The 57,671-nt window shown below is 71.8% G+C and carries 50 protein-coding genes (1 of these 50 running past the window's edge); 20 read left to right on the top strand and 30 right to left on the bottom strand.

All coding sequences use genetic code 11. From position 1 onward, the window contains the following. The 5 genes from CUT44_RS16105 to typA form a co-directional block, all read right to left on the bottom strand. On the bottom strand, positions 1-1,053 hold the full coding sequence (locus CUT44_RS16105) for an ABC transporter ATP-binding protein (protein ID WP_100202564.1): 1,053 nt from the start codon (positions 1,051-1,053) through the stop codon (positions 1-3). Between the two features lie 11 nt (positions 1,054-1,064). Beyond that, complete coding sequence (locus CUT44_RS16110) at positions 1,065-2,045, bottom strand: ABC transporter permease (RefSeq protein WP_100202565.1); 981 nt, start codon at positions 2,043-2,045, stop codon at positions 1,065-1,067. Then, complete coding sequence (locus tag CUT44_RS16115; protein WP_100202566.1) at positions 2,038-2,967, bottom strand: ABC transporter permease; 930 nt, start codon at positions 2,965-2,967, stop codon at positions 2,038-2,040. The genes CUT44_RS16110 and CUT44_RS16115 overlap by 8 nt, the downstream gene beginning before the upstream one ends. Positions 2,968-3,106: 139 nt before the next feature. Continuing rightward, positions 3,107-4,717 carry a peptide ABC transporter substrate-binding protein gene (locus CUT44_RS16120; RefSeq protein WP_100202567.1) on the bottom strand — a complete coding sequence of 537 codons (1,611 nt, stop codon included), beginning with the start codon at positions 4,715-4,717 and terminating at the stop codon, positions 3,107-3,109. A 492-nt stretch (positions 4,718-5,209) separates the two neighbouring features. Next, positions 5,210-7,072 carry a translational GTPase TypA gene (typA, locus tag CUT44_RS16125; RefSeq protein WP_100202568.1) on the bottom strand — a complete coding sequence of 621 codons (1,863 nt, stop codon included), beginning with the start codon at positions 7,070-7,072 and terminating at the stop codon, positions 5,210-5,212. Positions 7,073-7,380: 308 nt separating this feature from the next. Between typA and CUT44_RS16130 the strand changes: the two genes are divergently transcribed. The 4 genes from CUT44_RS16130 to CUT44_RS16145 all read left to right on the top strand — a co-directional run bounded on the left by CUT44_RS16130 (position 7,381) and on the right by CUT44_RS16145 (position 11,487). Beyond that, on the top strand, positions 7,381-7,680 hold the full coding sequence (locus tag CUT44_RS16130; protein WP_100202569.1) for a hypothetical protein: 300 nt from the start codon (positions 7,381-7,383) through the stop codon (positions 7,678-7,680). 65 nt (positions 7,681-7,745) lie between these two features. Further along, entirely contained in the window at positions 7,746-8,567 is an 822-nt protein-coding gene (locus tag CUT44_RS16135; RefSeq protein WP_100202570.1) for a hypothetical protein, read from the top strand. Positions 8,568-8,638: 71 nt separating this feature from the next. After that, positions 8,639-10,621, top strand: a complete 1,983-nt coding sequence (locus CUT44_RS16140) for a fumarate reductase/succinate dehydrogenase flavoprotein subunit (protein ID WP_100202738.1) — start codon at positions 8,639-8,641, stop codon at positions 10,619-10,621. Then, entirely contained in the window at positions 10,618-11,487 is an 870-nt protein-coding gene (locus CUT44_RS16145; RefSeq protein ID WP_100202571.1) for a succinate dehydrogenase/fumarate reductase iron-sulfur subunit, read from the top strand. The genes CUT44_RS16140 and CUT44_RS16145 overlap by 4 nt, the downstream gene beginning before the upstream one ends. A 61-nt stretch (positions 11,488-11,548) precedes the next feature. On the opposite strand, the gene CUT44_RS16150 is transcribed toward CUT44_RS16145, so the two are convergent. The 4 genes from CUT44_RS16150 to CUT44_RS16165 form a co-directional block, all read right to left on the bottom strand. Continuing rightward, on the bottom strand, positions 11,549-13,369 hold the full coding sequence (locus CUT44_RS16150) for an ATP-binding SpoIIE family protein phosphatase (RefSeq protein WP_100202739.1): 1,821 nt from the start codon (positions 13,367-13,369) through the stop codon (positions 11,549-11,551). Positions 13,370-13,745: 376 nt separating this feature from the next. Beyond that, positions 13,746-16,271: a SpoIIE family protein phosphatase gene (locus CUT44_RS16155; protein WP_100202572.1), complete on the bottom strand. Its 2,526-nt coding sequence runs from the start codon at positions 16,269-16,271 to the stop codon at positions 13,746-13,748. An 82-nt stretch (positions 16,272-16,353) separates the two neighbouring features. Beyond that, on the bottom strand, positions 16,354-16,581 hold the full coding sequence (locus CUT44_RS34060) for a hypothetical protein (RefSeq protein ID WP_100202573.1): 228 nt from the start codon (positions 16,579-16,581) through the stop codon (positions 16,354-16,356). Positions 16,582-16,756: 175 nt separating this feature from the next. Next, on the bottom strand, positions 16,757-17,512 hold the full coding sequence (locus CUT44_RS16165) for a GntR family transcriptional regulator (protein ID WP_100202574.1): 756 nt from the start codon (positions 17,510-17,512) through the stop codon (positions 16,757-16,759). 458 nt (positions 17,513-17,970) lie between these two features. On the opposite strand from CUT44_RS16165, the gene CUT44_RS16170 reads away from it, so the two are divergent. From CUT44_RS16170 to CUT44_RS16190, 5 genes are all read left to right on the top strand, one after another. Continuing rightward, positions 17,971-19,281: a sensor histidine kinase gene (locus tag CUT44_RS16170; protein ID WP_100202740.1), complete on the top strand. Its 1,311-nt coding sequence runs from the start codon at positions 17,971-17,973 to the stop codon at positions 19,279-19,281. Then, positions 19,241-19,915 (top strand): response regulator, encoded by a 675-nt coding sequence (locus CUT44_RS16175; protein ID WP_100202575.1) that lies wholly within the window; start codon positions 19,241-19,243, stop codon positions 19,913-19,915. The genes CUT44_RS16170 and CUT44_RS16175 overlap by 41 nt, the downstream gene beginning before the upstream one ends. Before the next feature lie 267 nt (positions 19,916-20,182). Then, positions 20,183-20,623, top strand: coding sequence for a flagellar basal body-associated FliL family protein (locus CUT44_RS16180; protein ID WP_100202576.1), 441 nt, complete (start codon positions 20,183-20,185; stop codon positions 20,621-20,623). Between the two features lie 48 nt (positions 20,624-20,671). After that, positions 20,672-21,433 (top strand): ABC transporter ATP-binding protein, encoded by a 762-nt coding sequence (locus tag CUT44_RS16185; protein WP_100202577.1) that lies wholly within the window; start codon positions 20,672-20,674, stop codon positions 21,431-21,433. Beyond that, on the top strand, positions 21,430-23,997 hold the full coding sequence (locus tag CUT44_RS16190) for an FtsX-like permease family protein (protein WP_100202578.1): 2,568 nt from the start codon (positions 21,430-21,432) through the stop codon (positions 23,995-23,997). Before CUT44_RS16185 ends, CUT44_RS16190 begins: the two co-directional genes overlap by 4 nt. 210 nt (positions 23,998-24,207) lie before the next feature. Here the strand turns inward: CUT44_RS16190 and CUT44_RS16195 are convergent, their stop codons facing one another. Then, positions 24,208-25,788: a S8 family peptidase gene (locus tag CUT44_RS16195; protein WP_100202579.1), complete on the bottom strand. Its 1,581-nt coding sequence runs from the start codon at positions 25,786-25,788 to the stop codon at positions 24,208-24,210. A gap of 515 nt (positions 25,789-26,303) precedes the next feature. Between CUT44_RS16195 and CUT44_RS32545 the strand changes: the two genes are divergently transcribed. Next, entirely contained in the window at positions 26,304-27,407 is a 1,104-nt protein-coding gene (locus CUT44_RS32545) for an alpha/beta hydrolase (RefSeq protein WP_102248712.1), read from the top strand. A gap of 252 nt (positions 27,408-27,659) precedes the next feature. On the opposite strand, the gene CUT44_RS16205 is transcribed toward CUT44_RS32545, so the two are convergent. Beyond that, positions 27,660-28,229, bottom strand: a complete 570-nt coding sequence (locus CUT44_RS16205; protein ID WP_100202580.1) for a TetR/AcrR family transcriptional regulator — start codon at positions 28,227-28,229, stop codon at positions 27,660-27,662. Between the two features lie 292 nt (positions 28,230-28,521). On the opposite strand from CUT44_RS16205, the gene CUT44_RS16210 reads away from it, so the two are divergent. Together CUT44_RS16210 and CUT44_RS16215 are read left to right on the top strand one after the other, a co-directional pair. Further along, a complete protein-coding gene (locus CUT44_RS16210) occupies positions 28,522-29,427 on the top strand; it encodes an NAD(P)-dependent alcohol dehydrogenase (RefSeq protein ID WP_199185724.1) in 906 nt (301 codons plus the stop codon). Beyond that, positions 29,424-30,680, top strand: a complete 1,257-nt coding sequence (locus CUT44_RS16215) for an NADH:flavin oxidoreductase/NADH oxidase family protein (protein WP_100202582.1) — start codon at positions 29,424-29,426, stop codon at positions 30,678-30,680. The genes CUT44_RS16210 and CUT44_RS16215 overlap by 4 nt, the downstream gene beginning before the upstream one ends. 141 nt (positions 30,681-30,821) lie before the next feature. Here the strand turns inward: CUT44_RS16215 and CUT44_RS16220 are convergent, their stop codons facing one another. After that, on the bottom strand, positions 30,822-33,002 hold the full coding sequence (locus CUT44_RS16220; RefSeq protein WP_199185725.1) for a DEAD/DEAH box helicase: 2,181 nt from the start codon (positions 33,000-33,002) through the stop codon (positions 30,822-30,824). Between the two features lie 474 nt (positions 33,003-33,476). Between CUT44_RS16220 and CUT44_RS16225 the strand changes: the two genes are divergently transcribed. Then, entirely contained in the window at positions 33,477-35,405 is a 1,929-nt protein-coding gene (locus tag CUT44_RS16225; RefSeq protein ID WP_100202584.1) for a UbiA prenyltransferase family protein, read from the top strand. Positions 35,406-35,471: 66 nt separating this feature from the next. Here the strand turns inward: CUT44_RS16225 and CUT44_RS16230 are convergent, their stop codons facing one another. From CUT44_RS16230 to ychF, 5 genes are all read right to left on the bottom strand, one after another. After that, the gene (locus tag CUT44_RS16230; RefSeq protein WP_456300519.1) at positions 35,472-36,272 is read right to left on the bottom strand and encodes an IS5 family transposase; all 801 of its coding nucleotides are present in this window, start codon (positions 36,270-36,272) and stop codon (positions 35,472-35,474) included. 81 nt (positions 36,273-36,353) lie between these two features. Next, positions 36,354-36,488 (bottom strand): hypothetical protein, encoded by a 135-nt coding sequence (locus CUT44_RS34540; protein WP_269846184.1) that lies wholly within the window; start codon positions 36,486-36,488, stop codon positions 36,354-36,356. A gap of 12 nt (positions 36,489-36,500) precedes the next feature. Beyond that, positions 36,501-36,914: a PIN domain nuclease gene (locus tag CUT44_RS16235; protein ID WP_100202585.1), complete on the bottom strand. Its 414-nt coding sequence runs from the start codon at positions 36,912-36,914 to the stop codon at positions 36,501-36,503. Then, on the bottom strand, positions 36,911-37,156 hold the full coding sequence (locus CUT44_RS16240) for a type II toxin-antitoxin system VapB family antitoxin (RefSeq protein ID WP_100202741.1): 246 nt from the start codon (positions 37,154-37,156) through the stop codon (positions 36,911-36,913). The genes CUT44_RS16235 and CUT44_RS16240 overlap by 4 nt, the downstream gene beginning before the upstream one ends. 429 nt (positions 37,157-37,585) lie before the next feature. Further along, positions 37,586-38,674 (bottom strand): redox-regulated ATPase YchF, encoded by a 1,089-nt coding sequence (gene ychF, locus CUT44_RS16245; protein ID WP_100202586.1) that lies wholly within the window; start codon positions 38,672-38,674, stop codon positions 37,586-37,588. Positions 38,675-38,813: 139 nt separating this feature from the next. Here ychF and CUT44_RS16250 point away from each other — a divergent pair, with 139 nt between their 5' ends. Continuing rightward, entirely contained in the window at positions 38,814-39,374 is a 561-nt protein-coding gene (locus tag CUT44_RS16250; RefSeq protein ID WP_100202587.1) for a DUF6542 domain-containing protein, read from the top strand. Between the two features lie 43 nt (positions 39,375-39,417). On the opposite strand, the gene CUT44_RS16255 is transcribed toward CUT44_RS16250, so the two are convergent. Further along, positions 39,418-40,398, bottom strand: coding sequence for a 4-hydroxy-3-methylbut-2-enyl diphosphate reductase (locus tag CUT44_RS16255; RefSeq protein WP_100202588.1), 981 nt, complete (start codon positions 40,396-40,398; stop codon positions 39,418-39,420). A 126-nt stretch (positions 40,399-40,524) separates the two neighbouring features. Between CUT44_RS16255 and xseA the strand changes: the two genes are divergently transcribed. The 3 genes from xseA to CUT44_RS16270 all read left to right on the top strand — a co-directional run bounded on the left by xseA (position 40,525) and on the right by CUT44_RS16270 (position 42,856). Continuing rightward, entirely contained in the window at positions 40,525-41,760 is a 1,236-nt protein-coding gene (xseA, locus tag CUT44_RS16260; protein WP_100202589.1) for an exodeoxyribonuclease VII large subunit, read from the top strand. A 79-nt stretch (positions 41,761-41,839) separates the two neighbouring features. Beyond that, the gene (locus CUT44_RS16265) at positions 41,840-42,145 is read left to right on the top strand and encodes an exodeoxyribonuclease VII small subunit (protein ID WP_100202590.1); all 306 of its coding nucleotides are present in this window, start codon (positions 41,840-41,842) and stop codon (positions 42,143-42,145) included. 117 nt (positions 42,146-42,262) lie between these two features. After that, positions 42,263-42,856, top strand: a complete 594-nt coding sequence (locus CUT44_RS16270; protein WP_100202591.1) for a malonic semialdehyde reductase — start codon at positions 42,263-42,265, stop codon at positions 42,854-42,856. A gap of 67 nt (positions 42,857-42,923) precedes the next feature. On the opposite strand, the gene CUT44_RS16275 is transcribed toward CUT44_RS16270, so the two are convergent. Beyond that, entirely contained in the window at positions 42,924-43,475 is a 552-nt protein-coding gene (locus CUT44_RS16275) for a DUF4245 domain-containing protein (RefSeq protein WP_100202742.1), read from the bottom strand. A 156-nt stretch (positions 43,476-43,631) separates the two neighbouring features. Here CUT44_RS16275 and glpX point away from each other — a divergent pair, with 156 nt between their 5' ends. Beyond that, complete coding sequence (gene glpX, locus CUT44_RS16280; protein ID WP_100202592.1) at positions 43,632-44,666, top strand: class II fructose-bisphosphatase; 1,035 nt, start codon at positions 43,632-43,634, stop codon at positions 44,664-44,666. 46 nt (positions 44,667-44,712) lie between these two features. On the opposite strand, the gene CUT44_RS16285 is transcribed toward glpX, so the two are convergent. After that, entirely contained in the window at positions 44,713-45,072 is a 360-nt protein-coding gene (locus tag CUT44_RS16285; protein ID WP_100202593.1) for a WhiB family transcriptional regulator, read from the bottom strand. Positions 45,073-45,385: 313 nt separating this feature from the next. On the opposite strand from CUT44_RS16285, the gene CUT44_RS34545 reads away from it, so the two are divergent. Then, positions 45,386-45,520: a hypothetical protein gene (locus CUT44_RS34545; protein ID WP_269846185.1), complete on the top strand. Its 135-nt coding sequence runs from the start codon at positions 45,386-45,388 to the stop codon at positions 45,518-45,520. 124 nt (positions 45,521-45,644) lie between these two features. On the opposite strand, the gene CUT44_RS16290 is transcribed toward CUT44_RS34545, so the two are convergent. The 5 genes from CUT44_RS16290 to CUT44_RS16310 all read right to left on the bottom strand — a co-directional run bounded on the left by CUT44_RS16290 (position 45,645) and on the right by CUT44_RS16310 (position 52,629). After that, entirely contained in the window at positions 45,645-47,789 is a 2,145-nt protein-coding gene (locus tag CUT44_RS16290) for a SpoIIE family protein phosphatase (RefSeq protein ID WP_100202594.1), read from the bottom strand. A gap of 35 nt (positions 47,790-47,824) precedes the next feature. After that, on the bottom strand, positions 47,825-48,502 hold the full coding sequence (locus CUT44_RS16295; protein ID WP_100202595.1) for a class I SAM-dependent DNA methyltransferase: 678 nt from the start codon (positions 48,500-48,502) through the stop codon (positions 47,825-47,827). Between the two features lie 167 nt (positions 48,503-48,669). Continuing rightward, positions 48,670-49,365, bottom strand: coding sequence for a cytidylyl-2-hydroxypropylphosphonate hydrolase (gene fomD / locus CUT44_RS16300; RefSeq protein ID WP_100202596.1), 696 nt, complete (start codon positions 49,363-49,365; stop codon positions 48,670-48,672). A 96-nt stretch (positions 49,366-49,461) separates the two neighbouring features. Beyond that, positions 49,462-50,871 carry a class II fumarate hydratase gene (locus CUT44_RS16305; protein ID WP_100202597.1) on the bottom strand — a complete coding sequence of 470 codons (1,410 nt, stop codon included), beginning with the start codon at positions 50,869-50,871 and terminating at the stop codon, positions 49,462-49,464. 27 nt (positions 50,872-50,898) lie between these two features. After that, positions 50,899-52,629, bottom strand: a complete 1,731-nt coding sequence (locus CUT44_RS16310; protein WP_100202598.1) for a fumarate hydratase — start codon at positions 52,627-52,629, stop codon at positions 50,899-50,901. A gap of 172 nt (positions 52,630-52,801) precedes the next feature. Here CUT44_RS16310 and CUT44_RS16315 point away from each other — a divergent pair, with 172 nt between their 5' ends. Next, on the top strand, positions 52,802-53,533 hold the full coding sequence (locus CUT44_RS16315; protein ID WP_233221435.1) for a DUF1707 SHOCT-like domain-containing protein: 732 nt from the start codon (positions 52,802-52,804) through the stop codon (positions 53,531-53,533). A 105-nt stretch (positions 53,534-53,638) separates the two neighbouring features. On the opposite strand, the gene CUT44_RS16320 is transcribed toward CUT44_RS16315, so the two are convergent. The 5 genes from CUT44_RS16320 to CUT44_RS16340 form a co-directional block, all read right to left on the bottom strand. Then, positions 53,639-56,059: an ABC transporter permease gene (locus CUT44_RS16320; RefSeq protein WP_233221436.1), complete on the bottom strand. Its 2,421-nt coding sequence runs from the start codon at positions 56,057-56,059 to the stop codon at positions 53,639-53,641. Further along, positions 56,056-56,742 carry an ABC transporter ATP-binding protein gene (locus tag CUT44_RS16325; protein WP_100202599.1) on the bottom strand — a complete coding sequence of 229 codons (687 nt, stop codon included), beginning with the start codon at positions 56,740-56,742 and terminating at the stop codon, positions 56,056-56,058. Before CUT44_RS16325 ends, CUT44_RS16320 begins: the two co-directional genes overlap by 4 nt. Next, entirely contained in the window at positions 56,739-57,263 is a 525-nt protein-coding gene (locus tag CUT44_RS16330; RefSeq protein ID WP_100202600.1) for a PadR family transcriptional regulator, read from the bottom strand. Before CUT44_RS16330 ends, CUT44_RS16325 begins: the two co-directional genes overlap by 4 nt. 109 nt (positions 57,264-57,372) lie before the next feature. Beyond that, complete coding sequence (locus CUT44_RS16335; RefSeq protein WP_408646749.1) at positions 57,373-57,639, bottom strand: hypothetical protein; 267 nt, start codon at positions 57,637-57,639, stop codon at positions 57,373-57,375. Further along, positions 57,636-57,671: the end of an SPFH domain-containing protein gene (locus CUT44_RS16340; RefSeq protein ID WP_100202602.1), read on the bottom strand. It continues 909 nt past the right edge of the window; 36 of the gene's 945 nt are visible here — the last part of the coding sequence; its start codon lies beyond the right edge, outside the window — the gene reads right to left on this strand; its stop codon occupies positions 57,636-57,638. Before CUT44_RS16340 ends, CUT44_RS16335 begins: the two co-directional genes overlap by 4 nt.

A 57,671-nucleotide genomic window follows, 5' to 3' on the forward strand; every position in this document is an offset into this window, starting at 1 on the left:
TCAGCCATGGATGGTCTCCTCCCAGAAGTGGCAGGCACTGCGGCGCCCGGTCAACTCGGTGCCGTCCGACTCGGTCACCCGGTACAGCGGCGGCACATCCACCCGGCACACCTCCCGCGCCCGCGGACACCGCGGATTGAACGCACACCCGGACGGAATACTCGTCAGACTCGGCGGCAGCCCCTGAATCGCATACAGCTCCCGCCCCTTGTGATCCAGCCGCGGAATCGAATCCAAAAGACCCCGCGTATACGGATGCGCCGGACGCTCGTACAACTCGTGCACCGGAGCCGTCTCCACGATCCGCCCCGCGTACATCACCGCGATCTTGTCCGCCACATCCGCCACCACCCCCAGATCATGCGTGATCAGGATCAGCCCCATGTGATACTCCCGCTGCAACTCCCCCAGCAGCTCCATCACCTGGGCCTGCACCGTCACATCCAGCGCCGTCGTCGGCTCGTCCGCGATGATCAGATCCGGCTCCAGCGCCAACGCCATCGCAATCATGATCCGCTGCCGCATACCACCGGAGAACTGATGCGGATAATCGTTCACCCGCGCCCGCGCCGCCGGAATCCGCACCCGGTCCATCAACTCCACCGCCCTCGCCTTCGCCTCCTTCCGCGAAAGCCCGCGATGGACCCGGAACATCTCCCCCAACTGGAAACCCACGCTGTACACCGGATTCAACGCCGACAACGCGTCCTGGAAGATCATCGCGATCTTCCGTCCCCGCACCCGGCGCCGCTCCTCCTCCGGCAGCTTCAGCAGGTCCCGCCCCTGGAAGAAGATCTCCCCCTTCGGAATCCGGCCCGGCGGCATGTCGAGGATGCCCATGACCGCCTGCGCGGTCACCGACTTCCCCGACCCCGACTCCCCCAGCACCGCCAGCGTCTCGCCCGCGGACACCGAGTAGTTCACCCCGTTGACCGCCCTGGCGACACCGTCCCGGGTGTGGAACTCCACATGCAGGTCGCGGACCTCCAGCAGCGGCCCGCCGCTGCCGGTCTCCGGCTCCGGTACGTACTCGGTCTTGTCGATGGTGGTCACGTACGTCTCCCTCAGCGCAGCTTCGGATCGAGGGCGTTGCGCACGGCGTCGCCGAGCATGATGAACGCCAGCACCGTGATGGAGACCATCACGGCTGGGGACAGCAGGACGAACGGCGCGTTCCGCAACTGGTCCTTGCCCCGGGAGACGTCGCCGCCCCAGGAGACCGTCGGCTCGGACAGGCCGATACCCAGATAGGACAGGGTCGCCTCGGCCGCGATGTAGCCGCCGAGCGCGATGGTGGCGACCACGATCACCGGCGCGACGGCGTTCGGCAGCACATGGCGCAGCAGGATGCGGCGGGTGCCGGCGCCCAGCGCCCGGGCGGCCTGCACGTAGTCCGTCCCCTTGACCGAGATCACCGAGCCGCGCGCGACACGGGCGATCTGGGTCCAGCCGAGGAACGCCAGTGCCAGAGTGACGATCCAGACGGTGCGCACGTCGAAGACGCTGAGGACGACCATGGCGCCGAGCAGGAACGGGATGCCGGCGAAGGTGTCGATGATCCGCGACAGCAGGCTGTCCAGGATGCCGCCGAAGTAGCCGGCCAGCATGCCGACCAGGCCGCCGAAGACGGTGACCAGCAGGGTCACGGCGACACCGACGATCACCGAGGCACGGGCGCCGTACACGACGCGGGCGTAGATGCTGCGGCCCTGCACGTCGTAGCCCAGCCACTCGGGTGCGAAGAAGTGGGTGAGCTCCGGCTCCTGGAGGTAGTGGTTCGTCAGATCGCCGTAGCGCGGCGAGGCGCTGGTGAACAGCCCCGGCCAGGCGACCATCACCAGCAGGAGCGCGATGATGACGGCGGAGAACACGAAGAGCGGGTTGCGGCGCAGGTCGTACCAGGCGTCGGACCACAGGCTGCGCGGCTTGCCGACCGTGCCGCCCAGGCTGCCGACTCCCTTGTCGGGCTCCACCGCCAGCGAGGCGGGCGCGGCGGGGACCCGGGGTCCGGTCACCGGTTCGTTCTTCTTGGTCAGGTCAGGCATAGCGGATCCTCGGGTCCAGTACCGCGTAGAGCAGGTCGACGATCAGGCTGGCGCAGAGGTAGATGATGACGATCAGGCTCGCGATGCCGACCACGGTCGAGCCCTCGCGCTGGATCAGCGCCTCGTAGACGGCGTCACCGATGCCCTGGACGTTGAAGATGCCCTCGGTGACGATCGCGCCGCTCAGCAGCGCGCCGAGGTCGGTGCCGAGGAAGGTCACCACCGGGATCAGCGAGTTGCGCAGCAGATGGACCCCGACCACCCGGCGCCGCGGGAGGCCCTTGGCGATGGCGGTGCGGATGTAGTCGGAGCGCAGGTTCTCCGCGATGGAGGTGCGGGTGAGCCGTACCACGTAGGCCAGCGACAGCGCGGCCAGCACGATCGCCGGCATCAGCAGTTCGCTGAAGTCCTCCGAGTTGCGCACCGTCGGCGTGGCGACGTCCAGCTTGAACGCGAAGACGAACTGCGCGCCGTAGCCGAGCACGAACGAGGGCACCGAGATCAGCAGCAGCGTGAAGACCAGCATGCCCCGGTCGAGCAGCGTGTCGGCCTTCAGCCCCGCGATCACGCCGAGGGAGATGCCGACGAGCACGACGAAGGTGAAGGCGAACAGCGCCAGCCTGATCGTCACCGGAAGGGCGTCGGAGATGATGTCGCCGACCGGTCTGCCGCTGGCGATCTGGGTGCCGAAGTCGCCCTGGAAGAGGCCGGTCAGATAGTTCCAGTACTGCTGCCAGAGCGGCAGGTCCAGACCGAGGTCCTGCTTGATCTGGGCGATCTGGGCCTCGTCGATGGCCTGCTCGCCGTACAGCGCGCGCACGGGGTCGCCCGGCAGGCTGTACATCATCAGGAAGATCAGCAGTGTCGAGCCGATGAACACCGGGATCATCTGGAGCAGTCGCCGTACGACATAGCGCCCCATGTTTCCTCCATTGGTTGCGGACAGGCCCCAGGGGCCGTCCCGCTGTGGCGGAAACGGCCCCCGGATGCCTCCTCCGCCGCCCGCCCTCGCACGGAGGCGGGCGGCGGAACTGGCCGGATGCGGACGGACCGCGGGCGGACTACTTGACGGTGACCTCGTTGACCACCAGGTCGCCGTGCCAGTCGACCTTCACGTTCTCGACGCGGTCGCTGTAGCCGGCGTTCAGCTTGTAGTTGAACATCGGGATGGCGGGCATCAGCTCGGCCATCTTCTGCTCGGCCTCCTGGTAGAGCTTGATCGACTCCTCCAGGGACGCGGCGCTGTCACCCTTCTCGAAGAGGGCGTCGATCTCCTTGTTGGAGAAGCGGCCGCTGTTGGCCTCGGCCTTGGTGTGGTAGAGCTCCCGCATGAAGTTGACGTTCAGCGGGTAGTCCGCCACCCAGCCACCGCGGTACATGCCCTTGACCTTGTTGGCGTCGCGCAGGTCCAGGTCGGTCTGGAAGTCCGGCTTCGAGTCCGGGATGCACTCCACACCGGTGTTCTGGCGGATGTTCTCGCAGACCGCGGTGACCCACTCGGCGTGGCCGCCGTCGGCGTTGAACTGGATCCAGATCTTGTTGCCCGGGATCCCGCCGCCCTCCTCGACGAGCTCCTTGGCCCGCTTCGGGTCGAACGTCAGGCTCGGGGTGTCGAGGTCCTGGTTGCCCTTGACCTGCGGCGGCGTGAAGCTGGTGGCCGGCTCACGGGTGCCGTTGAGGACGGTCTTGGCGATCGTCTCGCGGTCGATCGCCATCGACAGGCCCTGGACGACCTTGGGGTCGACGCCCTTGAAGGGCTTGCTGTAGTAGGCCGGGACGATGCTCTGCACCGCCGCGTACGGCTGCTCGATCGCGCGGTCGCCCAGGTCCTGCTTGTACTTCGGCAGGTCCTTGGGGCCGATCGTGCGGACCATGTCCAGGTTGCCGGAGATCAGCTCCTGGTAGGCGGCCTCGACGGTCGAGTAGTTGACGAACTTGATGCCGTCGTTGTGGGCCTTGTCCTCGCCCTTGTAGTCCTTGTAGGCGGAGACCTGGAACAGCTTGTTGTGGTCCCACTTCTCGAACTTGTAGGGACCGTTGCCGACCGGCTTCTGGCCGAAGGCCTTCGGGTCCTCGAAGGCGACGCTCGGCAGCGGGGCCCAGGTGGTGTAGCCCATCTTGTACTCGAAGTACGGGACCGGCTTGCTCAGCTCGATGGTGAAGGTGAGGTCGTCGACGACCTTCAGCCCGGACATCGTCTCGGCGGTCGGCTCGCCCTTCTCGGGGTGCACGTCCTCGTAGCCGGCGATGTCGGAGAACCAGAAGCTGTTCTTCTGGTTGTTCTTGATGTTGGCGGCCCAGTTCCAGGTGTCCACGTAGGACTTGGCGGTGACCTTCTCACCGTCGTGGAAGGTCCAGCCGTCCTTCAGCTTGACCGTCCAGGTCTTGGAGTCCTCGGTCTCGATCGACTCGGCGTTGAGATAGACGATCTCGCCCTTGTCGTCGAACTCCAGGAGCTGGGTGAAGAGCGCCTTGACCAGGTAGGAGCCGTTGCTCTCGTTGGTGTCCGAGGGGATCGGGGCGTTCTGCGGCTCACCGACCTCGATCGAGACGTAGCCGTCGCCCTTGCCGGAGTCCGACGTGTCGCCGCTGTCGCTGCCACTGCAGGCGGTCGCGGCGAGAGCCACGACTATCGCGCTTGCGACCCATTTGGCGCTCTTGGCACCGCGCATGGGTATGCCTCCTCAGGAGTCCACTGTCTGTACGGACGGTCCGCCGCCGTTCCGGCCGGCTGGGCCGGCCTCGGCGGGGACCGTTGTCACGAGTCAGCGCGGTCGGTGCGCACGCTCCTCGATCCGAGCTCGATGACACTCAACTATTGGGCAATCAGCGCGCGTAAACCACTGCGCAGGGATCTCGTTTTGGTCACATCCCGTACACCTTGATGTCCGAAATTCGGACAAAGTAATCCGTTACAGACGCCCGCGAACCGGACGGTTGGCACGACTTTCAGGACAGGCACTCCGCATTGCGGACACAATGTGAGTAAAATCGCTTGACGGATTCGCGCTCACCGATATACGGAGCGCAGTCGTGGTAGACGCAACCGTACCGGAAACCAACCGGTCGGTAACCCCCGAACGCGAACAGGCGCCGCACCTCCGCGTACGGAGGTGCGGCGCCTGCCGGGACCGGTCACCCGGCCGGTCCGCCGGGCGGCGGTTTCAGCGCTTGGCGCGGGAGGCGGCGCGGGCGCGCTCCTTCTGGTCCAGGGAGACCTTGCGGATGCGAACGCTCTGCGGCGTCACCTCGACGCACTCGTCCTCGCGGCAGAACTCCAGGGACTGCTCCAGCGACAGCTTCCGCGGCGGCACCAGGTTCTCCGTGGTGTCCGAGGCGGCCGCCCGCATGTTGGTGAGCTTCTTCTCCTTGGTGATGTTGACGTCCATGTCGTCGGCGCGGGAGTTCTCACCGACGATCATGCCCTCGTACACCTCGGTGCCCGGCTCCACGAAGAGCGTGCCGCGCTCCTGGAGGTTGAGCATCGCGTACGCCGTCGCCACCCCGGCCCGGTCGGCGACCAGCGAGCCGCTGTCCCGGGTGCGCAGCTCGCCGCACCACGGCTCGTGCCCCTCGTGGATGCTGTGCGCGATGCCGGTGCCGCGGGTCTGGGTCAGGAACTCGGTGCGGAAGCCGATCAGCCCGCGCGAGGGCACCACGAACTCCATCCGGACCCAGCCCGAGCCGTGGTTCGTCATCGTCTCCATCCGGCCCTTGCGGGACGCCATCAGCTGGGTAATCGCGCCCAGGTGCTCCTCGGGCGCGTCGATGGTCATCCGCTCGACCGGCTCGTGCACCTTCCCGTCGACCTCCCTGGTGACCACCTCGGGCTTGCCCACGGTCAGCTCGAAGCCCTCCCGGCGCATGGTCTCCACCAGGATGGCCAGCGCCAGCTCGCCGCGGCCCTGCACCTCCCAGGCGTCGGGCCGCTCGGTGGGCAGCACCCGCAGCGAGACGTTGCCGACCAGCTCGCGCTCGAGGCGGTCCTTGACCAGCCGGGCGGTCACCTTGTGGCCCTTGCCGCCCTTGCCGACCAGCGGCGAGGTGTTCGTGCCGATCGTCATCGAGATGGCCGGCTCGTCCACCGTGATCAGCGGCAGCGCCACCGGGGTCTCCGGATCGGCCAGGGTCTCGCCGATCATGATGTCGGCGATGCCCGCGACCGCGCAGATGTCGCCGGGGCCCGCCTCCTCGGCGGGCTTGCGGGTGAGCCCCTCGGTCATCAGCAGCTCGGTGATCCGCACGCTGTGCACCGAGCCGTCGCGCTTCATCCAGGCCACCGTCTGCCCCTTGCGCAGGGTGCCCTGCTTCACCCGGCACAGCGCGATGCGGCCGAGGAAGTTGTCGGCGTCGAGGTTGGTGACATGCGCCTGCAGCGGGGTGTCCGCCTCGTACACCGGGGCCGGGACCGTCGCCAGCAGAGTGGAGAAGAACGGCTCCAGGCTGTCGCTGTCGGCCGGTACGGTGCCGTCCGCCGGCTTGGTCAGCGAGGCCACGCCGTCCCGGGCGCAGGCGTAGACGATCGGGAACTCGATCTGGTCCTCGTCCGCGTCCAGGTCCAGGAAGAGGCCGTAGGTCTCGTCGACGACCTCGGCGATCCGGGCGTCGGGGCGGTCGGTCTTGTTGATGCACAGGATGACCGGCAGCCGGGCCTGGAGCGCCTTGCGCAGCACGAAGCGGGTCTGCGGCAGCGGTCCCTCGGAGGCGTCCACCAGCAGTACCACCCCGTCCACCATGGACAGGCCGCGCTCGACCTCGCCGCCGAAGTCGGCGTGGCCGGGGGTGTCGATGATGTTGATGGTGACGGGCTCGCCGCCCTTGGGGTGGTACCGGACGGCGGTGTTCTTGGCGAGAATGGTGATGCCCTTCTCGCGTTCCAGGTCGCCGGAGTCCATCACACGGTCGTCCACCTGCTGGTGGGCCGCGAAGGCGCCCGCCTGCCGGAGCATGGCGTCCACCAGGGTGGTCTTGCCGTGGTCGACGTGGGCGATGATGGCGACGTTACGAATGTCGTGGCGCGTGGGCATACTGGGGGCGCTTCTCCCGGAATCGTGGATGGCGACGCGGCCGGTGCGGCCGCGCGCTCGCCGGGCTGGTCATCGCCACGGCCTTCGTCCCCCCATGGTACGGGCCCGGGACGCCGGACCCGGCGGAACGGCCCCGCCCGGCACCGGCGCCGCCGCCGTGCCCGCCCTCCCGCCGGGGCCGGCGTCCACCCGCGACCGGGATCTTCCCCCTTCTTCCTGAAAACCACCGCCGCACCCTTCACAAGCCAAGTGTGACGCGCGACACTCCCATGGTCATGCCAGCGCCACCCCTGGGAGGTGGGCACGTCATGTCGTTGCAGGACGAACTGACGGCGGCACAGCGCTGCCTCGACGAGTTGGTCCGCACCGTCGCCCGGCTGGAGCGGGACGTCGGCGGCGGGCTGGAGATCCGCCGGGTCAGAAGCGACGCGGACCATCTGCGCGAGAGTCTCTCCCTGCTCCGCGCCTCGGTGCCGCGGCAGCCCGCGGAGCCGCCCCCCGGGGAGGTCGTGATCGTCCCCGACACCCCGTACGACCGCGCCCTGTGGGCCGACGCGGAGGAGGAGGGGCTCGGGGCGCCGCGCGACCGGCCGGCCCGCGACCGCTGACCGACGACCGTACCGCCGGGAAGACCCGCCCGGCCCCGCCCGACCGGAGAGACCCGGAGAGACCGTTGGCCACAGACACCGAACCCCACCGGAGCGGGCACGGCGTGCGCGGCGGCACACGTGCCGCCGTCACGGCCCCGCACCTGAGAACGGACCGCTGGTGGCTCGGACCGGCCGCCACCGCCGCCGGACTCCTCGCCTTCGTCGTGTACTCCACCTGGCGGGCCTTCGCGAACGACGACTACTACGCGGCCCCCTACGTCTCGCCGTTCTACTCCCCGTGCCTGGCGGAGAACTGCGTGCCCATGGAGGCCGGCCCCAACCTCGCCCTGTTCGGCGACTGGTGGACCCTCTCCCCGGCCCTGATCTTCCTGATCCTGCCGCTGGGCTTCCGGCTGACCTGCTACTACTACCGCAAGGCGTACTACCGCGGCTTCTGGGCCTCACCGCCGGCCTGCGCGGTCGCCGAGCCGCACCGGAAGTACACCGGTGAGACCCGTTTCCCGCTGATCCTGCAGAACGTCCACCGCTACTTCTTCTACGCCGCGGTCGTCATCGCCCTGATCCTCACCTACGACACCCTGCTCGCCTTCCGCGACCCGGAGTACGAGTGGGGCCACATGGGGCTCGGCACGCTGCTCTTCGTGGTCAACATCGCGCTGATCTGGGCCTACACCATCTCCTGCCACTCCTGCCGGCACATCGTCGGCGGCCGGCTGCGGCACTTCTCCCGGCACCCGGTGCGCTACCGCCTGTGGGGCTGGGTCAGCCGGCTCAACGCCCGGCACATGCTGCTGGCGTGGGCCTCCCTGATCAGCATCGCGCTGACCGACCTGTACGTCTATCTGCTGGCCACGGGCGCGTTCGACGATCCCCGTCTCTTCTGACGGCCCCGGCCGGCCACCGCCGGCGGCGGAACGCCCGTTCTCCGAACCTGCCGAGAGGGATGCACTACAAGATGACGCACGTGACGCGCCACCAGTGGGACGTGGTGATCGTCGGGGCGGGCGGCGCCGGGCTGCGGGCCGCGATCGAGGCCCGTGAGCAGGGGCTGCGGACCGCCGTGGTCTGCAAGTCCCTCTTCGGCAAGGCCCACACGGTGATGGCCGAGGGCGGCATCGCCGCCAGCATGGGGAACGTCAACGAGGGCGACAACTGGCAGGTCCACTTCCGCGACACCATGCGCGGCGGGAAGTTCCTCAACCAGTGGCGGATGGCCGAGCTGCACGCCCGGGAGGCCCCCGAGCGGGTGTGGGAGCTGGAGACCTGGGGAGCGCTGTTCGACCGCACGGCGGACGGGCGGATCTCCCAGCGGAACTTCGGCGGCCACGAGTACCCCCGGCTGGCCCATGTGGGCGACCGCACCGGTCTGGAGCTGATCCGCACCCTCCAGCAGAAGGTGGTCTCCCTCCAGCAGGAGGACTTCCGCCTCTCCGGCGACCACGAGGCCCGGCTGGCGATCCTCCAGGAGTGCACGGTCACCCGGATCCTCAAGCGGGACGGGAAGGTGGCGGGCGTCTTCGGCTACGAGCGCGAGTCGGGCCGCTTCCTCGTCCTGGAGGCGCCGGCCGTGGTGCTGGCCACCGGCGGCATCGGCAAGTCGTTCCAGGTGACCTCCAACTCCTGGGAGTACACCGGCGACGGCCACGCGCTGGCCCTGCTCGCCGGGGCGCCGCTGGTCGGCATGGAGTTCGTGCAGTTCCATCCCACCGGCATGGTCTGGCCGCCGTCGGTGAAGGGCATCCTCGTCACCGAGTCGGTGCGCGGCGACGGCGGCGTGCTGCGCGACAGCGGGGGCCGCCGGTTCATGTTCGACCACGTCCCGGACGTCTTCCGCGACAAGTACGCCGAGACCGAGGACGAGGCCGACCGCTGGTACGAGGACCCGGACAACAACCGCCGCCCGCCCGAGCTGCTGCCCCGCGACGAGGTGGCCCGCGCCATCAACGCCGAGGTCAAGGCCGGCCGCGGCTCCCCGCACGGCGGGGTGTTCCTGGACGTGTCCACCCGGATGCCCGCCGAGGTGATCCGGCGGCGGCTGCCGTCGATGTACCACCAGTTCAAGGAGCTGGCGGACGTGGACATCACAGCGGAGCCGATGGAAGTCGGCCCGACCTGCCACTACGTGATGGGCGGCGTGGACGTGGACCCCGACACCGCCGCGGCCACCGGGGTGCCGGGGCTGTTCGCGGCGGGCGAGGTGGCCGGCGGGATGCACGGCTCCAACCGGCTCGGCGGCAACTCCCTGTCCGACCTGCTGGTCTTCGGGCGCCGGGCCGGGCTCCACGCGGCGCGGTACGCGGCGGCGCTGGCCGCCGGCGACCGGCCGGCCGCCGCCGCCGAGGACGTCGACGCCGCGGTGGCCGAGGCGGTACGCCCGTTCGGCGCCGCGGACGGCGGGACCTCCGGGACCTCCGGGAACGGCAAGGCCGACACGGACGCCGGCGGACCGGCGGAGAACCCGTACACCGTCCACCAGGAGCTGCAGCGGACCATGAACGACCTCGTCGGCATCATCCGCCGCGAGGACGAGATGGCCGAGGCGCTGCGGCGGCTGACCGGCCTGTGGGAGCGGGCCGGAAGGGTCCGGGTGGAGGGGCACCGGCAGTTCAACCCCGGCTGGCACCTCGCCCTGGACCTGCGCAACATGCTGCTGGTCAGCGAGTGCGTGGCCCGCGCCGCCCTGGAGCGCACCGAGTCCCGCGGCGGCCACACCCGCGACGACCATCCGGGCATGGACCGCGCCTGGCGCCGGGTGAGCCTGCGGTGCTCGCTCACCGCGGAGGCGTCCTACCGGGCGCCCTCCTCCGGCGGCCGGATCGCCCTGTCCCGCCACGGGACACCGCCCATCCGCCCCGACCTCCTCGCGCTCTTCGAGAAGGCGGAGCTGGTGAAGTACCTGACCGACGAGGAGCTGGACGAGGAGCTGACGGCCAAGTGAGCGAACGTCGGGAGCAGCGGGAGCCGGGCCGGGACGAGCGGGACCAGCACCGGGATCAGGACCAGGGCCGGGGCCGGGAGCACACGGACGGGCCGGACGGCGGCTACCGGGCCCGCTTCCGCGTCTGGCGCGGCGACACCGGCGGCGGCGCCCTGGAGGACTTCACCGTCGAGGTCAACGAGGGCGAGGTGGTCCTCGACATCATCCACCGGCTCCAGGCGACCCAGGCGCCGGACCTGGCGGTGCGCTGGAACTGCAAGGCGGGCAAGTGCGGTTCGTGCAGCGCGGAGATCAACGGCCGCCCCCGGCTGCTGTGCATGACCCGGATGTCGGTCTTCGACCGCGCCGAGACGGTCACGGTCACCCCGCTGCGCGCCTTCCCCGTGCTGCGGGACCTGGTGACGGACGTGGGCTACAACTACACCAAGGCGCGCGAGATCCCCGCCTTCGTACCGCCCGAGGGGCTGGCGCCGGGCGAGTACCGGATGGCGCAGGAGGACGTCGGGCGCTCGCAGGAGTTCCGCAAGTGCATCGAGTGCTTCCTGTGCCAGAACACCTGCCATGTGGTCCGCGACCACGAGGAGAACAAGACCGCGTTCGCCGGCCCGCGCTATCTGATGCGCATCGCGGAGCTGGACATGCACCCGCTGGACTCGGCCGGTGAGCAGGGCCTGGACCGGCAGGCCACCGCCCAGGACGAGCACGGGCTGGGCTACTGCAACATCACCAAGTGCTGCACCGAGGTCTGCCCGGAGGGGATCAAGATCACCGACAACGCCCTGATCCCCATGAAGGAGCGGGTGGCGGACCGCAGGTACGACCCGCTGGTCTGGCTCGGCAGCAGGATCCGCCGCCGCCGCGGCTGACCGGCGGCCGGGGCCGCGCGGTACGGTCCGTACCGCGCGGCCCCGGCCGGCACGGGCCCGGTCAGAACAAGCTCAGCAGGGCCTCCGCCATGTCCGGCGGCTTGGGCTCCCCGTCCTCGGGGAGGCAGAGTTCGAACCAGACGATCTTGCCCCGCGGGGTGCGGCGGCTGCCCCAGCCGGTGGAGAGCAGGTCGACCAGTTGCAGACCACGCCCGCCCTCGTCGGTGTCGCGGGCGCGGCGGCGGCGCGGCTGGACCAGGCCGGTGTCCCACACCTCGCAGACCAGGGTGCGGTCCAGCAGCAGCCGCAGCCGGATGTCCCCCTCGCCGTAGCGCAGCGCGTTGGTGACGAGCTCGCTGACGAGCAGTTCCGTGGTGTCGGCCAGGTCGTCCAGCTCCCAGTCGGCGAGCTGGCGGAGGGCCAGTTCACGGGCGCGGGCCACCGAACGGGGCTCGGGGGGCAGCCGCCAGTCGCCCACCGATCCGGCCGGCAGCCCCTGGATGCGGGCCAGCAGCAGGGCTATGTCGTCCTCGCCGTGGTGGGTCTCCAGCGCGCCCAGCACCTCGTCGCAGACGTCCTCCAGCGGCCGGTCGGGACCCGCCAGCGTGGTGCGCAGGGCCTCCAGCCCCTCGTCCAGCGGCTGGTGGCGGGACTCCACCAGGCCGTCGGTGTAGAGGGCGAGCAGGGCGCCGTCCGGCAGCTCGACCTCCGTCTCCTCGAAGGGCTCGCCGCCCACGCCCAGCGGCACGCCCTTGGGGACCTCCAGCAGCAGCGCGGGCTGCTCGCCCTCGCCGTCGCGGGGCTCGACCAGCACCGGCGGCAGATGGCCGGCGTTGGCGAAGGTGCAGCGCCGGGTGACGGGGTCGTACACGGCGTAGACACAGGTGGCCAGGTACACCTCGGAGAGGTCGGCGGAGCGGCCGGAGGACTCGGAGCGGCCGCCGCGCGGGGCGCCCAGCCCCTGGGCGATCTCGTCGAGGGCACCCAGTACCTCGGCGGGCTCCAGGTCCAGCAGCGCCAGGGTGCGCACGGCCGTGCGCAGTTCGCCCATGGCCACGGCCGCGCGCAGCCCGCGGCCCATCACGTCCCCCACCACCAGGGCGGTGCGGTGGCCGGGCAGTTCGATGACGTCGAACCAGTCGCCGCCCACCTCCGTCGCCGCGCTGCCCGGCAGGTAGCGGCAGGCGATGTCGAGCCCGGCCGCCTCCGGGTCGTCCGGCGGCAGCAGACTGCGCTGGAGGATGAGCGCGCGCTCGTGCTCCCTGCGGTACAGCCGGGCGTTGTCGATGCACACGGCGGCCCGGGCGGCCAGTTCCGCGCCGAGGGCGGCGTCCCGCTCGCCGAAGGGCTCGCTGCCCTTGGTGCGGGAGAACTGCACCAGGCCGAGCACCCGGCCGCGCGCGACCATCGGCACGGCGAGGGTGGACTGCACCAGGGTGCCGGTGGCCCGCTGGACGCGGGCGGTGCGCAGTGCCTCGGCGTACGGGGAGCCGGCCGGGTAGCGGTGGACGCTGCCGAGCTCGACGGGGGCCGGGTCGGGGTCCTCGCCGGGGCGGTGCCCGAGGGTGATCGGGCCGTCCGAGACGGCGCTGGCGAAGGCCACCCGGCGCAACGGCCGGGTGGCTTCCGCCTCCTGGGACGTCCTGGGGTCCTCCCCGGAGAACAGCTCGGGGAACAGGTCCACGGAGGCCAGGTCGCAGAACTGGGGGACGGCGACGTCGAGCAGCTCGCGGGCGGTGGTGTCCAGATCGAGGGAGTTGCCTATCCGTGCTCCGGCGGCGTTCAGCAGGGCCAGGGCACGGCGTACATCGTCCGGTTTCCCCGGCTCGGCCGGAATGTCGCTCAACGCCGCCCCTTCCTGTCCGGTCCAGCATCCTCCCAGGTACGGCTTCTTGGGAACACACCGGTCCAGTTCGCTGCACGGTCCCTGCCACGTCCGACAAGCATCCGCGCCGACTCCGTTCCCTCCTCTCCTAACCGGGTGGAGTCGACCCGAACCACACGCCTGACGAGACGGTCCTGTGGACCGGCCCGGCGGCGGCACCGCCGGCTGAGCGGAGACACGTGATGTGGCGTGGCGCAATTTTTCCGGTGTCCTCGACACAGCGTCAAGGCGCGAGCACGTCCTCGGGGGCGTGTACCGGCGTGGGAACGCATCCACTTCCGCGCCCGCCACCGCGGGAAACGGCGGTGCGCCCGGTGACACGGCCGGCTGTGCGACCGGCGGTGCGGCCGACGGCGTGCCCGGCGAAAAGGCGTCAGTGCAGCGGAAGTTCGAACCACACCGTCTTGCCGATGGGACCGTACCGGGTCCCCCAGCGGCGCGCCGCCCGGGCCACCAGCTGGATGCCGCGTCCGCCCTCGTCATCCGCGGTGGCGGTGCGCTCCCGGGGCGGGACGGGCAGCGGGTCGGAGACCTCCACCAGCAGGGAGGAGCCGCGCACCATCCGTACGCCGATGGGTCCGTGGGCATGGCGCAGGGAGTTGGTGACCAGTTCGCTGACGAGCAGTGCCGTGTCGTCGACCAGCGCGTCCAGTTCCCAGCCGCGCAGGGCCCGCCGGACGGCGTCGCGGGCCCTGCGCACCGCGTACGTCTCGGCGGGGAAGGTCCAGGAGGTGGTGCTCCCCTCGGGGAGTCCGCCGAGCTGGGCGAGCAGCAGGGCCACGTCGTCCACCCCGCCGGCGCCGCCGGAGTCCGGGGAACCGCCGTCCCCGCTGTCCCCGCCGCCCAGGTCGGCCAGCACCCGGTCGCAGATCTCCTCCAGGCAGGGGCGGGCCGGAAGGGCGCCGAGCAGGGTCGCCAGCCGGCCCAGGCCGTCGGTGATGTCCTCGCCGCGGTGCTCGATCAGCCCGTCGGTGTAGAGCACGAGGACCGTGCCCTCCTCCACCTGCGTCTCCAGGGACTCGTACGGCACCTCGCCGACGCCGAGCGGGGTGCCGGGCGGCGCCTGGACCGGCACGGCGGTCCAGTGCCCGGCGGACCGGTGGACCAGCAGCGGCGGCACGTGCCCGGCCATGGTGAAGGTGCACCGCCGGGTGGAGGGGTCGTAGACGACGTAGGCGCAGGTGGCCATCAGCGGTTCGTCGGGGCCCTGGACGAGGTCGTCGGCGAGTTCGTCGACCCGGCGCAGCAGTTCGCCGGGCGGCAGGTCGAGCCCGGCCAGGGTGCGCACGGCCGTGCGCAGCCGGCCCATGGTGGCCGCGGCGCGCAGTCCGTGGCCCATCACGTCGCCCACCACGAAGGCGACCCGGCCGCCCGCGAGCGGGATGACGTCGAACCAGTCGCCGCCGGCCGCCGCGTCGGGCTCGGCGCGGCTGCCGCCGGGGACGTACCGGTAGGCGACCCGCACCCCGGCCGGGGAGGGCACGTGCTGGGGCAGCAGGCTGCGCTGGAGCATCAGCGCGCTCTCGCGCTCACGGGCGTAGAGCCGGGCGTTGTCCAGGCTGGTGCCGGCACGTCCGGCCAGCTCCGTGGTGAGCGCGAGGTCGTCCTGGTCGAAGGCGGGACGGTCGGCGCCGCGGCTGAGCACCAGCAGTCCCAGGACGATGCCGCGGGCCCGCAGCGGGACGACCAGCACGGCGTGGACGCCCAGGTCGATGGTGGCCCGGACCGTGGGGTCGCCGGGATAGGTGGCGGAGAGCAGCTCGTCCTCGGACAGCATCAGATGGGGGACGGTGGAGGCGAGCACCTCGCCGAAGACCGAGTCCGGTGCGAAGACGATCTCCCGGCCGACCCGCAGCACGCTGTCGACGACGGGCCCGCGGTTCCGGGCGGCGGTGCCGAGCTGGAGCAGCGGGGTGTCCGGCAGGCGGCCGGGGCGGGGCAGCTCGCCGCCGTGCGCCACGGCGCCGTACAGCATCACGCTCGCGTAGTCGGTCAGGCGCGGGACGAGGGCGCCGGCGAGGGCCTCGGCGATCCGGTGGACGTCGAGCAGGTCGCCGAGGGCGACCCCGACGTCGTCCAGGAGCTTCAGCCGCTGACGGGCCCGCTCCATCTTCTCCAGCGCCTCGCGCCGCTCGGTGACGTCCATGACCGTGGAGCTGATGCCGAGGACCCGCCCGTCGGGTGCGGTGAGCCTGCCGTACGACACCGAGCGCCAGCCGTGCCCGTCGGGCGCCAGGACGACCGAGTCCACGACGGGGCGGCCGGTGCGGAGCACCAGGGACTGCAGCCGGGCGAGCTGGTCGGCCATGTGCGCGGGCAGGACCTCGTGGACGGTCCGGCCGACGATCTCGTCGGCCGGCTTCGCGTTGAGCCGGGCCAGTGCCTCGTTGACGCGGATGTACCGGTGCTCGGTGTCGAAGACGGCGATGCCGAGCGGGGAGGTGGCGAAGAGGGCGTCGAGGGCGGCGAGGTCCTGCTCGACGGTGCGCAGCCGCGAGGTCTCGACGAGGTTGGCCAGAATGAAGGGGCTGCCCTCCGCGGGGGTGATCAGCGAGGCCCGGCCCTCGACCTCCACGGTGTGGCCGTCTGGGTGGCGCACCCGGAGGATGCCGCGCCAGTACTTCTCGTGGCTCAGGACGGAGTAGAAGTCGCCGGGCCCCACGAGGTCGCCGGCGGAGGAGACGGGGATGTCGGTGAGGTAGTCGACGTAGTACCGGCCGATCATGTACTCACTGGACCACCCGAGGATCTCCTCGGTCGTCGGGCTCCACAGCAGGATGTACCCCCGGGTGTCGAACATGACGATGCCGACGCGGAGGGTGTCGAGCAGCGAGGTGGCCACTCGGCCGGCCGCGGTCCGGAACGCCCTGGGGGTGTCGCTCACACCGTCCTCGTCCATGCTGGGGTCGCTTCTCGGTCGTGATAATCCTGCACATACTCCGACAGACAGGACAACCGATCCGTACCCTGTTGCGCATGGGTCAGACGTGGTCACCGCTTCCGATCCGCAGGCGCTCGATGAGATAGCGCCGCTCCCCCGCGCTCCCACGCGCGCCGTCCGCGCCGGAACCGTCCGCCCGGCGCCCGCCCAGCCGCTCGGCCATGCTCTGCGCCTCGGCCCGGGTGGCATAGCAGCCGACGCGGTAGCGGTTGCCGTTCGCGTCCTGCCGGATGACCATCCAGGGGAGCGCGGTCCTGCTCTCGCTCATCGCGCGCTCCCCCGCCGCGCCCCGCTCCGTCCGCTCCGCGCGCCGCACCCTGGTGATCTACCGGTCCGCATATGCCCGAGCCTACGCCCGGACTTCACTCAGCGCATTCGACTTGGCACAATGCGGCATTCTTTCGGCCACCTGTGCGATCAACGGGAGGGGCGCACGGAGCGGATCAGCGCACCGGCAGGTGGTACACCACGCGGTGCCGGTCCGCGGGCACGACCACGTCCGCCGTCTCCACCGGGCGTCCGCCGGCGCGGTACGTCCGCTCGATCACCAGCACGGTGTGCCCCGGCACCCCGCCCAGCTCCAGCATCTCCTCCGCGAGCCCCGGCCGGGCACCGACCTCCTCCACCACGTTGTCCACGACGAGATCGATGGCCGCCATCCGCTCGACCACCCCGCGCCCGCCGAGCGGCCCCTCCTCCGGCAGCATCACCGGGGTGCGCCCGGTGAGCTCCAGCGGCTCCCAGGAGGTGGAGAGCATCGACGGCTCGCCGCCGGTCCGGAACAGATAGCGGGTGCGCATCACCCGCTCCCCCTCCTTGATCCGCAGCCGCTCCGCGACCCGGGGGGACGCCTCCTCCCGCTCGCTGCGGGACTCCCAGGTGCCGGCCGCCCGGTCGTCGGCCTGCTCCTGCCGGAACGGACTGGCGGAGCCGCCGGCCGCCCGGTAGCCGGTGCGGAACACCGGGCACGGCACGGGACGCTCGCGCACGTACGTCCCCGACCCGGAGCGCCCCTCGACCAGCCCTTCGGCCATCAGCACCTTCCGCGCCTCCAGCGCGACGGTGTCCGAGACCCCGTACTCGGCGCGGATGCGCGCCTGCGAGGGTAGTCTCGTGTGCGGTGGAAGCGTGCCGTCGGCGATCTTCCGGCGGAGATCACCGGCCACACGCAGATACGCGGGTTGCTCACCGAACGGCACATGCCCTCCAAGCCACTTGACGGTCTGCAACAGCTTCGCAACAGAGCGTTATAACCCGCAATAATCGGCCACGGTTTCACTCGATGTGATGAAGTGCTGCTCAGGGCAGGTTTCGGCCCCCGCGGCAGGACGGCGCCACAGGGCCGGACACCCGGCCCCCCGGGACGGTGAGAGAACGTTCCGGTGCGGCGCGCCGCCGCGCGCACGGGGAACCGCGTCGGCGTCCCCCGCGGGTGCGGCCGGGCCGTTCCGGCGGCCGCGGAAAGGGCACCCCGCGCGACACGCGCGGGACCACCTGGCACACTACTCGTCTCCGGCACCGGACGCTCTCGTCTCCCCGGAGAGCCGTTTCCGTCGCGAGAGGAAGCCGGGGGGCAGTGGGCAGGAACGGGACGCCGGTCCGGGAGGACTCCGGCGATCGGCCGCCGCATCCCGTGCCGCGCGGCGCGGCACACGGGATGATCCTGCATCCGGAGTCGTCGGTGCGGCGGGTGCTGTCGGTCATCGCCGACGCGGGAGTCGCGTTCGCCGTCATCGTGCCGGCCCTGTCCTACACCGCCGGATTCGATCCGGTGGTGGGAGGGCTGATGGCCCTGTGCCTGCTGGGCCGGAGACGGTGGCCGGAAGCGGTCATGGCGGCGGTACTGGCACTGGCCGCCGTTCAGTTCGCCCTGTACGACCTGCCCGAGACGGAACTGGCGTCGGCGCCGGCCGCCTACGACGTCGCGGTGCTGCTCGCCATGATGTCGGTGATCCATCACTCCCGGACCGGCTGGATGCCCTACGCTGCGGGCGGCGCGGTGCTGCTCCCGACGGCGTGGGGGCTGGTGGGCGTGCCCGCCCTGGGGATCGAGCCCTTCCTGCACGGGACCTTCGACCTGCTGATCTACTGGGGACTGACGGCCGGTGTGTGGTTCACCGCCTTCTCCCTCCGGGTGCGGCGGCTGTACGCCGAGAGCCAGGCGGCACGCGCCGAGCAGGCCGAGCGGGAACGCGAGCACCTCGTCAGGCTGGCCGCGGCCGAGGAACGGGCCGAGATCGCCCGGGAACTGCACGACGTGGTGGCGCACAGCCTGGCCGTGATGACCCTGCAGGCCGACGGGGCGGGCTACGCCCTGCGCACGGATCCCGACACGGCGGCCGCCGTCCTGAAGACGATCGCCGACACGGGACGCGAGGCGCTCGACGACATGCACCGCATCGTGCGGGTGCTGCGCGGCACCGGTGAGTCCGGCGCCGCCCCGGCGGAGACCGGACGGCGCCGCCTCACCCTCGACGACGTGCGGGTCGCCGCCGATCGCGCGCGCGCCGCCGGGCTGCGGGTGAGCGTGACCCTCGACGTCGACCGGGAGCACCTGTCGCCCCCCGAGGAACTGACGGCCTTCCGGATCGTCCAGGAATCACTCACCAACGTGCTCCGGCACGCGCGCAAGGGAGCCCATGTCACCATCACGCTCCGGGAGGAGCGTGACGCGCTGCTCATCACCGTGGCCGACGACGGCGGGGGCCGGCTCGCCGGCGGCACCACCGGCCGGACGTCGGGCGGGAACGGCCTGTCGGGCATGCGGGAGCGCATCGCCGTCTTCGGGGGAAGCCTGGAGGCGGGGCCGCGGGTCGGACCCGGCTGGCAGGTACGCGCACGGATGCCGATGAGACCGAGGAAGGCCGAGAAGGCCGAGAAGGCCGAGAAGGCCGAGAAGGCCGAGAAAGATCGAGGAAGGAGGAGTGATGACCCGGGCCGGCACACCGATCCGAGTGGTCGTCGTTGACGACCAGCCCCTCATCAGGGCCGGCTTCGCCATGGTGCTGGCGGCCCAGGAGGACATCGAGGTCGTCGCCGAGGCGGAGAACGGGGCGGACGCCCTTCGGAAGCTGCGGGACGTCGAGGCCGACGTCGTCATCATGGACATCCGGATGCCCGTGCTGGACGGGATCGAGGCCACCCGGATCCTCATGGGCCAGGAGGGTGCGCCGCGCGTCCTGGCGCTGACCACCTTCGACACCGAGGAGGACGCCTTCGCCGCGCTGAGCGCGGGGGCGAGCGGCTTCCTGCTCAAGAACTCCCCCGGACCCGAACTCGTGGAGGCGATCCGTGTCGTGGCGGCCGGGGACTCGGTGGTGGCGCCGCGGATCACCCGGCTGCTCCTCGACCGCTTCGCGGACCGGCTGACGTCCGGGAAGGGCCGGGACGAGCGCCTGGAGATCCTCACCGGCCGCGAGCGCGACGTCCTCTCCCTGGTCGCCCAGGGGCTGTCCAACGCCGAGATCGCCGCCGAGCTGACCGTGGCGGAGGCCACGGTCAAGACCCACCTGGGCAACCTCATGGCCAAGCTCCACCTGCGGGACCGTGCCCAGGCCGTCGTGTTCGCCTACGAGTCGGGGCTGGTCCGGCCGTCGCACTGACCCGGGACCTCCGGCCCCCTCCCCGGTCTCTCCGGTCTCTCCGGCGGGCCGCCGCGCGGTTCTGCCACCGGGGGCGCAGAGCTCCTCCGACTGAGGGTGCAGATCTCCCGCTTCCCTTTTCGGGTCTCCGTCCGATGTGGCGCGGACCGTTCGCGAGCAGGCTGGGACACCTCACGCGGTGCCCGTCCACCAGGCCGCGCACCGCGTGGGGATCCACCCCGGCGCCCGGCGCGGGAGGCCGGGGAACCGCGAGGAGAGGGAGAAACCGTGAACGCCGTGAACGCCGTGAACACCGCAACCGAGGGACGCAACCGGACCCGTACCGCCGTGATCGCGGCCGTGGCGACGGTGACCGTCGCACTGGCGGCCGGAGCGGGCTACTGGTGGTACGAGAGCAGCAAGCCGAGCCAGGCGTCGGCCGCGGACTGCCGCATGGCGAAGGACATCGTCGAGCAGGCCAAGGAGGCCGCCGGGAAGCCGGCCGGGGAAGCGGAGGAGTGGGGGCGGAAGACCGCCGCCGAGCGCCGCGTGAAGATGGCGGACGGCTACCTCGGCTTCCGGGTGGCCCAGTACGAGGCCTGGGCCGTGGAGCACGCCAAGGACGCGCCCTCCGGGACGGCGCGCGAGATCCGGAGCCTGCGGGACAAGGCGCAGGAGCACTGCTCGGACGCCGGCGTCGACCTCCCCATGACGGCCTTCGGCTCCTGACCGCCGGAACACACGAGGCCGGCGAAGAGCGAGCGAAGAGCACACACCATGCGGGTTCACCCACAGTCCCGGGACACCGGGCCGTCCGACGCGGTCATCACCGCCACCGACCTGGTCAAGACCTACCACCAGGGCACCACCGGGATACGCGCCCTGGACCACGTCAGCGTCAGCATCCGGCGCGGACGGTTCACCGCCGTCGTCGGCCCCTCCGGCTCGGGCAAGTCCACCCTGCTGCACTGCGTCGCCGGGCTCGACACGCTCACCTCCGGACGGATCGTCCTCGACGGGGTGGAGCTGTCCGGGCTGTCGGACGCCGCGCTGACCCGTCTGCGCCGGGAGCGGATCGGCTTCGTCTTCCAGTCGTTCAACCTGCTGCCGCAGCTGACCGCGCTGGAGAACATCACCCTGCCCCTCACCATGGCCCGCAAGGCCCCGGACCGCGAACTGGTCGACCACCTCGTCCACATCCTCGGCATCGCCGACCGGATCACGCACCGGCCCGCCGAACTCTCCGGCGGACAGCAGCAGCGGGTGGCCATCGCGCGCGCCCTGGCGTCCCGGCCCGCGGTGGTCGTCGCGGACGAGCCCACCGGGAGCCTGGACTCCCGGTCGGGCGCGGACGTCCTCGCGTTCCTGCGCCGCTGCACCGACGAACTGGGCCAGTCGGTGGTGCTGGTCACCCACGACCCCCTGGCCGCGGCCTGCGCGGACCGCGTGCTGACCCTCGCGGACGGACGCCTCGTCGCCGACGAGACCGGCCCCGGGCGGATCCCCTTCACCGGGCACCGGACGGGGGCACGGCTGTGACGACCACGACGAGATCCTCCTGGCGCGGCACCGTCCTGGGCACGCAGATCGCCGAACTCCTGCGCAGACCGGGGCGGTTCGCGGCCACCGGGCTGTCACTCCTGCTGGCCGCGTTCGTCGTCTTCGGCACCGTCATGACCCAGCAGATCCTCAGCTCCACCGCGGTGGAGCGCTTCCGGGGCACCCCCGGGGCGGTGTCCGCCGTGCTCACCTCCGACGCCCCGGGAGGCATCGGCGACGCCGAGCTCCGCCGGATCGGCGAACTGCCCGGGGTCGCGGAGGCGGTGGGCCGCCACGACGACGGTGCCCCGCTCGGCGGCAGCTCCGTCGAGCGCTACCTCCGGCTGTACGCCGATCCCGGCACCGGACCCCTGTCGCAGGTCCGCCTGCTGCGCGGCACCTTCCCCGACGGCCCGGACCGGATCGCCGTCAACGAGCAGGCCGCCCGGGACTACGGGCTCGCGCCCGGCTCCCCGCTCGTCCTGCTGCGCGTCGACCCCGACGACCCCGGCCGCACCCTGCCGACCGAGGTCGAGGTGAGCGGAGTCGTCCGCAGCGCCGTGACCGGCCAGAAGCAACCGGCGGGTTACGCGACCGAGCTCCGGATCAGGCGGCTGCTCGCCCTTCCCGGCCATCCCCGGGTGGACATCCGCACCGAGTCGGGGACCGTGCCCGACGGGCTGCGCGAGGACATCGGCCGCATCGTGCCGTCCGCCGAGCTGCGCGACGGTGCGGCCGTACGGGCCGCGGAGGAGAAGGAGGCCGCCGCGTCCGCGGGCGACCTGCTGGAACTGGTCTCCCTGTTCCTGGCCGTGGCCGTCGTCGCCTCGGCCCTCGTGGCGGCCTCCACCTTCCGGATCGTGTTCGCCCAGCGGGTGCGCCAGCTCGCCCTGCTGCGGGCCGTCGGCGCGACGGGGCGGCAGCTGCGGCGGGCCCTCCTGGCCGAAGGAGCCGCCGTCGGCCTGGCCGCCGGCCTCGCCGGAGTGGCGGCCGCCTGGGGATGCTCGCACCTCGTCCCGCCCGTCTCCGGCCGGTTCGGGCAGCCGCTCTCCCCCGCCGCCGGTTTCCCCCTGGCCGCGGCCGTCCTGACCGTGGCGGGCACCGCGCTCCTGGCGGTCCTGGCGGTCCTCGCCCCCTCGCTCTCCGCCGCCCGCGTCTCCCCGATGCAGGCACTGCGCGCCGCGGAGCACACGAGCGGCACCAGGGCCGCTTCCGCCGGCCGGATCCTCGCCGGGCTCCTGGGTGCCGCGGGGGCCGCCGCGCTGGCCTGGCACCAGCGCGGTCTGCTGCCCGAGACGGAGGGCGAGGACATCGACCGCTTCTCCGCCCTGCTCGTCATCACGGTCTCGGGCACCCTCGCCCTCCTCGCCCTGAGCGCGCTGGGCCCCGTACTCGTCCGTCCCGTCCTGGCCGCGCTCTCACCGCCGCTGCGCCGGCTCGGCACGGCGGGGCGCCTCGCCGTCACGAGCGTCGGGGAGGCACCGCGCCGGGCCGCCGCCGGCATGCTCGTGGTCGCGCTCGGCGCCTCCCTCATCAGCGTCACGCTCGTGACGCTCGACTCCCTGCGCGCCTACGACCGGACCAGGCAGGCGGTCGAGGCACCCGCCGACTACATCCTGCGGCGGGACGACGGCGCCCCGCTTCCGGGGCTGGCCGCCGAGGTGAAGGCCCTCCCGGAGCTGACCGGCGTGCGGACCTTCCGCAGCGTCGACGTCGTCTCGGGCACCCGCAGCGCGACGCTCACCGACCTCGACCCGCACCGGCTCGGAATCGCCTCCGGCCTGCCCACCGCGACCGGCACCCTCGGCGCCCCGCGGGCCGGGCACGCCGTCGTGGACGCCCAGTACGCGCGGGACCTCGGTGTGCGGGCGGGCGACCGGATCAGCGTCCGGTACCAGGAGCGCACCACCACCTTCACCGTCGCGGCGACCCTGCGCGGCAGCGGCCCCTACCACGCCTCGGTCTACGTACCCGCCGCGGACCTGACCCGGATGGGAGTGGACACCGCTCCCACCACGATCACCGCCGACGCCGCCGAGGACGGCCCCGGGGGCAGGTCACGGGCCGATGCCGCCCTCACCGGCCTCCTGGCGGACCCGGCGGACCGCCACGGCCGCGTCCTCGTCCACGACCCCGCCGAACAGCAGGGTTCCTCCAGCGACCTGGGGACGGTCGGGACGACGGTGATACTCGTGCTGGGGCTGACCGTGATCGTCGCCGTCGTCGGGGTCTCCATCACCGCCTCCCTCGGCGTGGTGGAACGCACCCGCGAGTTCGGCCTGCTGCGCGCCCTGGGCCTCACCGCGGGCTCGGCACACCGCACCGTCACGGTGGAGTGCGCGATCCACGGGGCGCTCGGAGGCGTACTCGGCCTGGCACTCGCCCTGCCCTACTCGTGGCTGGTGGTGCGCACGATCGCGGCGACCGCGCCGTTCAGCCTCCCCACGGGCCGGCTCGCGCTGGTGGTCTGCGTCCTCACCCTCCTCACGGCCGCCGGGGGCGCGGCGCCCGCGGTCCGCGCGTCCCGTACCCCGCCCGTGACGGCGGTCGCGCAGGGCCGGTGACGCGGCGCCGGGTCCCGCCGTACCGCTTCCGGGTGTCCTCGCGGTGCTCGCCCGGGACGGGCCGGAGGAATCGTCCCGGGCGGGTTTCGGCCCCCGCGGCAAGGCCGCGGGGGCCGAAGCGCACCTGTCCGGGGGTCCCCGCACCGGTTCCGGGCCGTGACGGGAGCGGACCAGAACCGGGACCCGGCCGCCCGCGGCCGGGTCAGGACGTCAGAACACCAGCGCCCAGGAGTTGACCGTGCCTGTGTCGAACGCGGCGTTGTCGGTCACCCGCAGCGTCCAGACGCCGTCGGCCGCCGTCCCGCCCGCGCCGACCCGGTACAGCCCGACCACGTCGTCGGCGCCGCCGCCCGTGCCGTGGTCCTTGAGCAGGTGCACGGTGCCGTCCGGCGCGACCACCTCGATCCGCAGATCGCCGATGTAGGTGTGCCGGATGTCGAGGTCGGCCTTCAGCCCCTCGGGGACGGGCCCGCCGATCCCCGAGACGGTGATCGGGGACTCGACCGTGGCGTTGTCCTGGATCGGCCGGGCGGTGGCGTTCTCGAAGCGGACGCCCGGCGGGGCCTGCGGGCCGCCCGCCCCGACACCCAGCAGTTTGTTGGGCGACCCGCTGCCCGCCCCGAGAACCGCACCGGTCACGACGGCCTCGTCCAGGCCCGCGGCGACCTGGCCCGGGGCGGCTCCGGGGTGCTCCGCCAGGTACAGCGCCGCCGCTCCCGCGACATGCGGTGCGGCCATCGACGTGCCGGAGATGGTGCTGGTGGCGCTGTCCGAGGTGTGCCAGGCCGAGGTGATCTCCGAGCCGGGCGCGAAGAGGTCCAGGACGGCGCCGAAGTTGGAGAAGTAGGAGCGGCCGTCGTCGGCGTCGGTGGAGCCGACGGTCAGCGCCTCGGTGACCCGGGCGGGTGAGTAGCCCGCCGCGTCGGCGCCGGAGTTGCCCGCCGCGACGACGTAGGTGACGCCGGCGGCTATGGAGTTGCGCACCGCGGTGTCGATCGCGGGGTTGGCTCCGCCGCCCAGGCTCATGTTCGCCACCGCGGGCCCGGTGGCGTCACGCGTCACCCAGTCCACCCCCGCGACCACACCGGCCACGGTCCCGGAGCCGCCGTCGTTCAGCACCCGCACGGCGACGATCTCGGCCTTCTTGGCGACCCCGTGGGCGGCGCCGGCGATCGTGCCGGCCACATGAGTGCCGTGGCCGTTGCCGTCGGAGGCGGTGGTGTCGCCGTCCACGGCGTCATAGCCGTACCGGGCGCGGCCGCCGAAGTCGCCGTGGGTGATCCGCACACCGGTGTCGATGACATAGGCGGTCACCCCCTCACCGGCTGAGTCGGGGTAGGTGTAGCCGTCGTCCAGCGGCAGGGCCCGCTGGTCGATCCGGTCCAGGCCCCAGGAGGGCGGACCGGGCTGGGTGGTGGCGACGGAGACCTTCTGGTCCTGCGCCACGGCCTCCACGGCGGGGTCGGCCGCCAGCCGCTTCGCCTCCGCCTCCGTGAGCCGGACGGCGTAGCCGTTGAGGGCCTCGTGGTAGGTGCGCCTGATCTCGGCACCGTACCTCTCCGCCAGCTTCCTCCCCTTCGCCGAGCCGGCGTCGGCCAACTCCTCGTCGAGGGTCACGATGTAACTGTTCTTGATCGCTCCGGGTGCCCCGGCGTTCTGGATCACGCCTTCGGCGGGCGGTGCGGGGGCCGCCGCGGCGGTCACCGCGGAGCCGAGGCCGACGGCCAGGGCCGCGGCGGTGGCCGCGGCCGTTCGGGCAAGCCTGCGTCTGGTGGGACGCGTCGCCGCCATGAGGGTCCTCCTCCTGTGGGGGGTCGTGCCGATACGGAATGCGCATGGGCATGACAAACCAACGGCACCAGGTCCGTGCGGTGCGCGGCGGTTCGCCTCCCCAAAGATTTGCCGTTCCACAGGAATGCCACAAGGGGGTGCCCTTGGAAGACACGCACCTGTCACACACCGTCAACATGTCCACTTGAAAAGGTGGTTGGAGACTCCCCTCCGGAGGAACGCCGCACGGCGCTCCGGGCGGGCCTCCCCGCGGAGGGCGGCACCGCCCCGGCGGCTTTGCCGGCTCTTTGACAACCCGTCGCGCCTCCGCCCCGTCTCCCCGGACGACCCGTGAAGCAGTCCACCCCCCTTCCGGGGCCCTGGTGCAGGGGAGCAGTCGATGAGCCTGGTCGTTCCCGGTCACCCGGGGCCCCGGGGCCGGGGCGCACCGCCGTTCCGGCGGAGCGTGACCGCACCGCCCCGGCGTGGCGCCCACGAGGGTCACCCACCACCGCCCACCCGATCGAGGGTTCGTCATGTTCCGTACATTCCGTGGAAGACGTGTCCGCCCCGGCGCTGCCGCGCTGGCACTCGCCGCCGCTCTCGCCGCCCTGACGGCCGGTCCCGGCCTGCGGGCGCAGGCCACCGACGCCGCAGCCGCCGACCCGGTCGGTGTCGTCGAGTACGACCTGGGCGACGAAGTGTTCACCGACCCGGCGGACTGGCACGGGGTCTCCGAGCTCCGGGCCGTCGTCCACTACCCGCGCAACATCGACGGCAAGCTGCCGGTGGTCGTGCTGATGCACGGCCAGCAGCTCCCCTGCCACTCCCCCCGCGAGGAGGACTGGGACTGGCCGTGCCCGCCCGGCGTCGACCCCTACCCCAACCACCGGGGCTACGACTACCTCGCCGACGCACTGGCGCGGGACGGCTACGTGGTGGTGGCGCCCAACGCGAACGGCCTCAACTACCACATGGGTGTCGCCCCGCAGCGCGCACGCCTGATCAACCGCCACCTGGAACTGCTCGGACAGTTCTCCGAGACCGGTGGCGGGCCGCTCGCCGGCCGCTTCACCGACGCGCACACCGGCGAGCCGACGACTCCCGGCCTGAGGAACCGCCTCGACCTGGACCGGGTCGGCACGATGGGCCACTCGGTGGCCGGTGAGGCCGTCATGTACCAGGCCGCCGACGGCAACCGGGAGGAACTGCCGGACGGCGTACGGATCCGCGGGGCGGTCTCCCTCGCCTCCCCCGGGCCGAGCGGCTTCTTCGACACGCTGGTGACGGAAGCGCCGTTCGCGGTGGTCTCGACCGGATGCTGGTCGCTGGGCAACGAGTCGTACTTCGAGGACGCCCGCGGCCACTCGGGTGCCAACGGCTTCCTGCTCCGCCTGACCAAGGGCAACCACAACTACTTCAACACCGAGTGGACCGCCGGGCCGGAGCCGAGCGGCGGCGACGACACCACCTGCCCCAAGACGGCGGGACGGCCGACCCCGGAGCAGCAGCAGGGTCTCCTGGTCACCTACCTGCGCGCCTTCTACGCGTACAGCCTGAAGGGCGACCGGTCCGTGCTCCCGGTCCTGACCGACGCCGGGCAGTTCCCGGGCGTCGACACGGAGACGGACAGCTACTGACCGCGTCGCGGGCCCGGCCCGGTGGCCGCAGCCGCCACCGGGCCCCGGACCGCCCTCCGGACGGAGCTCCGGGTACTTGGACACCCCGGTCCAGCACACGTCCGGCACATCGGGACACCGGTCGCCACACCACACCGCAGCACCGGCGCACCGGTCTCGTCCCCGACGGGAGCCGTCCACCGGGCCGGCCGTTCCCGGCGCACCCGCTGCCGGCGTCGGCCCCGGCGAGGATGCCGAGCTTGACCAGGCGTTTCAGCTTGGCGCGGTGCGGTCGAGAGCGCGATCGATGATGTCGGCGATGAACGCGGAGGTCACCGTTTCGCCCTCGTAGGTCGCTCGGACGAGGATCGCGCCGACCAGCATGGCGAGGCAGGGCTCGACGTCGTCGGGCCGGAGATGCGCGGCGAGGACGCCGCGGACTCCGGTCGTGGCGGTCTCGTACAGGCGGTCTCGGAGGTCCCGCGCGCCTTCGTCGTGGCCGGCGCGTTCGATGACGCCTGCCATCAACCGGTCGTACCGGCCTTCCGACAGTGTCAGCGCGAGCGCGCTCAGCGAGTCGTGGAGGTCTTCGTAGAGGTTTCCGCCGGTCGGCGGGTGGGCGGCGTCCTCACAGATATAGGTGATCGCATCCCGCATGAGATCGACGGAGGTGGGCCAGTGCGCGTAGATCGTCGCCTTCGAATACCCGGCCCTCCGGGCGACCTCGGCGTGCGTCGTCGCCTCCCAGCCTTCTTCCAGCAGTGACGCGGCGCTCGCTCTGATGACGTCGCGCCGCGTGCGCGCCACGCGCGGATCCCCGGGCCCACCGGACGACTTTGCCACTCCTCAAGGATAGCCCGGCTCGGCCCAACAGGCCACTACTGGACATGCAGTACAGTACTAAATTATCAGTACAGCAATTATCGGAGTGGCCTCAGGCGCGGGCTCATCCCTGCGCGCGCCGCCCGACTTCCTCCCGCACCGTCCCGCAGGCCGGTTCCCTTGAAGGGGCTCCTTGATGACTTCCGCAGTGCCACACACTCAGCAAGCAATCGTGCAGAGCCGCTACGGAGCGGTTCGTGACGTGCTCGCGCTGTCAGAGGTGGTTCCCGTCCGCGCTCCAGGACCCCAGGAGGTGCAGGTTCATGTCCGGGCGGCAGCGGTCAACCCCATCGACTGGCAGATGATCGAGGGGAACCGGCGCCTCATCACCCGCCGCCGCTTCCCGTTCACGCCGCTGTTCGACCTTGCCGGTGTCGTCACCGCGGTCGGGGATCAGGTCACCTCGTTCCGAGTGGGTGACCGGGTGCACGCCGACAACGAGATCGACGGAGGTGGCGCCTCGGAGTACGTCAATGTGCACTCGCGGTTGCTCGCCCACGCACCGGCAGGGCTGGACTTCGCCGAATCCGCCGCGGTCCCGCTTGCGGCGCAGACAGCGATGACCTGCCTGGACCGCGGCCAGGTCGCGGCCGGAACCCGTGTCGCGGTGATCGGGGCGTCCGGAGGCGTCGGCCACTTCGCCGTCCAGATGGCACGTGCGGCCGGGGCCTTCGTACTCGGTGTCGCCGGCGCGCGCAACCAGGGGTTCGTGCGGTCCCTGGGAGCGGACGAGGTCATCGACAGGAACGCGACCGATCTGTCGGCCGGCTTCGGCGCGGACTCGTTCGACGTGGTGGTCGACTGCGTCGGCGGACGCGAGCAGTGGACACGGGCGCGGCGGGTCCTGCGTCCGGGAGGACGGTTCGTGACGATCGCACGCGACGAGGACGGCGTGGTCACACCCGCCTCCGCGGCCCGGCTCCTGACGACGATCACCGCTCGCAGGGTCCGGGGCGCGGGTCCGCGGGGAACAAAGTACGTTCCCGTCTTCCTCAAGGCCTCCGGGGCCCTTCTGCGGCGTGTGAACGAGCTGGTCGAGGGCGGCCGGGTCCGCGTCCACGTCTCCCGTTCCTTCCCGCTGACGCTGGAGGGCGTGACCGCGGCGTTCGAGGAGAGTCGCGCGGGACGGGCCACCGGAAAGCTGGTGCTCCAGCGATGACGTCCCGGTTCCAGGACCACGGGCGGGCCACCGCTCCGGAGTTCGCCTCCCCCCTGCGGCTGCCCTGCGGCATCACTCTTCCCAACCGCATCGTGAAGGCGGCGATGGAGGAGCAGCTCGCGGGCAGGGGCGGCCATCCCGACGCCCGGCTCGTGACGCTCTACCGCACCTGGGACAGGGGCGGTGTGGGCATGATGCTGACGGGACACGTCATGGTCGACCGGTCGGCCGTCGCGCAGCCGGCCGATGTCGTCCTGGACGCCGCCGGCGACCTCGCGCCCTTCCGGGAGTGGGCGGCGGCCGCGGAGAAGAGCTCGTTCTGGATGCAGATCAACCACCCGGGGAGAGTCGTCCAGCGGGACACCGGCTCGCGAGCACTGGCGCCCTCGGCGGTGCCCGTGGACATCGGCCCGCTCTCGAAGCTCTTTCCGGCACCCGAGCCGATGACGGCAGGCGACATCCGGGACACCGTGGAACGCTTCGCGGTCACGGCGGAGCTCGCCGAGCAGGCGGGGTTCGCCGGTGTCGAGATCCACTCCGCGCATGGATACCTGCTCGCCCAGTTCCTCTCCCCGCTGGTCAACAAGCGGACCGACCAGTGGGGAGGCTCCCTCCGCAACCGTGCCAGGCTGCTCCTCGACGTCGTCGCGGCCGTCCGCGCGCGCGTGTCACCTGGTTTCGGCGTCGCCGTCAAGCTCAACTCGGCGGATTTCCAACGTGGCGGCTTCGACCTCGAAGACGCACACCACGTCATCGAGTGGCTCGGCGGCAGTGTCGACTTCGTCGAGCTGTCCGGCGGGAGCATCGAGTCACTTGCCACGGCCGGTCACCCGGCGGACGAGCGCACCCTGGAGCGCGAGGCCTACTTCCTCAAGCTCGCCGGAGAGCTCGTCGCGGACGCTTCGATTCCTCTCATGCTCACCGGCGGGATCCGACGGGCACGGGTCGCAGAAGACGTGATAGCGCGCGGGTTCTCTCTCGTCGGTGTCGCGACCGCGCTCGCGCAACGGCCCGACGCCCCCCTCCGCTGGCTCGCGGGCGAGGACGGCGAGGTCCCGGCCCCTCGCTCCTCTCTCCGATCCAGGTCCCTTCGCGCGGCAGCGGTACAGGCAAGCATTACCTCGCGACTGCACGATCTCAGCCGCGGCCGTTCAAGACCAACGCTCGCCCCGGCCGCCGCCCTCTTCGTCGACCGGTACCGGCGATCCCGCGCGCTCCGCCGCCGGCGTCGAGAGCGGTCGACGACCTCCTAGGACGTTCGGCCCCTGACCGGGCGTCGGCGCATGCGCCGACGCCCGGTCAGAACCTTCGGCACTCGCAGGACGGAGCACCGGCGCACCGGTCTCGTCCCCGACGGGAGACATCCACCGGGCCGGCCGTTCCCTCGGCCCGGTTCACTCGGACTCCGCCCGCCCCTCGCCCGCCATACCCAGGCGTGCCTGTTCCTCCTCCACGATCCGCCGGGCCAGCTCGGTGTCCGACACGTCGACCGCGTCCGGGGTGGCCTCCGCCACGGCACTGCGGCGGGCGTAGGCATCGAACAGGCGGGTCTTGTTCTCCAGCATCCTCACCATGCGCTCGTCCACTCCCCCCGTGGCCAGGAGGCGGTGCACCCGGACCGGCCTGACCTGACCCATGCGGTGGGCCCGAGCCACCGCCTGGTGCTCGACGGTCGGCTTGATCTGGGGTTCGCAGATGATGACGACGGAGGCGGCCTGCATGTTGAGACCTATGCCCGCTGCCTGGATCTGCGCCAGCAGCACCGCGGGCCCCGGGGCGGCCGCGAAGTCGTCGACGACCTGCTGCCGCCGTCCGGCCGGTACGTTTCCGGTGAGCGGGCCGAGCACCGGGGCACCGCCGACGGAACCGGCGACGAGCGCTTCCCGCACCGTACTCAGTACGTCCTTGAAGTAGGAGAAGACCACCGTCTTCTGCCCGTTCTCGCCGGCCTCCCGGACGATCTCCCGCAGTCGGCCCAGTTTGGCCGACTTCCCGGGGTGCGTGTACGCGGCCCTGCGCATCGCCATGAAGTTGCCGTCGCGCACGGCTTCGCGGTAGGCCGCCTCGTCAGCGGCGCTCAGTTCCTCCCACTCGTCCGTGTGCTGGAGGCTGGGCAGCTCCGTCAGCACGTCCTCCTGGTTGCGCCGCAGGTAGACCGGTGCGACGGCCCTGCGGAAGGCCGTGGACCCGGCCGGCGCGTCCCGGTCACCGAGGGATTCCGCCAGGCCGGGGTCCAGCATCCGCACCAGATTGCGGAACTCGGCGACCCGGTTCTCCATCGGGGTGCCGGTCATGAAGAGCGTGCGCTCGCAGCGCTCCGCCCACTGAGCCACGGCCTGGGAGCGCAGAGCCTCCGGATTCTTCACGGAGTGCGCTTCGTCCACCACGAGCATGCCGACCTCTCCGCCGCCCGGGGCGGGGAATCCGCGCAGCGCGTCGAAGGTGGTCACACCCACCCCGCCCCGCCCCTTCCAGTCGGCGAACGCGTACTGCCGGTCCGGGCCGTGCAGGACCATGACACGCAAGGTGCTGCGGGCCTCGATCTCGCGCGTCCAGTTCACCAGGACGCTCGCCGGGCAGACGACCATGAAGTGGCTCTGCCCCTCGGCAGCCAGATGAGTCAAGGCTGCTATTGCCTGAATGGTCTTGCCGAGGCCCATCTCATCGCCGAGCATCACCTTGCGCTGCGCCAAGGCGAACCGGGCACCGAACGCCTGGTAGCCGCGCAGGGAGACCCGGCGGTGGGAGTCGTCGAGTTGCTGGCCCCGAACCCGCTCCGCGATCTCCTCGGGCAGGAACCCCTCGGCAGCAGCCGCGTCGGGCGCACGGCCGGAGATCTCGGCAAGCAGGCTGTAGTACTCGGCAGAGCGCAGTTCGAAGTCGACCCAGGCCGCGATGTCGGACGAAGGCCCTCGCAGCAGATCCACCGATGTCTGGGCGAACAGCCCGGGGACACCCGCCTGGTCCGCCTCGTCCACCACCGACCGGATCTCCGCGACCGCCGCCAGCGCACGGGATTTCTTCTCCCGGCCGGCCAGCAGCATCCTCAGCCGCCCGGCGGCGGGCCCGGCGGCGGCCAACAGCGGACCCAGTCGTCTCGACAGGCCGGCCGCCGTGTCGACCGCGCGCCGGGCGTCCGGGCCGGCCTCCACCAGCACGTGCAGAGCCGTGACGAGCGCGGTGGTCCGCGGCTCCGGCCGGTCCACGTCGATGTGGACGGCCACCGTTTCGTGTGCGGCCTCGGACAACCGGCGAGCGGCGGCGAGGACCTGGTCAACGGTGCGTCGGCCGACCCCGGGGATCTGGAGCAACCGGTAGGGGCCCGCTTCCAGTACCCGGCCGACCGTGCGCAGTCCGCTCCTCTCGACGCTGCCCAGGCGCAGCCGTCCTTCGGTGACGTCCTGCAACCGGGCGACGGGGATGGCATCAAGCTCCCGTGCCACCGCCGAGTCCTGGATCGGTTTCAGGGCCGCCCGTACCGCCTCGACGGCCTTGCCGTGGTCGCCGACCACCGACAGCGCCGCCTCGTGCAGCCGCGCCCCTCTCGCCACCACGTTCCGTTCACCGCGCCCCACCCCGTCCACCCTTCTCCACGCCCCCGCATCCTCCCACCGCCACACCGGATTCCGGCACGTGTTCAGGCATCCGCACGGATGCCGCCCGGCTCCCACGGCACTTGCCCGGACTGCTTCCGGCAGGACGACCACGTCCGATTCCGCCGACCGGTCCCGGCAGGCGGAGCCACAGGGCCCACCTGGTCGAAGCCCGGCGAAACCACCGGAGGTTCGGCATCTGGGGGGAGGCCGGCACCGACGTACGCAGGGACGTCGGCCGAGGGTGAGCCGCTCGCCCTCAACGCCGTCTCCAGCGCTACGAGTGCAACCTCGATGGAAAGGTCACAATTCCACGAACGGTCCATGCCGGGCAAGGAAATGCGGCAGACTCACTCTCACGGTCTTCGCGCTGGTGATGCGCGTTCCCCGGGCAGAACCCATGGACCAGCAGAGAGCCATGTCCAGTAATAGTGGTCGCCGAAGCTAAGGGTATTCATGGACAGCACATCAGCGCCGCAGGAGGACAGCAGGCGGTTCGATGTCCTCCTGCTCGACTACTCCATGGCACGCGAGGACGAACGAACTCACCAGAATATGCAGGCAGCGATCTCCGGTGTCGCGATTGCGCTCCTAGCGGTAATCGCAACGCTGGTGAGCGAAGCATGCCAGTTACGCCAAGACGACGGCTGCTCCCCCAAAGTACCTCACATCTTCCTCGCAGGCGCCCCGGCCGTCCCTCTCGGAGTTCTTGCCGTTCTCCAGTTGACCGGCGCATCCGCCGCAGTGCGAAGTTACTACATGCGAGCACTGGAGAAAGAGCTGAGAGAGTACGCGCAGGCTCCTCTGAAGCAGCTCACAGCCATCGCCAACATCGGACCAGCCTCACACACAGGAATTCTGCTGGAAATCACCTCGCTGCGCAGAGGGCGCATCGGCCACAGGTTCTTGACAATCATAACGATGCTGATCGCGTTCTTCACATTCGGCGGTCTGACGCTTTACATAGCACTCAAGCTTCCCCACGCCTACCGCATGGGCATGTTGACCGGCTATGGAATCTCGTTCACTGTTCTGTTTCTAAGTGTCGTCTCTGTCACTCTGGGTGCGAGACGGACCTTCATTCGCGCCGCGAAAGGTTTTGCCTCTCGACAAGGGGACTCCATGTTCGAGGGCGCCGCTATGAACACGGAAGGGCGCAGCCTTGTTTCATACCTGATACTCCCGCGACCCGAGGACTGGATCAAGTGGCTCTTCGTTCCGCTGGTCTTCATTCTTGCGTCCTGGGCAAATGGAAAAGAGTACGACTGGACTTCCATGGCCGTACACCTGCTCATCACCGAGTACCTGGTGTACTCGGCCAGGTATCAGTGGAACGACATCCGGGGCCTCAAGGACGATCTGAACCACCCTCAATCCGGTTCCCGTTTTCGCCTGCCTCAGGTGGAGTCACCGGCACATGCCCGGTTCATTATAGGCGCGAGTCTGTTCGTGGCCATTCTTCGACTCTCCGCTTCTCTTGCACTCGGGTTCATCCTGGATCAGACAGTCGCCACCCTGTCTCTGATTCTACTGGTTTTGGGCATCGCGCTGCTGTACGAGCGACTTCGTGACACCGAGAAACACAGCAACATCGCAGCACGACTCTTGTGGAGCGTCGTCGGGGCAGGTTACGCAATCCGTTTCTTGGTCGGTCTCCACGCCGCCGGGGAACCTGTACTCAGCACGCTGGCACTCTCGGGGGTCGCCTATGCATACACCTTTGGAATCATGTTCGTCCTGATGACCTGGGTGCTGGAAGCCACAAGTTTCTGCGGCCGGCAGACGTCAAACGAGTGGCACATCGCCGACAGCGCCCTCCGCAGGAAGCGCCACATCATGCTGCTGCTCCCCTACCTTCGCATCCCCCGAGTGGACCTCACCTCGCCTCCTCATCAGCGTTCCTCGCCGGCCTTCCCTCCATGCGAGGGAGAACCTGTCCTCGCCAGACCGGAAAATGTACGGACACTGTTCGCACCATGGCGTGTCGCTTTCCTCTCCACTGCACTCTGCTCAGCGCCTCTCGGAACACTTCTGGCGCAGCATCAAATCGATGTACGCCAGATGGCGCCGAGCATGTTACTGGCAGGCCTGGCGGCAGTCATTGTTGCGCGGAGCTCCGCCCTTACAGCTTTTTCCGGGATTGCGCTTTCTTCTTTCCTTATCGCCTCCCTGCCGTACCTGTCGGGCTCCGGGGACCCGATTACCGACGCAGTCCTCATTTCTTTCCCATGGCTACTGTGCGGATTCACCTACGTATCTTTTTCCCAGCAGTCCTACATCCAGCTGAAGAACTTCGCCAAGAACTTGTCGGAGAGAGCAAGGAAGATACTTCTGCGAATTATCCGATGGGTTGTCGGGGAAGAGACCTGGCGAGAAATAAACTGAATTAATCGCGGGATCCTGAAAGGTCTCGAACCTGCGCCGCTTCCTCATCGGCGGAGGAGCGTACGGCTATCGCAAGGTAGCGCGGCAGGGTGAGCAGAACCCGGCACGACTGCGCATGCCACCCGGCCATCCCGGTCCGGAAAGTGCTGCGTAACCAGATGACTGATCTTCGCTGTTGAGGTCTTCGACAAGGTGTCGGGCTGCCTCGGTCTCGATCGGGCCGTGTGGCTCGATGTCCTCGCCGGCCAGCCGGGCGGGCATGAGCCGGATCATGGCCGCCTTGATCATCGCTTCGGCGCGCGCGGTCCTGCGCTCGTAGTCCCGGGCCGACCTTCTGCACCGTCCCAGCCAGGAAAATGTCCACTCCACCACCCACCTGCGGGGCAGTACCCGGAAGCCTTTCACGTCCGCGTCGCGCGGCACGACCATCAGTTCCAGGCGCTCGTTCTTGGCGGCCCAGCCCACCAGCCGGGCGTCGACCGCATTGACGTAGCCGCCGTCCACCCACACCGGCCCCAGCAGTGGAAAGCGTCGGCGGACGCCGCCGAGTACCAGTTCGGCTCCGGCCCGGTCCTGTATCGAGGCCGAGTGCACCACCGCTTTGGGGACCAGGTCGCAGGTGTCCACCAGCAGATGACGCTTGCGCCCGCGCACCCGCTTGCCCGCGTCGAACCCGATCGCCTCACCGCCCTCGCTGGTCCGGGCGGACTGCGAGTCCAGTACGGCCGCCGAGGGCTGCGGATCCCGCCCGTCGGCGGCCCGCGCCCTCTCCCGCAGCGCGTCGTGGACGCGGTCCCAGGTGCCGTCCGCCGTCCAGGCGCGGGTGACGAAGAGCAGGATCACCCAGCACCGATCCGGCACGGGCACGGAGACGGGGTCGCGATCTGGATGACACGACTCCATCTGAGCTGCTGTTTTGCCAACGAATAACTTACGCCACGGCGTGGACTAAACGTTGAAGCGGAACATCGACGGCACCACGACGACCTGCGAAAACCCCGAGATCTTGATCACGGTCCAGCCAGGATCCAGCAGCCGGAACAACGTCGCGGCGGCTCCGGGCAGCTCGGTCCACCGCGCCACACGAGGGCACGGTCAAGACCGGCCGCGATCCGTGAGCATCACGGTGCGCTGACCCGTATGCCGGGCGAGCGCCTCGAAGTCCCGGCCGCAGTGCAGCAACACAAGACCGGACAACTCGGCGACGGCGGCAACGAGCAGGTCCACCGGTCCGGCGCTGCGGTGCTCACCGTGCCCGACAAGAATCTGCTGAACCTCACGCGCGCGCTGGTAAACGTCATCCGGGATCGGCGCCCAGGCATAGAACCCGTTCAGATGCCGCTGCATCTGCTGGTGGTGGCCGGACGACCGTGCAGACCGAAGCACCTCCAACTCGGTGATCTCACACATGCCGACCAACCCGGAGTCCAGCGCCTCCCCCCACCCCCACGCGTCCGCACCATGCTGCAGGAAACGCGCCACCGCAGACGTGTCGGCCAAGTAGTTCACGCAGCCCGATCCCCGTCAGCCGCCGCGGAGCCGGGACGGTACCGCGACTTGTCCAACAGGACATCCAGATCCAGAGCCTCAGCCGCCATCCCCTCGGCCGTCAAGCGCGCCTCGTGACGCTTGACCCGGTCACTGACCTCACGGAGGGCGCGGTTGACCGTGTCCTTCTTCGTCTTCGTCCCAAAAGCCCGCTGTGCCGCGGCGAGCGCCTGCTCATCAAGCTCGATCAGCGTCTTCCCCATATACTCCACCCCTTTCCATATATCCAGAATCTACCATGGATATACAGCATGCGTCCTCGCCTTCCGAACGACGCGCGACCCACCACTGCGGTGCAGTGGGCTCAAGCGTCCGCCCCGTGCCGGAGTGCCTCCGGCACGGTGAGCCGGTGCCGCTCCTGGGGTCGTCGCATGGCCGGCGGGCTGTCACGTGAGGAAACTCAGCTCCCGATGCGAAGGCTTCACCAGGCCGGGACGAACCAGCCAAGATCCAGCCATCGGAAACCCCGCCCAGCTTCAACTACCATCCAGCACTGCCCCGGCCTGCAAAAACGCTGCATCCCATCTCCCGACCCCAGATCCCGAACGTTCCGCCGCAACGAACGAATCCGAGCAGCGAACAGCCCCCTGACCTGCGCATATGCAGATCAGGGGGGCGATCCCGCGAGACGGCTAAACGTTGAAGCGGAACTCCACCACGTCGCCGTCCTGCATGACGTAGTCCTTGCCCTCCATGCGCGCCCTGCCCCGGGCGCGGGCCTCGGCGACCGAGCCCGCCTCGATGAGGTCCGCGAAGGAGATGACCTCGGCCTTGATGAAGCCCTTCTGGAAGTCGGTGTGGATCACCCCGGCCGCCTCCGGGGCCGTGGCGCCCTTCCGGATCGTCCAGGCGCGGGCCTCCTTGGGGCCGGCCGTCAGATACGTCTGCAGGCCCAGGGTGTCGAAGCCGACGCGGGCCAGGGTGGCCAGGCCCGGCTCGTCCTGGCCGACCGACTGGAGCAGTTCGAGGGCGTCGGCCTCGTCCAGCTCGGCGAGGTCCGACTCCAGCTTGGCGTTGAGGAAGATCGCCTCGGCCGGGGCGACCAGCTTGCGCTGCTCCTCCTTGTAGTCCTCGTCCACCAGCTCGTCCTCGTCGACGTTGAAGACGTAGAGGAACGGCTTGGTGGTGAGCAGGTGCAGGTCGTGCAGGAGGGCGGCCCGCTCCGAGCCCTGGACGAAGCCCGCCGAGAACAGGGTCCGGCCCTCCTCCAGGATCGCCTGGGCCTCCTCGACCGCCGTCACCTTGGGCTGGACGTCCTTCTTGATCCGGGACTCCTTCTGGAGCCGCGGCAGGACCTTCTCGATCGTCTGGAGGTCGGCGAGGATCAGCTCGGTGTTGATGGTCTCGATGTCGCCCGCCGGTGAGACCCGGCCGTCCACATGGACGACGTTCTCGTCCTCGAAGGCGCGGATGACCTGGCAGATCGCGTCCGACTCGCGGATGTTCGCCAGGAACTTGTTGCCCAGCCCCTCGCCCTCGCTGGCACCGCGCACGATGCCCGCGATGTCGACGAAGTCCACGGTCGCCGGAACGACACGCTCCGAGCCGAAGATCTCCGCGAGCCTCGCCAGCCGGGTGTCGGGGACGCCGACGACGCCGATGTTCGGCTCGATGGTGGCGAACGGGTAGTTGGCCGCCAGCACGTCGTTCTTGGTCAGGGCGTTGAACAGGGTCGACTTGCCGACATTGGGCAGGCCGACGATTCCGATCGTGAGCGACACGTGGCGACTTCCCGTAAGCGAGAGGATCTTGGTGGACCGGCCCGGGAGTGGGCCGATCCACCAGTCTACGGGCACCCGAAGGGCTGGCAGGGCGTGTCCGTGCCCCGCTCCGGGGCGGTCGGCGTCCTACGTTGGTGCGGTGGAGCAACACAGCGCGCACGCGCCCCGCGACCGTCGGCGGCACCGGGCGGACCGGTCCGCCTCCTCCGGAGCGCCCCGGCCTCCCCGGCCCCCCCGGCCGTCCGGAGCACGGCTCACCGGGCTCGGCTGCGGGCTGCTGGCCGTCGGGGCGATGACGGCGGCCGGCGGGCTGGACGCGCTGCTGCTGGGCGGCGATCCCGCCGTCTACGGGATCTGCTTCGTGCTGGTCAGCGCCGTGTGCGCGCTGTGGGTACGCCCCGCGGAGCTGCTCGCCGCGCCGGTCGCGGCACCGATCGCGTTCACCGCCGGGGCGCTGTTCCTCGGCGACGAGGCGGACGGAGCGGCCGGCCTGCTGGTGGAGCTGGTGACCGTGCTGGCCGTCAACGCCGGATGGGTGTACGGCGGCACACTGACCGCGGTGGCGGTCGTCCTCGTCCGCCACCGCGGTGCCGCCCGCAGACGGGCCGCACCCGCGGACCGGGACGGCCGGGCGGACCGGGAGGGCCCGGACCGGAAGGACGCCGACCGGGCCGCCGCCCGGTCCGGTCCGGCCGGTTAGCCCCGCCCGGACGGGGCCGTGCCGTCCGGGCGGCCCGTACGGTTCAGCCGGCGGCCTTCCGCGCCGCCTCGGCACGCAGGTCCCGGCGCAGCTCCTTGGGCAGCGAGAAGGTGATGGTCTCCTCGGCCGCCTTGACGATCTCCACGTCCGCGTAGCCCCGCCCGGCCAGCCACTCCAGGACCTCCTCGACCAGTACGTCGGGGACGGAGGCGCCGGAGGTGACGCCGACCGTGGTGACGCCCTCCAGCCAGGCCTCGTCGATCTCGCCGGCGCCGTCCACCAGGTGGGCGTCCCGGGCTCCGGCGCCGAGGGCGACCTCGACGAGCCGCTTGGAGTTCGAGGAGTTCTGCGAGCCGACGACGATCACCAGGTCGGAGTCGGCGCCCAGCTGCTTGACCGCGATCTGCCGGTTCTGCGTGGCGTAGCAGATGTCGTCGCTGGGCGGGGAGACCAGCTTCGGGAACTTCTCCTTGAGCCGGTCGACGGTCTCCATGGTCTCGTCAACGGACAGGGTGGTCTGGGAGAGCCAGACGACCCTGGACTCGTCGCGGACGGTGACGCCCGCCACGTCCTGCGGGCCGTCGACGACGGTGATGTGGTCGGGGGCCTCGCCGGAGGTGCCGATGACCTCCTCGTGCCCCTCATGGCCGATCAGGAGGATGTCGTAGTCCTCCTGGGCGAAGCGGACCGCCTCCTTGTGGACCTTGGTGACCAGCGGGCAGGTCGCGTCGATGGTCGCCAGTCTCCGCCGCTCGGCCTCCTCGTGCACGATCGGCGCCACGCCGTGCGCGGAGAACATCACGATGGAGCCCTCGGGGACCTCCTCCGTCTCGTCGACGAAGATCGCTCCCTTCTTCTCCAGGGTCTGCACGACGTACTTGTTGTGGACGATCTCGTGACGGACGTAGATCGGCGCGCCGTACTGCTCCAGTGCCTTCTCGACGGCGATCACCGCGCGGTCGACGCCCGCGCAGTAGCCGCGGGGCGAGGCGAGCAGGACCCGGCGTGCGGTCGTAGCAGTCATGGGGCCATCGTACGGGCCGGACCGCGGGGCACCGGGGCAGGTGCCGCTCCGGCGGGGCTGTCGGGCTGTCGGGCTGTCGGGCTGTCGGGCTGTCGGGCTGTCGGAGCGGACGGCTAGCCTCCTCGCATGGCTCTCAACACGTCGCCCGAGGCGCCGGTCCCCGTCGGCGAGGTGTCGCGGCTGATCGGCGGATGGATCGACCGGCTCGGCGCCGTATGGGTCGAGGGGCAGATCACCCAGCTGTCCCGGCGGCCCGGCGCGGGCGTGGTGTTCCTGACCCTGCGCGATCCCTCGTACGACATCTCGATCACCGTGACCTGCTTCCGCGGTGTCTTCGACCAGGTGGCGGACGCGGTGGGCGAGGGCGCCCGGGTGGTGGTGCACGGCAAGCCGGAGTGGTACGCGCCGCGCGGCCAGCTCTCGCTGCGGGCCGCGGAGATCCGGCCGGTCGGGGTCGGCGAGCTGCTGGCGCGGCTGGAGCGGCTGAAGAAGTCGCTGGCCGCCGAGGGGCTGTTCGCGGCCGAGCGGAAGAAGCCGCTGCCCTTCCTGCCGGCGCTGATCGGACTGGTCACCGGCCGTGCCTCGGCCGCCGAGCGGGACGTGCTGGAGACGGCCCGGCAGCGCTGGCCCGCCGTCCGCTTCGCGGTGCGCAATGTGGCGGTGCAGGGGGTGCACGCGGTGCCGCAGGTGATCGAGGCGGTACGGGAGCTGGACGCCGATCCGGCGGTGGACGTGATCATCGTGGCCCGGGGCGGCGGCAGTGTCGAGGACCTGCTGCCGTTCTCCGACGAGCAGCTGGTGCGGGCGGTGGCCGGCTGCGTCACCCCGGTGGTCTCGGCCATCGGGCACGAGCCGGACACCCCGCTGCTGGACCTGGTGGCCGATCTGCGCGCCCGGACGCCCACGCACGCCGCCAAGGACGTCGTCCCGGACGTGCGCGAGGAGCTGGAGCGGGTGCGGCAGCTCGGCGAGCGCGCGCGGCGGGCGGTGGAGGTGCTGCTGGAGCGGCAGGAGCGGGGGCTGGCCGACACGGTGAGCCGTCCGGTGCTGGCCCGGCCGTACACCATGGTCACCGAGCGCGAGGAGCAGGTCGGGGCGCTGCTGGAGCGGGGCCGCCGCACCTTCGGGCATCTGCTGGCGCGGGCCGAGGCGGAGCTGGAGCACACCACCGCCCGGGTCGTCGCGCTCTCGCCCGCGGCGACGCTCAAGCGGGGCTACGCGGTGCTGCGGCGGGCCGACGGGAGCGTGGTGCGGGCGGCGGAGGAGGTGGCGGACGGCGAGGAGCTGCGTGCCCGGCTCGCCGAGGGCGAGTTGCGGGTGGTCGCGCGGCAGACGGATGAGCGGGCGGCGGAGGACGGGTGAGCGGACCGCGGCGTGCGGGCCGTACAGGGCGTGCGGGGATGTCCCGGGGTTGTCCGACACCGGCTCTAGGCTGGGGCGCATGACGGACACGAGTACCCCGCCGGCCGGGGAGCCGGGCTACGAGCAGGCGCGTGACGAACTGATCGCGGTGGTCCGCCGCCTGGAGGCGGGCGGCTCGACGCTGGAGGAGTCGCTCGCGCTGTGGGAGCGCGGCGAGGAGCTGGCCGCGGTCTGCCGCCGCCGGCTGGAGGGTGCCCGGGCCCGGCTGGACGCGGCGCTGGCCGCGGAGGACGACGGACCGCCCGGCGGAGCGGCCGGGGAGGCGGACGGGGCCGGGGAGACGGACGGGGCCGGGGAGACGGAGGACGAGGCGCCGGGGATGTGACCGCCGCCGTGTGACCGCCGCCGTGTGACCGGGTCGGCGGTTGAATGGTTGAGCGCTCACCTTTAGGGTGGTTGGTGCACGTTTCAGCAGTTTTTCCGACCCCACCCGGAGGCCCCCGTGAGCCTGGCCCTCGACGCCGCCGCCCAGGACCTGCTCTTCCGTGAGGCGCACACCGCCCACGCCTTCACCGACGAACCGGTGACCGACGAGCAGCTCCGGGCGGTCCACGACCTGGTGAAGTACGGGCCGACCGCCTTCAACCAGTCGCCCCTGCGCCTCACCCTGGTCCGCTCCCCCGAAGCCCGGGAGCGGCTGGTGGCGCTGCTGAGCGAGGGCAACCGGGCCAAGACCGCGGCCGCGCCGCTGACCGCGATCGTCTCGGTGGACCTCGACTTCCACGAGCGGCTGCCGGAGCTGCTCCCGCACGCTCCGGGCCTGAAGGACCGGTTCTTCTCCGAGCTCCCGGTCCGTGAGAGGACCGGCTCCTTCAACGCCGCGATCCAGCTCGGCTACCTCATCGTCGGCATCCGCGCCGCCGGGCTGGCCGCCGGCCCGATGACCGGCTTCGACGCCGAGGGCATCGACAAGGAGTTCTTCGGCGACGGCCGCCACAAGGTGCTGGCCGTGGTCAACATCGGCCGGCCCGGCCCCGGCTCCTACCGCCCCCGGTCGCCGCGGCCGGCCTACGAGGACGTCGTCACCACCGTCTGACACCCGGCCCGGCTCCCGCCGTCCCGGCCGCCGCCGATCAGCCCTCTCAGCGCCCTCTCAAGCCCGCTCAGCCTTCCGAGGTCTCGAGCGCGGCGGCCAGCCGGGTGAGGCTGCCGAGCGGCGCGGTGCCCGTGACCACCGTGGTCACCCCGGGCTCCCGCCGCACCAGCGCGTCGTACTTCGGTCCCTCGTAGTGCTCCCACTCCTCGCCGCCGGCCGTCCGGTTCCGCCCGGTCGGCTCCGCCCCGTGGGTGACCTTCGTGATGAACTTCTCCGGCCTGCCGTCGCTCTGCTTGACGGCCGCGTACTCGTTGTCCGGATCCATGAAGCCCAGATGCCACACGGCCCCCTGGTCGCTCTGCGCCTCGTAGTCCACCGAGGTGGCCCGCCAGTCCGCGGGCAGCCCCACCGGCGCGGCCACCGGGTACGGCGCCGCGCGCCGGGCCGTGACCAGCTCCACGTCGTAGCTGATCGGGCGGACCGGGTCCAGGGAGTCGTCGTGCGGGATGAACAGGTACGCGATGCCGGCGCCCAGGAGGACCACCAGCATCGACAGCACCATGTCCCGTGCCGTCTGTCTGCCGCGCTTGCTGCTTGCCACCCTCCCATGGTCCCCCATCCCGGCACCGGTCCGGAGCGGCACCCCCCGAAGGCGGCATGAGCGCTCATCCGTGGGGCACCCTGCTCACTTGACAAGTCCCTCGATAAGGTCGGAGCACCCTCAAACGGCCGTCGCGTTCGGACGCCGTACAGACGTGCAGAAAGGTGCGTCACGATGACCGATCACCACCATCTCCCCTCCCAGCTCGAAGTCAGCCCCGAGGCTCCCGACCGCAACCTCGCCCTCGAACTCGTCCGGGTGACCGAGGCGGGCGCCATGGCCTCGGGCCGCTGGGTCGGCCGCGGTGACAAGAACGGCGCGGACGGCGCCGCCGTGAAGGCCATGCGCACCCTGGTCTCCACCGTCTCGATGAACGGCGTGGTCGTCATCGGGGAGGGGGAGAAGGACGAGGCCCCGATGCTCTACAACGGCGAGCGGGTGGGCGACGGGACCGGCCCGGAGTGCGACGTGGCCGTGGACCCGGTGGACGGCACGACGCTGACGGCCAAGGGCATGGGCAACGCGGTGTCGGTACTGGCGGTGGCCGAGCGCGGCTCGATGTTCGACCCCAGCGCCGTGTTCTACATGGACAAGCTGGTCACCGGCCCGGAGGCGGCGGAGTTCGTCGACATCACGGCCCCGCCCGCGGTCAACATCCGCCGGGTGGCCAAGGCCAAGGGCCGCTCCCCGGAGGACGTCACGGTGGTGATCCTCGACCGGCCCCGGCACGACGGCGTCGTGAAGGAGGTCCGGGAGGCGGGCGCCCGGATCAAGTTCATCGCGGACGGCGACGTCGCGGGTGCGATCATGGCCGCCCGGGAGGGCACCGGTGTCGATCTGCTGCTGGGGATCGGCGGCACGCCGGAGGGAGTCATCTCGGCCTGCGCGATCAAGTGCCTGGGCGGTGTCGTCCAGGGCAGGCTGTGGCCGAAGGACGACGAGGAGCGGCACCGGGCACTGGACGCGGGCCACGACCTGGACCGGGTGCTGACCACCGACGACCTGGTCAGCGGCGACAACGTCTTCTTCGTCGCCACCGGGGTCACCGACGGCGAGCTGCTGCGCGGGGTGCGCTACCGCGGGGAGACCGCCGCCACCCAGTCGCTGGTGATGCGGTCGAAGTCCGGCACGATCCGGCTGATCGACTCCACCCACCGGCTGTCGAAGCTCCGCGCCTACAGCGCCATCGACTTCGACCGGGCGAGCTGACGGGGCGGGCCGGCCCTTCGCCGGTGCGACGGGCCGGCCCGCCCCGTCAGGCGATACGGGACACCGGCGCGGGCTGCACCGCGTCGGTGTCGCGGCGGCGGCGCCGGGCGAGCATCACCCTGCGCTCGGCCGCCGTCAGGCCGCCCCACACCCCGTACGGCTCGGGCTGGAGCAGCGCGTGCTCACGGCAGTCGACGAGCACGGGACAGCGCGCGCAGACACGTTTGGCCGCCTGCTCCCGGGAAAGACGGGCGGCTGTGGGCTCCTTGGAGGGCGCGAAGAACAGCCCGGCCTCGTCCCTGCGGCAGACCGCCTCGGAGTGCCACGGCCCGGCTTGTTCCCGTGCGGACGTGCGCTGGACAGGGACGGCGGCGGCCTGCAGGGACTGATGCGGCATTGGCAGCACGGGTCTACTCCTGACGACGGGCTACGGCTGTTCGATCTGTCGATTGAGTCACCTTGATCCGCCTGGCTGCGCACGGCGGTTCGCGCTGCGGCCGTACGAGAGACGATGCATCCGGCCTACCCACTGTGCGCGCGCTTATGCATACGGTGGCGTATCACCGGAGGCCCTTGCTCCGCCTCCATCCGGGACCCGCTGGCCGCCCTCCGGACGGCGGTCCGCGGGCCGTGGCATCGGAGGCGGGATTCCCTTCCGCGAACGTCCGGCGGGCGGCCCGCCGGACGGCCGCCGCCCGCCGGGTGACCGGAACCGCCGGGTGCCGGCCGAGCCGGCCCCCGGGGCGCGGGCCGCCCTCTCCCCCGGGGCGCACACCGCCGCCGGGGCGGCCGCGGCGGTCATGACGGCGGACCGGAACCCGGAGTACGGCCTGCTCGCCCGGGACCGCGCATGAACGTCCGGGCGCCCCGGCCTGACGCGGAACGGCTTCGAGCCGTGCTCCCCCGGCCGTCCGCGGCGTCCGCGGCGGCCGGGGCTGTGCCGGCGGGGGCCGGCGGGGGCCGGCGTATCCCCGGTCCTCAGGGCAGCAGGAGCTCGAACCACACCACCTTGCCGGTGCTCAGCCGGGTGGCGCCCCAGCGCCGGGCGAGCCGGTTGACCAGGTACAGCCCCCGGCCGCCCTCGTCCGTGGCCCGCGCCTGCCGCAGCCTGGGCAGCTGCGGCACGTCGTCCCCGACCTCGCAGCGCAGGGTGTCGGTGCGCAGCAGCCGCAGCGTGATGGGCCGCTCGGCGTACCGCACGGCGTTGGTGACCACCTCGCTGACCAGCAGCTCGACCGAGTCCGTCAGCTCCTCCAGGTCCCACCGCTCCAGCGCGCGCCGCGCCAGCCGGCGGGCCTGCCGCGCGGTCTGGGCGCGCGGGTCGAGGTACCAGTACGCCACGTCGCTGGGCGGGATCCCGTCGAAGCGGGCCGCCAGCAGCGCGATGTCGTCGTCCCGGTCGCCGGGGCCGAGGATGTCCAGCACCTCGTCGCACAGCGGTTCCAGCGGCGGCGGGGTGTCCGGGCGGGTCAGCCCGGCCGTCTCGGTGAGCTTCTCGCGCAGCTGCTCGATACCGGTCCACACGTCCCGGTGGCGGGACTCCACCAGCCCGTCGGTGTAGAGCAGCAGCGTGGCCCCGGCGGGGGCGTCCAGCTCCACCGCCTCGAAGTCCACCCCGCCCACCCCGATGGGCGCGCCGGCGGGGATGTGGAGTACCTCCGCCCGGCCGTCGCGGTACAGCAGCACCGGCGGCGGATGCCCGGCGTTGGCCACCACGATCCGGTGCGCGACCGGGTCGTAGACGGCGTACAGGCAGGTCGCCATGCGGTCGGAGCCGAGGCGCTGGGCCTGTTCGTCCAGGTGGTGCAGCACCTCCTGGGGCGGCAGGTCCAGCCCCGCCAGGGTCTGCGCGGTGGTCCGCAGCTGGCCCATGATCGCCGCGGAGGTCATGGAGTGGCCCATGACGTCCCCGACGACCAGGGCCACCCGGCCACCGGGCAGCGGTATCGCGTCGTACCAGTCGCCGCCCACCCGGGCGGTCTCGGCGGCCGGCAGGTACCGGCTGGCCAGCGTCACCCCGACCGGCTGGGGCAGCACGTCGGGGAGCATGGTGCGCTGGAGCTCGTCGGCGATGTACGCCTCACGGCCGTAGAGCACCGCCTTGTCCACGCCCAGCGCCGTGTGGGTGGCCAGCTGGGCGGCGACCAGCAGGTCGTCGGCGTCGAAGACGGCCCGGTCCGGGCGGCGCAGGAAGACGGCCGCGCCGATCACCCGGCGCCGGCCGCGCAGCGGGGCCAGGATCACCCGGCGCCCGCCCGGCACCTCGCAGCCGGAGCCGAGCAGCTCGGGCAGCGCCCCGCGGGCGGTGGGCACGTCGCCGAACACCGGCCGCACCCCGCGCAGCACCTCGGCCAGCGCGCCGCCGCCGCGCACCTCGACCAGCTCCGTCGCCCCGCCCCCGGTCCCGTCCGGCGGGACGGCCGGCAGCGGCAGCGGGAACTCGCCGGTGTCGGAGGCCTCCGCCTCGGCGCCGGCCGGGACGGGCGGCTGGGCTGCGTAGTCCGGCAGCCGGTCGGTACGGCGCAGCCGCAGCACGGCGGGACCGGCGGGGCGCTCGTCCCCGACCGGCAGCGGGTCGCGCAGATAGACCAGGATCGCGTCGGCGAACGCGGGCACGGTGGCCCGGCACAGACCGAGCACGGTCTCGTCCAGGTCCACGCCGCGGGCGATGCGCCGGGTGGCGGCGCCCACGAACCGCAGCCGGTCGCCGCCGCGCCGCTCCTGCTCGGCCCGCTCGTCCCCGCCGGGGTGTACGCCGGGGTGTCCGGCCGTGCCGGGCGCGGTGTCCGGGGCGGTGTCCTCCGGGGTGCCGGGGCGGCTGCGGCCGCCCGGTTCCGGTTCGGGGGCGCCGCCGGCCGGGCGGGCGTGGCCGGTGTCCTGGGCGTGCTCCGCCTCCGGCGGCTGGGCCGGAGCGCTGTGCGGGACGTCCTGGGAGGCGGCCGTGAGGCCGGGCGGGTGGCGGTCGCTGTCGCGGGAGCCGGGAAGCGCGGCGGGCGCGGTCCCGGTACGGCCGGCCACGGGCGCGGCCGTCCGCGCGCCGCCGCCCGTCGGCCGGGCGGCGGACTGCTGGGGGGTCGGGTACTCCGTCACGCGTTGGGTTTCCATCCGTCCGGGGCCGCGCATCGGGCGTGCCCAGCGCTTCGAGGGCTGTTCGAGGGCTAGGAGCGTCGGCAGTGCAGGAAGATCTGGATCTCGGGGGGGACGTCCGTGCTGGCCGGTGCGTACGTGAACGACTCCTCCCCGGCGATCTCGAAGCCCGCGTCGCGCACCACCTGGCGCAGTTCGTCCCGTAGATAGCCGGATACCCGGATCGTATTGCCCAGGAACGGAATCGCGAAGTCGTCCACATCCGCTTCGACCATACCCAGTGCCAGCACCCCGCCGGGGTTGAGCTGTCCGTGCAGCATGCGCAGGGCGACGGGGATCTCGTCCCTGGGCAGCATCAGCAGGGCGAAGAAGGCGGTGATGCCGTCGAAGGGCCCCAGGTCGTGGTTCTCCAGATCGGCGATGTCCATCCGGTGGAACTCGGCACCGGGGACGTTGTCCCGGCTGAGCTTGAGCATCCCGGGGGATATGTCGATGCCCGTGACCCGGTGCCCGGCCTCGAAGAGCTGGCGTGCCGTGGGGACCCCGGTGCCGCAGCCGACGTCCAGCACCCGCGATCCGGCGGGCAGCTGCCCGGCCAGCCAGGCGCCCGCGGCGAGCTGCCCCTCCTTGTGCGGGAACGCCTCGTCGTAGCGGTCGCCGATGGCGTCGAAGGCGTCGGCCTGCCCGGCGCGATCGATCGCCGCCCGGTCGCCTTCCGTGTACGCCTGGTTGCCTTCTGTGGTGCTCACGTCTGGGGCTCCTCTCACGGACGTGCGCCATGTCCTTTGTGAGGACCGGGACTTCCGATGCGGCTGAGGGTTTGCGGAGGTCGGGGTGATCCTACGGCCGGCCGCCCGGGGAAACGGCTGGGTTTCACCGAATGCCCAAGGCCATCATGCGAGACGCGGGGGCGCCCTCACCAGCCCTCTCGGCCGTCCGGGTCCGGGGACCGGTCCCAGTCGCCCGGCAGCCGGGGAATCCGCCAGGCGGGGTCGGGGCGCCAGTCCTCCCAGCCGTCCCGGAACGGGCTGTCCCAGGAGCGGACCGCCGCCACGGCCCGCCGTCCCGCGGCCCGCACCCGCGCGGCCCCGTCGGCGTCCAGCAGGCCGACCCGCCGCGCCTGCGCGAACTCGTCCTCGTCCTTCCACTCCCAGCTGCGGTCGGGGTGGACGGCGAGATCCAGGAAGTGGTCCTCGGAGTCGACCCCGCCCGCCCAGCGGCGCAGCGGCTCCTCCAGGTTCACGTACCAGTTCCGGAAACGCCAGTCCCGCTCCCAGAACAGCCACACCGACCAGGGCTCGCCGGGCCGTGCGAGCTTGAGCACACCGGTGCCGGACCAGCGCGAGCGCACGGTGGTGCGCGGCTTGGTGTAGCGGGTGGCGAGCGGTTCCCGGTGCACGGGGGTGCCGTCGGCGAGCCGCGGCCGGACACAGACGGTGCCGGGGGCCACCCAGACGGCGAGCAGCCCGGGGGTGTCGCGGACGACGGTCACCGGGCGGCAGATGTGCGGGGCGGTGCCTCCGTTGGCCCGGTAGCGCCACAGGATGTGCTCTCCGGGCCGCCAGCGGGGGCCGCCCGCCGTTTCCGTGTGCTCCGCCGTGTCCGCCGTCATGGGCGGATATTAGTCCGCGCCGACCGGGGTCCGCCCCGTCCGCCGCTCCGGGCCGGCGGACGGGCCGGCGGACGCAGCGGCGGACGGGAACGGGGGTCAGGGCCGGGTCATGCGGAGCACGTCCAGCGCCTCGTCGAGCTGCTCCCGGGTGAGGTCGCCCCGCTCCACGTAACCGGACTCCAGGACCACCTCGCGGATCGTCTTCCGCTCCGCCAGGGACCGCTTGGCGACCTTCGCGGCCTCCTCGTAGCCGATGTACCTGTTCAGCGGGGTGACCACGGAGGGGGAGGACTCCGCGTACTCGCGGGCGCGCCCGGCGTCCGCCTCGATGCCGTCGACCGTGCGGTCGGCCAGCAGCCGGGAGGCGTTCGCGAGCAGCCGGACGGATTCCAGCAGGTTGCGCGCCATCACCGGGAGCATCACGTTCAGCTCGAAGTTGCCGGACGCCCCGGCCGCCGCCACCGTGGCGTCGTTGCCCGTCACCTGGGCGGCGACCATCAGGACGGCCTCGGGGATCACCGGGTTGACCTTGCCGGGCATGATCGAGGAACCGGGCTGGAGGTCCGGCAGCCGGATCTCGGCCAGCCCGGTGCGCGGGCCCGACGCCATCCAGCGCAGATCGTTGCAGATCTTGGTCAGGCCGACGGCGACCGTCCGGAGCTGTCCGGAGGTCTCCACCAGGGCGTCGCGGGCCCCCTGCGCCTCGAAGTGGTCGCGGGCCTCGGTCAGCGGCAGCCCGGTGGTACGGGCCACCTCCGCGATCACCGCGGCCGAGAAGCCGGGCGGGGTGTTGATGCCGGTGCCCACCGCGGTGCCGCCCAGCGGCAGCTCCGCCAGCCGCGGCAGCGAGGCGCGCAGCCGCTCCACCCCGTACCGCACCTGCGCGGCGTAGCCGCCGAACTCCTGGCCGAGGGTGACGGGCGTGGCGTCCATCAGATGGGTGCGGCCGGACTTGACCACCCCGGCGAACTCGGCGGCCTTGCGCTCCAGCGCCGCCGCCAGGTGCTCCAGCGCCGGGACCAGGTCCGCGGTGACGGCGGCGGTGGCGGCGATGTGGATGGAGGAGGGGAAGACGTCGTTGGAGGACTGGCTGGCGTTGACGTGGTCGTTGGGGTGCACCGGGGCGCCCAGCCGCTCGCTCGCGAGGGTGGCGACGACCTCGTTCATGTTCATGTTGGAGGAGGTGCCGGAGCCGGTCTGGAAGACGTCCACCGGGAAGTGGTCGTCCCAGTGCCCCTCGGCGACCTCGGCGGCCGCCTCGGCGATCGCCCGGGCCTTCTCCTCGTCCAGGACCCCGAGCTCGGCGTTGACCTTCGCCGCGGCCTGCTTGATCCGGGCCAGCGCCTGGATGTGGGAACGCTCCAGACGCCGGCCCGAGATCGGGAAGTTCTCCACGGCGCGCTGGGTCTGCGCCCGCCACTTGGCGTGCGCGGGCACCCGCACCTCGCCCATGGAGTCGTGTTCGGTCCGGTACTCGCCGTTTTCGCTCTCGCTCGTCCCAGTCATGGGGACAAAGCTACGTCCCGGCCGGGGTCAGCTCCCGGGGCGCACCGGGATGGAGGTGACGAAGGGCCTGGCGGGGCCGGGGTCGGTGAAGAAGTCGTTGCCCTTGTCGTCGACGACGACGAACGCGGGGAAGTCCTCGACCTCGATCCGCCAGACCGCCTCCATGCCCAGCTCCTCGTACTCCAGGACCTCCACCTTCCTGATGCAGTCCTGGGCCAGGCGCGCGGCCGGGCCGCCGATGGAGCCGAGGTAGAAGCCGCCGTGCTTCGCGCAGGCGTCGGTGACCTGCCTGCTGCGGTTGCCCTTGGCCAGCATCACGAAGGAGCCGCCCGCCGCCTGGAACTGCTCGACGTAGGCGTCCATGCGGCCGGCGGTGGTCGGGCCGAAGGAGCCGGACGCGTAGCCCTCGGGGGTCTTGGCCGGGCCCGCGTAGTACACGGCGTGGTCGCGCAGGTAGGCGGGCATCTCCTCGCCCGCGTCCAGCCGTTCCTTGATCCTGGCGTGGGCGATGTCGCGGGCGACGACCAGCGGGCCGGTCAGCGACAGCCGGGTCTTGACCGGGTGCTTGGACAGCTCGGCGCGGATCTCGTCCATCGGGCGGTTGAGGTCGATCCGCACCACGCCCTCGTCCTGGACGCCGTCGAGTGCGTTGCCGAGCTCGGCGTCGGTGGTGTCGGGCAGGAAGCGCGCCGGGTCCCTCTCCAACTGCTCCAGGAAGACGCCCTCGGCGGTGATCTTCGCCAGCGCCTGGCGGTCGGCGGAGCAGGAGACGGCGATGGCCACCGGGCAGGAGGCGCCGTGCCTCGGCAGCCGGACGACGCGCACGTCGTGGCAGAAGTACTTGCCGCCGAACTGGGCGCCGATGCCGAGCTGCTGGGTCAGCTCGAAGACCTTCTCCTCCATCTCCGGGTCGCGGAAGCCGTGGCCGGCCGGGGAGCCTTCGGTGGGCAGGGCGTCCAGGTAGTGCGCGGAGGCGTACTTGGCCGTCTTGAGGGCGTACTCGGCGGAGGTGCCGCCGATCACGACCGCCAGGTGGTACGGGGGGCAGGCGGCGGTGCCCAGGGAGCGGATCTTCTCCTCCAGGAAGCGCATCATGGCCGCCTCGTTCAGCACGGCCTTGGTCTCCTGGTAGAGGAAGGACTTGTTGGCGCTGCCGCCGCCCTTGGCCATGAACAGGAACTTGTAGGCGTCGCCGTCGGTGGCGTAGAGCTCGATCTGCGCCGGGAGGTTGGTGCCGGTGTTGCGCTCCTCCCACATGGTCAGCGGGGCCAGCTGGGAGTAGCGCAGGTTGAGCTGCGTGTACGCGTCGTGGATGCCGCGCGAGAGGGCCGCCTCGTCGTGCCCTGCCGTCAGCACGTTCTGGCCGCGCTTGCCCATCACGATCGCGGTGCCGGTGTCCTGGCACATCGGGAGCACCCCGGCGGCGGCGATGTTGGCGTTCTTCAGCAGGTCCAGCGCGACGAAGCGGTCGTTGGCCGACGCCTCGGGGTCGTCCAGGATGCGGCGGAGCTGGGCCAGGTGCGCGGGGCGCAGGAAGTGGGAGATGTCGCGGACCGCCTCGGCGGCCAGCAGGCGCAGCGCCTCCGGCTCGACCTTCAGGAAGGTCCGCCCGCCCGCCTCGAACGTGCTGACGCCCTCGGCGGTGACCAGGCGGTACGGGGTCTCGTCCGCGCCCAGCGGCAGCAGGTCCGTGTAGGAGAACGCCGGGGAGTCCGGGCGGGGGGTCGCTGCGGCGTTCGGGCGGGGGTCGGCAGACATGGGGTGGTCCGTTCCTTTCGCTGGCGGCCGGTGGCTGGCGGCGCCTCACAGCGTAAGACCCCGGCCGGCCGGCGGCCGGTGTGAGGTCGGGCTCACCCGGCGGCCCCGGCTTCCGCGGGATCGTCCGGCACCGCCCCTGGTCGCGATGTATCGCGTTCGCTAGGCTGGCCGGGTGGACGAGAAGACCTCGCTGCGGAAGCAGCCAGCCGAACGGTCCGCCGCGCCCCCGGCCGCACCGCCCGCCGCACCGCCCGCCGCGCGGGCCGTCGACGAGGCGGACGTACGCGCCTCGGACGCCGACCGCGACCGGATCGCGGAGATCCTGCGCGAGGCGCTCGCGGAGGGCCGGCTGGACACCGAGGAGCACGCCGAGCGGGTCGACGCGGCCTACCGGGCGAAGACGATCGGCGAACTGCGGCCGCTGGTACGCGATCTGCCGGCGGCCCGCACCGGCGCCTTCCGGCCCTCTCCCGCCCCGGCGCCGGAGTCCCGCGGTCCTTCCCCCGGCACGGCCGCACCGTGTCCGCCGTACGGCACGTCGTCCGGCCGGCACCTGCTCGCGATATTCGGTGGGGCCTCGCGCCGGGGGCGCTGGCGGGTGGGTCCGCGGACCAGCGCCCTCGCCCTCTTCGGCGGCATCGAGATCGATCTCACCGAGGCCCTGTTCGACCACCGGGAGGTCGTCATCGACGCCACCGCGATCTTCGGCGGCATCGAGATCAGGGTCCCGGAGAACGTCACCCTGCGCGGCAGCGGCACCGGCATCATGGGCGGCTACGACGTGCGGTCGGCGGAGGCCGAGGACCCGGACGCGCCGGTGGTCGTGGTGCACGGCGCGGCGATCTTCGGCGGGGTGGAGGCCAGGCCCAAGCGGGGCAAGCGCCTGCGCGACCTGCGCCGCTGACGCTCCGTCGGCGGCGTCCGGCCGGAAGACGCACCGTACGGCACGCGCCGCCGCCCGTACGGCCCCCCTCCGTGCGGGCCGTACGGGCGGTGGTCACGCGGCGCGTCACTCGGTGCGCAGTCCGTCCGGGCGCATCATCCGCCACAGCGGCGGCAGGCTGAGGACGGTCACCAGCAGGATCACGCCGCCGCCCAGGCCCGCCATGCCGGCCAGGCTCGCCCAGTTGACCGCGAACGGCTCGGAGACCATCGACAGCAGGATCGCCCCCAGTCCGATCCCGCCGGCGATCGACAGCGCCAGGCCGAGCACCACGGGCAGCGCCGTCTGCCACAGCACCGACCAGGCCAGCGTGGCCCGGCGGGTGCCGAACGCGACCAGCACCGACAGCAGTTTCCGGCGCTCGCGCAACTGCTCCAGGGTGGAGACGATCATGCTGGCGCCGATGAGCAGCAGCACCCCGGTCGCGCCGGCGTACAGGGCGCGCTGGATGAGCGCGAACCTGTCGGCGGTGTCGCTGTCCGTCAGCTCCACCACGATGGTGCGGGGGGAACCGGGCTCCACGGCGTTGCGCACGTACTCCGCCGCGTCGGGCACCGACGGGTCGAGCCGCACCAGGACCTCGACCCGCCCGTCCTTCAGCCGGGAGGGATCGAGTGCCCCCGGGGTGGCGAGAACACCCTCGGTGAGGTTGCCCGAGGGATCGTTCCGGGGCTCGGCGTCGCGGACGTCGGCGGGGACGGTCCACGGGTCCGGGTCACCGATCCGGACCTCTTCCTCCTCCTCCGGCAGGTACTCCGGGATGTTCAGGTCGAGCCGCGCACCGGGGCGGGAGCCGACGCCCTCCCGGTCGGTCGTGAAGACGTCCCCGTCCGTACAGGAGCCGACGCGGGCCAGCTCCGTCAGGACGGCGCAGTCCGCCACGGTGACCTGCGTGTACACCGGGTCGCCGCCTCCCTCGCCGGGCATCGGGACATGGACCTCGGTGCTGCCCAGCGCCTGGCGCACCCCCCGGGTGTCCGCGAGCCGCCCGGTCAGCCCGGCGGCGCTCGCGCCGCTCTCGGTGTGGTCGATGATCTGCAGCTGGGCGCGGCCGGTGTCCTGGCCGGTCGGCCTGGTGTACTCCTCCTCCGCCGCGCCGAACAGCATCTGGATGGCGATGGCCCCGGCGACGGCGACCGTGATGCCGCTGACCGCGCGGGCCGCCGCTCCGCTGTCGAGCTGGAGCCGGCGGACGGCGAGCTGGAAGGGGAGTGACCCGCCCCGCAGCCGCGAGACGACCCACTCGATCAGCCAGGGCAGCACGGCGGCGACACCGACCAGCAGCAGCAGGACGCCCGCGGCGACGGTGTAGGTGGCGAGCGCCCCGCCGTCGGGGTCCATCCCGTCGAGCAGGGGGGACAGCAGCAGCAGTCCGGCCACGGGCGGCAGCAGCCGCCACCACAGCCGACGCCTGCGGACTCCGGAGCCGCGCACCACGCCGAGCGGCTCGATGGCGACGCCGCGCAGTGCCAGCAGGGTGACGGCCACCGCGGCGACGGGCACGGCCAGCAGGATCAGCGTGGCCAGCAGGGCGCTGGGCCGGACGTCGGACGGGAAGACGCTGATGTCGAAGAGCGTGACCTGGCCGATCAACTGACGGGCCGGCAGGAACAGCGCGATGCCCACGAGCAGCCCGAGGAGGGCCCCGACGAGGGCCTCCCCCGCGGCGATGCGCCGCACCGTCCGGCTGTCCGCGCCGACCAGCCGCAGCGCGGCGAGCCGGCGGTCCCGGCGTTCGCCGCCGAAGCGCACGGCCGTGGCGACGAACACCCCGACCGGGAGCAGCAGCACCACACAGGTGACGATCACCAGTAGCAGCAGGAAGGGGTCCAGGGGCTCCTCCGCGCTGTTCATGCCGAAGCGGTCGATGCGGAAACCGGAGCCGTCCGCCGTGGAGAGTTTGTCGGTACCCGCCAGATAGGTGAGCTCGTCCGGGCCGCGCAGCCCCTCCTCGCCGATGGTGCCGATGATCCGCTGAGGCAGCCGCTCCCGCAGGAGCTCTCCCTCGGGGGAGGTGAGCAGCTCCTTCAGCGGGGGCGAGACGAGCATCTCGCCGGGGCCGGGAGCCTTGTCCACTCCCGGCGGCAGCGGCGGGTCCTCGCCCTCGGGCTGGAGGTACCGGCCGCGGATGTCCTCGCCGCGGAAATCGGTGTCCGCCAGCGTGTACAGGGCGGTGTCCGCGGAGCGCTCGAGCTCGGGCGCCCCGTAGATCTCCCGGGCGTCGGTGCGGGCGTCGCGGGCGGCGAACATGTGGGGCACGGAGGCCGCGATCATCAGCACGGCGACGCCGAGCCCGACGCCGATCGCCGTGAGGACCGTACGGATCCAGCCCTCGCGGCCGCCGGAGAGCGCGAAGCGGGCGCCCATCAGCAGGTCGGCGAGCCGGCCGGCCGCTCCGGCCCCGACGGCCGGCGCGGGCGGCGGGTCCTCGGCGCCGGAGGGCGGTGCGGTGTCCCGGGCCTCCCGCCGGGAGTCCAGTGCCCTCACGCCGCACCCGCCATGTCCCGCACCCGGCCGTCGCGGACCACGATCTCGCGGTCGGAGTAGGCGGCGACCCGGGGCTCGTGGGTGACCAGCACCACGGCGGCGCGGGTGTCCCGGGCGGCCTCGGTCAGCAGCTGCATCACGCGCTCGCCGTTGAGGGAGTCCAGCGCGCCGGTGGGCTCGTCGGCGAAGACCACCCGCGGTCCGGTGACCAGGGCGCGGGCGACGGCGACACGCTGCCCCTGGCCGCCGGATACCTGCCCGGGACGGTGGTGGCGCACGTCGTGCACCTCCAGCCGCTCCAGCCAGCCGGTGGCCTGCCGCTCGGCGTCCTTCCGGCCCATGCCGGTCAACCGCAGCGGCAGGGCGACGTTCTCGACGCAGGTCAGCTCGGGGACGAGCTGGCCGAACTGGAAGATGAAGCCGAACTCGGAGCGGCGCAGGGCGCTGCGCTCGGCGTCCGTCATCGCCGACAGTTCGCGGCCGCGGTAGTGGACCGCGCCGGAGTCGGGGCGGACGATGCCGGCCAGGCAGTGCAGCAGGGTGGACTTGCCGGAGCCGGAGGGGCCCATCACCGCGACGACCTCACCGCCCTGGACGGTGAAGTCCGCGCCGGCCAGGGCGGGGGTGGGGCCGTAGGACTTGTGCAGGTCCACGGCGCTGAGGAACGAGTCGGTGGCGGTCATCCGCGCACCTCCTTGGCGAGTCGGTCAAGACGTGCGGCGGTCATTTCCAGCCAGCGCAGGTCGGCTTCGAGATGGAACAGGGCGTGGTCGCAGATGAGCTGGTCGGCGAGGTCGCCACCCTGCTTGCGCCGGGTCAGCTCGCGCATCAGGCGCAGGTGCTCGGCCCGCTGGACGTCCAGCAGCTCCCCTGCGTCGCGCCCGGTCAGCAGCGCGAGGACGACCTTGGTGTAGAGGACGGACTGCAGATAGGGCTCGGGCTTCTCGGCCCGGCCGAGCCAGCCGACGACATCGGTGATCCCGGCGTCGGTGATGGCGTAGCGCTTGCGCTCGGGACCCCCGCCGGGCTCGACCCCGTCGACCTGGACCAGGCCGTTCTTCAGCAGCCGGGACATGGTCGAGTAGACCTGCCCGTAGTGCAGCGGGCGGTCGTGCCCGAAACGCTCGTCGAAGGCGCGCTTGAGGTCGTAACCGTGGCGGGGCCCGGTCTCCAGAATTCCCAGCAGGGTGTGGCCGATGGACATGACGACGACTGTACACCACGTGTATACACGAGGTGTATACACATGGGCCGTGCAGCGCTTCACTTCTCTGACCAGGCGTTTTCCCGACTTCCGGGCATCCGGTCCGGGTTCAGTCCTCCGCACGGGGAGGGCGGCCCCGGCGGGGATGGGGACGGGCGTCCCCCGGCATCCGGCCGGCCTCGTTCAGCGCCCGGCGCAGCAGGTAGTCGATCTGCGCGTTGGTGCTGCGCAGCTCGTCCGCCGCCCACCTGGCGAGCGCCTCGTGGACCGCCGGATCCAGCCGCAGCAGCACCTGCCTGCGCTCCCGCCGGGGCCGGGGTCCCGGTTCCGGCCCCGGCTCGGAACCGGAACCGGGACCCCGCTGGGACGCCGTCACTGGTACAGCGTCCCGGTGTTGAGGACCGGCTG

It is taken from the genome of Streptomyces carminius, assembly GCF_002794255.1.
Lineage (GTDB): Bacteria > Actinomycetota > Actinomycetes > Streptomycetales > Streptomycetaceae > Streptomyces > Streptomyces carminius.

Bases quoted from the DNA above. Each gene is read 5' to 3' on its own strand.
- CUT44_RS16110 (WP_100202565.1), bottom strand. From the start codon at position 2,045: ATGCCTGACCTGACCAAGAAGAACGAACCGGTGACCGGACCCCGGGTC.
- CUT44_RS16115 (WP_100202566.1), bottom strand. From the start codon at position 2,967: ATGGGGCGCTATGTCGTACGGCGACTGCTCCAGATGATCCCGGTGTTC.
- CUT44_RS16120 (WP_100202567.1), bottom strand. From the start codon at position 4,717: ATGCGCGGTGCCAAGAGCGCCAAATGGGTCGCAAGCGCGATAGTCGTG.
- typA (WP_100202568.1), bottom strand. From the start codon at position 7,072: ATGCCCACGCGCCACGACATTCGTAACGTCGCCATCATCGCCCACGTC.
- CUT44_RS16130 (WP_100202569.1), top strand. From the start codon at position 7,381: ATGTCGTTGCAGGACGAACTGACGGCGGCACAGCGCTGCCTCGACGAG.
- CUT44_RS16140 (WP_100202738.1), top strand. From the start codon at position 8,639: ATGACGCACGTGACGCGCCACCAGTGGGACGTGGTGATCGTCGGGGCG.
- CUT44_RS16155 (WP_100202572.1), bottom strand. From the start codon at position 16,271: ATGGACGAGGACGGTGTGAGCGACACCCCCAGGGCGTTCCGGACCGCG.
- CUT44_RS34060 (WP_100202573.1), bottom strand. From the start codon at position 16,581: ATGAGCGAGAGCAGGACCGCGCTCCCCTGGATGGTCATCCGGCAGGAC.
- CUT44_RS16170 (WP_100202740.1), top strand. From the start codon at position 17,971: ATGATCCTGCATCCGGAGTCGTCGGTGCGGCGGGTGCTGTCGGTCATC.
- CUT44_RS16175 (WP_100202575.1), top strand. From the start codon at position 19,241: ATGACCCGGGCCGGCACACCGATCCGAGTGGTCGTCGTTGACGACCAG.
- CUT44_RS16185 (WP_100202577.1), top strand. From the start codon at position 20,672: ATGCGGGTTCACCCACAGTCCCGGGACACCGGGCCGTCCGACGCGGTC.
- CUT44_RS16195 (WP_100202579.1), bottom strand. From the start codon at position 25,788: ATGGCGGCGACGCGTCCCACCAGACGCAGGCTTGCCCGAACGGCCGCG.
- CUT44_RS32545 (WP_102248712.1), top strand. From the start codon at position 26,304: ATGTTCCGTACATTCCGTGGAAGACGTGTCCGCCCCGGCGCTGCCGCG.
- CUT44_RS16215 (WP_100202582.1), top strand. From the start codon at position 29,424: ATGACGTCCCGGTTCCAGGACCACGGGCGGGCCACCGCTCCGGAGTTC.
- CUT44_RS16225 (WP_100202584.1), top strand. From the start codon at position 33,477: ATGGACAGCACATCAGCGCCGCAGGAGGACAGCAGGCGGTTCGATGTC.
- CUT44_RS16240 (WP_100202741.1), bottom strand. From the start codon at position 37,156: ATGGGGAAGACGCTGATCGAGCTTGATGAGCAGGCGCTCGCCGCGGCA.
- CUT44_RS16255 (WP_100202588.1), bottom strand. From the start codon at position 40,398: ATGACTGCTACGACCGCACGCCGGGTCCTGCTCGCCTCGCCCCGCGGC.
- xseA (WP_100202589.1), top strand. From the start codon at position 40,525: ATGGCTCTCAACACGTCGCCCGAGGCGCCGGTCCCCGTCGGCGAGGTG.
- CUT44_RS16265 (WP_100202590.1), top strand. From the start codon at position 41,840: ATGACGGACACGAGTACCCCGCCGGCCGGGGAGCCGGGCTACGAGCAG.
- CUT44_RS16275 (WP_100202742.1), bottom strand. From the start codon at position 43,475: ATGGGGGACCATGGGAGGGTGGCAAGCAGCAAGCGCGGCAGACAGACG.
- glpX (WP_100202592.1), top strand. From the start codon at position 43,632: ATGACCGATCACCACCATCTCCCCTCCCAGCTCGAAGTCAGCCCCGAG.
- CUT44_RS16290 (WP_100202594.1), bottom strand. From the start codon at position 47,789: ATGCGCGGCCCCGGACGGATGGAAACCCAACGCGTGACGGAGTACCCG.
- fomD (WP_100202596.1), bottom strand. From the start codon at position 49,365: ATGACGGCGGACACGGCGGAGCACACGGAAACGGCGGGCGGCCCCCGC.
- CUT44_RS16305 (WP_100202597.1), bottom strand. From the start codon at position 50,871: ATGACTGGGACGAGCGAGAGCGAAAACGGCGAGTACCGGACCGAACAC.
- CUT44_RS16310 (WP_100202598.1), bottom strand. From the start codon at position 52,629: ATGTCTGCCGACCCCCGCCCGAACGCCGCAGCGACCCCCCGCCCGGAC.
- CUT44_RS16325 (WP_100202599.1), bottom strand. From the start codon at position 56,742: ATGACCGCCACCGACTCGTTCCTCAGCGCCGTGGACCTGCACAAGTCC.
- CUT44_RS16330 (WP_100202600.1), bottom strand. From the start codon at position 57,263: ATGTCCATCGGCCACACCCTGCTGGGAATTCTGGAGACCGGGCCCCGC.